We start from the raw sequence: 54,729 nt of genomic DNA on the forward strand, positions 1-54,729 counted from the left end.
TCATCAGGCGCTCTCCACCGTCTCGATGCCCAGCTCGCGCTCGCGCATCAGGGTGTAGATCCGGGCGATGTCCTTACGGACGGACTTGAGCCGGCCGTGGTTCTCGAGCTGCCCCGTCGCCGCCTGGAAGCGGAGGTTGAACAGCTCTTCCTTGGCCTCGCGGAGCTTGTTGAGGAGCTCCTCGTTGCCCAGCTCGCGCAGCTCGGACGCCTTGGTACCGGCCGACATCACGACTCACCTGCCTCGCGCCGAACGATCCGGCACTTCATCGGAAGCTTGTGAGCAGCGCGGGTAAGCGCCTCACGAGCAATCTTCTCGTTCGGGTAGGACAGCTCGAACATCACCCGACCCGGCTTGACGTTCGCGATCCACCACTCGGGAGAACCCTTACCGGAACCCATGCGGGTCTCGGCCGGCTTCTTCGTCAGGGGACGGTCCGGGTAGATGTTGATCCAGACCTTGCCGCCACGCTTGATGTGACGGGTCATCGCGATACGAGCTGCCTCGATCTGACGGTTCGTCACGTACGCCGGGGTCAGCGCCTGGATGCCGTACTCGCCGAACGCAACCTGCGTGCCACCCTTGGACATACCGCTGCGCTTCGGGTGGTGCTGCTTGCGGTGCTTGACCCTACGGGGGATCAGCATTTCGGTCAGGCCTCCGTTCCGGTGCTCTCGGCAGCCGGAGCGGCAGCGGCGGGAGCCTCGGCCTTGGGGGCCTCGGCAGCCGGAGCCGACTGCTGCTGCGGCTTGCGACCGCGACCGCCACGCTCGCCACCGCGGCCACCACGGCCGGCCGGGCGGTCAGCGCCGCCACGGGCCGGGCGGTTGCCGGCGCGGGCAGCGGCGTTCTCGGCGCGGACCTCGGCGATGTTCTTGACGTCGCCCTTGTAGATCCAGACCTTCACACCGATGCGGCCGAAGGTCGTCTTGGCCTCGAAGAAGCCGTAGTCGACGTTCGCACGGAGCGTGTGCAGGGGCACACGGCCCTCGCGGTAGAACTCCGAGCGGGACATCTCGGCGCCGCCGAGGCGACCGCCGCACTGGATCTTGATGCCCTTGGCGCCGGCCTTCATCGAGCTCTGCATGCTCTTGCGCATGGCACGACGGAAGGAGACGCGGGAGGAGAGCTGCTCGGCGACGGCCTGGGCCACCAGCTGAGCGTCCACCTCGGGGTTCTTGACCTCGAGGATGTTCAGCTGGACCTGCTTGCCGGTCAGCTTCTCCAGCTCGCCACGGATGCGGTCGGCCTCGGCGCCGCGGCGGCCGATGACGATGCCCGGGCGGGCGGTGTGGATGTCAACGCGGACGCGGTCGCGGGTGCGCTCGATCTCGACCTTCGAGATGCCGGCCCGCTCCATGCCCTTCGTCATCATGCGACGAATGGCGACGTCTTCCTTGACGTAGTCCTTGTACAGCTTGTCGGCGTACCAGCGGGACTTGAAGTCCGTGGTGATGCCGAGCCGGAACCCGTGCGGGTTTACCTTCTGGCCCATTACCGGGTTCCTTCCTTGCTGCTGACGACCACGGTGATGTGGCTGGTCCGCTTACGGATCCGGTAGGCACGGCCCTGGGCACGCGGACGGAACCGCTTCAGGGTCGGGCCCTCGTCCACGTACGCCTCGCTGATGACCAGCGAAGAGGCGTCGGTGTGGTCGTAGTTGTGTGCGGCGTTGGCAATGGCGCTGTCCAGCACCTTGCCAACCGGCACGCTCGCGGCCTGCGGGGCGAAACGCAGGACCGCCTGAGCCTCCGTGGCATCCATGCCACGGATGAGGTCCACCACGCGGCGGGCCTTCATGGGCGTGACGCGGATGTACCGCGCCTGGGCCCTGGCTTCCATGGTTGTCCCTTCGGTGTAAGTCATAGTCGTTTCCACCCCGCGGTTAGCGGCGCTTCGACTTCCGGTCGTCCTTGACGTGGCCGCGGAAGGTGCGAGTCGGCGAGAACTCGCCGAGCTTGTGGCCGACCATCGACTCGGTGACGAACACCGGGACGTGGATCTTGCCGTTGTGCACCGCGATGGTGTGACCCAGCATGGCCGGGACGATCATCGAGCGACGGGACCAGGTCTTGATGACGTTCTTGGTGCCTGCCTCGTTCTGTACGTCCACCTTCTTGATGAGGTGGCCGTCGACGAAGGGCCCCTTCTTGAGACTGCGCGGCATCTAAACCCGCTCCTAGCGCTTCTTGTTCGTCTTGCGGCGGCGGACGATGTACTTGTTCGATGCCTTCTTCGGCGAACGAGTACGACCCTCCTTCTGACCCCACGGCGAGACCGGGTGGCGACCACCGGAGGTCTTGCCCTCACCACCACCGTGCGGGTGGTCAACCGGGTTCATCGCGACACCGCGGACGGTCGGGCGAACGCCCTTCCAGCGCATGCGGCCGGCCTTGCCCCAGTTGATGTTCGACTGCTCGGCGTTGCCGACCTCACCGATGGTGGCGCGGCAGCGGGCGTCGACCAGGCGGATCTCACCCGACGGCATACGAAGGTGGGCCATGGTGCCCTCCTTCGCCAGCAGCTGCACGGAGGCACCCGCGGAACGGGCGAACTTCGCGCCGCCGCCGGGCCGCAGCTCGATGGCGTGGATGGTCGTACCGACCGGGATGTTGCGCAGCGCCAGGTTGTTGCCGGGCTTGATGTCGGCGGCCGGGCCGTTCTCGACACGGTCGCCCTGCGTCAGGCCACGCGGCGCGATGATGTAGCGCTTCTCGCCGTCCGCGTAGTGCAGGAGCGCGATGCGCGCGGTGCGGTTCGGGTCGTACTCGATGTGCGCGACCTTGGCCGGCACGCCGTCCTTGTCGTGACGACGGAAGTCGATCACTCGGTAGGCGCGCTTGTGGCCACCGCCCTGGTGGCGAACGGTCACACGACCGGCGTTGTTACGGCCGCCCTTGCTGTGCAGGGGGCGGACCAGCGACTTCTCCGGCGTGGACCGCGTGATCTCGACAAAGTCGGCGACGCTGGAGCCACGACGGCCCGGGGTCGTCGGCTTGTACTTGCGGATACCCATTTCTCAGTCCTCGTCCGATTCCGGACGATCCAGACCGCCCTCAGGCGGTCGGACCGCCGAAGATGTCGATACGGTCGCCCTCGGCGAGGGTCACGATTGCGCGCTTGGTGTCAGCACGCTTGCCGAAACCGGTCTTGGTGCGCTTGCGCTTACCCTGCCGGTTGATCGTGTTGACCCCGGTGACCTTGACCGAGAAGACCGCTTCCACGGCCTGCTTGATCTGGGTCTTGTTGGAGCCGGGCGCGACGATGAACGTGTACTTGTTCTCGTCGAGCAGCGCGTAGCTCTTCTCGGAAACAACCGGCTTGACGAGAACGTCGCGCGGGTCCGAGTAGGTCTTGCTGGTAACGGTCGCCTCGCTCATCAGGCGTCGCTCCCTTCGGTCTCAGCGGTCTGGGGGCCAGACACGAAGGACTCGAGGGCGGCCTGGGTGAAGACCACGTCGTCAGAGACGATCACGTCGTACGTGTTCAGCTGGCCCGGCTCCAGGATGTGCACCTGGGGCAGGTTGCGGGCGGACAGCCACGCGGCCTCGTCGGCGCGGTCGACGACCAGGAGCAGGTTCTTGCGCTCCGAGATCTTGCCGAACAGCGTCTTGGCGGCCTTCGTGGACACCGCACCGTCGACCACGCCGGTGACGACGTGGATACGGGAGTGACGGGCCCGGTCGGAGAGGGCACCGCGCAGGGCGGCGGCCTTCATCTTCTTCGGGGTCCGCTGCGAGTAGTCACGCGGCTGCGGGCCGTGGACGACGCCACCGCCGGCGAACTGCGGCGCACGGGTCGAACCCTGGCGCGCGCGGCCGGTGCCCTTCTGGCGGTACGGCTTGCGGCCACCGCCACGGACTTCGCCGCGGGTCTTGGTCTTGTGCGTGCCCTGACGGGCAGCTGCCAGCTGTGCGACGACGACCTGGTGGATCAGCGGAACGCTGGTCTTCGCGTCGAAGATCTCCGAGGGGAGCTCGACGGTACCGGCCTTGTCGCCTGCCGGCGAAAGGATGTCAATGGTGCTCATTACCTCAAGCCCCCTTGGCCGCGGTACGGACCAGGACGAGGCCGCCGTTCGGACCGGGGACCGCGCCCTTGATGAGGAGCAGACCCTTCTCCGCGTCAACCGCGTGGATGGTCAGGTTCTGGGTGGTGACACGCTCGTTGCCCATGCGACCCGCCATGCGCATGCCCTTGAAGACACGGCCGGGGGTGGCACAGCCACCGATGGAGCCGGGCATGCGGTGCACACGGTGGGCACCGTGGGACGCCTTGCCGCCCTTGAAGTTGTGACGCTTCATGACACCGGCGAAGCCCTTGCCCTTGCTCTTGCCCGTGACGTCGACCTTGACGCCGGACTCGAACACCTCGGCGGTGACCTCCTGGCCCAGCGTGTACTCGCCGGCGTCAGGGGTGCGGAGCTCCACCAGGTGGCGGCGCGGGGTCACGTCGGCCTTGGCGAAGTGGCCCTTGAGGGGCTTGTTCACCTTGCGCGGGTCGATCTCGCCGAAGGCGAGCTGAACCGACTCGTAGCCGTCGCGGTCGTTGGTGCGGACCTGGGTGACGACACAGGGCCCGGCCTTGACGACGGTCACCGGGACGACCCGGTTGTTCTCGTCCCAGACCTGGGTCATGCCGAGCTTCTCGCCCAGGACGCCCTTAATGTTCTTAGCCATCTCGCGCGTCACCTCAGAGCTTGATCTCGATGTCGACGCCCGCCGGCAGGTCGAGACGCATCAGCGAGTCAACCGTCTTCGGCGTGGGGTCGAGGATGTCGATGAGGCGCTTGTGCGTGCGCATCTCGAAGTGCTCGCGCGAGTCCTTGTACTTGTGCGGCGACTTGATGACGCAGTACACGTTCTTCTCAGTGGGCAGCGGCACCGGGCCCGCGACCGACGCACCAGTGCGGGTCACCGTCTCGACGATCTTCTTCGCCGAGGAGTCGATGACCTCGTGGTCGTAGGCCTTGAGCCGGATGCGGATCTTCTGTCCCGCCATGGCTACTAGTAGTCCTGTCTCTCGTAACGCTCTGGAACCCGAGGGCTCTCGTAACTCCGTCTCCGACCCACGCGGTCGGGCGTGTCGCATCCCCTCTACGCAGATCTCCCGAAGGATTTCCCAACCAAGGGGGTGCGGGCCCGAGGACCGCGAGACCGGGGGCGGAACACCCACCGGGTGCCTGGCCGGTGCCCCACTGACGCTTCCCGGAAGATTCCCGTACGTCCGACCCGCAAGGGGTCGACGAGTACTGTGGGACTCGCTTCCGGTCCTCCCGGCGGGAGGCGCGCAGCATTGACACTCAACCGAGCAACCTGGTCAGTGTGCCATACGCGGCGTGAGCCTGGCCAATCGGGCGGAGGATCTTACCCCGCGCGCTCCGATGGTCAAACGCGGGCGCGCGGCGGGAGCCGTGCCGGGCGTCCCTCCCGGCGATCCGGGCCCCTCCTAATTCGGTCGAGCGCCCCGCGCCCCCGCCCGTACAGTGACCGGCCGGCACACCGTCGTCACCAGGGACATCGACCATGCGTACGCACTACCCGCGCACCGCGCATCTGCCCTGGTCCCCGGGGGCCACCTCGGACGACGTACGGATCGCGGACCTCTCCGCGATGACCGGCCGCGAGGTCGTCGTCACCGAGAAGCTGGACGGCGAGAACACCACGCTCTACGCCGACGGCCTCCACGCCCGCTCGCTCGATTCCGCCCACCACCCCTCGCGGGGCTGGGTGAAGGCGCTCCAGGGCCGGATCGGGGCCCGTATCCCCGAGGGGTGGCGGGTGTGCGGGGAGAACATGTTCGCGCGCCATTCGATCGCGTACGACGGCCTGGAGAGCTACTTCTACGGCTTCTCCGTCTGGGACGGGGAGCACTGCCTGGACTGGGACCGGACCGTGGTCTTCCTCCGCGACCTGGGCATTCCGGTGCCGCCGGTGCTGTGGCGCGGGGTGTTCGACGCGCGGGCCGCGAAGGCGCTCCGGGCGCTGAGGCCGGACACCGGGCGGCAGGAGGGGTACGTCGTACGGCCCGCGGACGGCTTCGGCGCACGGGACTTCGGGCGGCTGGTGGCGAAATGGGTGCGGCCCGGCCACGTGCAGACCGATACGCACTGGATGCACGCCGCCGTGGTGGAGAACGGTCTCGGCCCGGCCGCCGCCCTGTGGGCCGTGCGGTCCGGGGCGCCGGTCGACGCCGCGGCGCTGGCCGACGCGACGGGGACGGCCGCGGGGGACGCCGGGGCCGCCGCCGCGATGGGCGATGTCCTCGACGCCTCGGGCCGGACGGGCGAGGACCGGCTGACCGGGGTGCTGGCCGCGCTGCTGCACCGGTCCCGCCGCGCCGGGACGGCGCCCGCACTGGCGGGGACGCTCGGGATGCCGCTCGCCCGCCGGGTCGCGGACCTCGTCGGACTGCACCCGGCACTGCACCGGCCGTACCCGGACGAGGAGCGCCGGACCGGTCTGGTCCGGATGTCGTTCGCCGCCGATCTGCCGCTGCTGCACGCGCTGGCCGCGGTGGTCGCGGAGACCGACGGGGCCCGCGAGCAGGTGGAGTGGTCCGCACTGCACGCGGAGGACATACGGGAGCCGGACGGGCTGCGCGAGGCGTTCGCGGATCTGGACCCGGAGGCCGCCGACCGCTGCCGGGCGCAGGCCCGTGAGGCGTACGCCCTGGGCCGGGTCACCACCGCCGAGGAGGCCGTGGCCGCGACCTGGCGGTGGCGCACCGGCGAGTTCCCGCGCCTGGTCCATCTGGTCGGCCCCTCCGGCAGCGGCAAGAGCACCTTCGCGCGCGGGCTCCGCGGCATCGACACGTATCTCTCGCTCGACGACCTGCGTCTCGCCCGGGGATCGCGCGCCGGCCAGAAGGCCAACGGGGAGGTGCTGCGCGAGGGGCTCGACCGGCTGGACGCCGCGCTCACCGCGGGCTCCACGGTCGTCTGGGACGCCACCTCGCTCAACGTGCACCAGCGCTCCCTGGTGCACGCGGTCGCCCGGCGCAGGGACGCGCTGCTCACCCACGCCGTGGCCCTGGTCGACGAGGCGGAACTGGTCCGCCGCAACGAGCGCCGCACCCACCCGGTCCCCCCGGAGGTGCTGAGCTCGCAACTGCACCGGTTCGTGCCCCCGTACCCCGGCCAGGCGCACCGCACCTGGTACATCGGCGCGAGCGGAACCGTGGAGGACAGGGCGTAGATGCGTACCAGCGAGGAGATCTACCACCGGGTCCGCTGGGACGCCCGGTTCGACCCGGCGCGCTTCGTGATGGGCGTGGCGCAGCGCGGGACCGCGCCCAAGCGGGTGCCGCTGCCCCGTTTCACGCCCGGCGGGGAGATTCCCTGGCACCGGGTGCTGTTCTTCGAGGCCGACGGCGAGACGGTGTGGGACCGGTCCTCGGGCGTGGACCGGATCGACGCGACGGACGCCGGACGGGTCCGCGCCCCGCGCCGGCTGCCGTCCCCGTACTTCGTCTCCCGCACGCCGCACGCGTACTCCGTATCGGAGGCCGCCTGGACGCCGGTGCCCGAGGACGTACCGCCGCCCGCACCGGCCCCCGGCCCGCTGACCCTGCTGACCTGGAACACCCTCTGGGACCGCTACGACAGCGACCGCATCGACACCGCCCGCCGCCGGCCGCTCCTCCTCGACGCCCTGCGCGCGGCCGACGCGGACGTCATCGCGCTCCAGGAGGCCGAACCCGCCCTGCTCGGCCTGCTGCTGTCCGCGCCCTGGATCCGCGAGAACCACACCTTCTGGGCCGATCCGGCCGGCCGGGACGTCGCCGACTGCGGTCTGCTGCTGCTCAGCAGGCTCCCGGTGCGGGAGGCGGGCCTGCACGCCCTCGGTCCGCACAAGGCGGTCGCCGCCGTGGTCGTGGAGCGCGCGGAGGGACCGGCCACGGTCGCCGTCACCCATCTCAGCAGCGACCACTCGGCGGACGGCGCCGCCCGGCGCGATGCCGAACTGACCGATCTGGCAACGGGGTTGGGTGGGATCGAGGGCGATGTGGCGCTGCTCGGCGACTTCAACGACGGCGGCGCCACCCCGCAGGACCGGCTGGGGATGCCGGACGTCTGGAGCCTGGTGCACGGCGCGGACGACCGGACGCCGACCTTCGACCCGTCCGTCAACCCGCTCGCCGCCGTCTCCTCCCTGACCGGGCGGATGTCCCGGCTGGACCGGGTGCTGCTCCGCTCGGAGCGGCTGCGGCCCGTGTCGGCGGTGCTGCTGGGCGACGTACCGGCGCCGGACGGGCTGTACGTCTCGGACCACTTCGGGGTACGGGTGGAGCTGGCCGCCGATACGACGGAGGCGGAGGAGGACGCGGCCGAGGAGGTGTTCGCGGCCGATGCCCTGCGCCGGGTGGCCGCGGCGCTGCCCGAAGGGCGTGTCCATCCGGCCGGATCGCGGCGGATGGGCTGTGCGCTGCCCGGCGCGGACGTGGACCTGGTCGCGGCGCTGCCCGGCGCCGTGGATCCGCCGGGGGTACGGGAGCGGCTGGCCACGGCCCTGCCGGGCGCCGTCGGCCTGCGCGAGGTGACCGGTGCCCGCGTACCGGGGCTGCGCTTCTCGCTCGGCGGGCTCGGGGTGGACCTGGTGACCGTGGCGACGGGCGCCCTCCCCCCGGCCGAGGCGGTGGCCCGGCGCGCCGAGCTGGGCGAGGCGGCGGCCACGGCGCTCAGCGCGGTGAGCGACGCGGACGCGGTGCTCACGGCGGCGGACCCGCACCGGGCCGCGTTCGTCCGGCTCGCCCGCGAGGTGAAGGGCTGGGCGCGGGCGCGGGGCCTGGACTCCGCTCCGTGCGGCGGGCTGCCCGGCCTGGCCTGGTCCGTGCTCGCGGCCCGTACCGCCCACGAGTCGGGCAATCTGCCACCGCTCCCCCTACTCAGGCAGTTCTTCGCGACCTGGGCCACGTGGGACTGGCGCCGCCCGGTCGGCTCCGGGGAGCCGTGCGGCCTCCCCCTCACCGTGCTGACCCCGACCGCCCCCGTCCGCTCCTGCACCACGCAGGTGTCCGAAGCGGGCCGCGACCTCGTCGCCGAGGAGCTCTTCCGCGCCTGGGAGATCCTGGAGTCCGCCGCCGACTCCGGCCCGGTACCGCACGCCCTGCTCTGCGCCCCGCCGCCGCTGCACGCGCAGCACACTGCCTGGGCCCTCGCCTCCGTACGACCCGGCCCGGACGAGGGCCGCCTCCGCGGCCGGCTCCTGGCCCTGCTCGCCGCCCTGGCGGAGGCCGGCTCCCCGGACGCCCGCATCTGGCCCCGCCCGCTCACTGCCGACGATCAGGCGGGATACGCGATCGGCCTGGGCTCTACGCCGCCCGACGGGCACCGGCTGGTGGAGATCGGGGCGGAGCTCCTGCGCGGCATCCCGGACGCCTCGCTGGCCCGGGTGGAACTGTCCGCTCTCCGGCCGACCGGAAACCCGGCGTTCGCCCTCTTCTGACAGCAACGCGCCCCGGTCCGGCATCGACCGGGCTCGGGGCGCGAGTGCGTGTGGGATCAGCGCCCGGCCGCGTACGAGACGAAGCCCGTCCAAACACCTGAGGCGAAAGCGAGCCGGGCCCCCTGCGCGTTCTTGGAGTCGCGCACGAGCACCGCGCCTGGAGTGGTCGCGACCTCGACGCATTCGTTGCTGTTGCTGCTGTCGCTGTAGCTGCTCTTGAACCACTCCAGCCGGGAGGCGTCTCCGGCAAAGGTCTCGCTGATCATGTCTCTCCCAGCACTTGCTCGATGAAGGCCAGCGACTCCCGAGGCGTGAGAGCCTGAGCCCGGATGATGCCACACCGCAGCTCAATGATCCGGAGATGCTTCGGGTCAGAGACCGGTCGACTACCGAAGTCGCCCTCGGAGCGCCCCACCGCCGAGCCGTCCCTGAACTTCAACACCTGCATCTCCCCGCCCATTCCGGCGTGATCGTCGCGGGCGGTCGGCATCACCTGGATCTCAACATTACGCAACTGACCGACCTCCAAGAGGCGTTCAAGCTGTCGGCGCAACACCATTCTGCCCCCGAGGTGGCGCTTCAGCGTCACCTCTTCCTGGACAAAGCTGAGCTCCGGGCCGGGCGAACGATCGAAGATGGATTGCCGGGCTGCGCGAGCGGCCACCAGCCTCTCCACTTCGTCCTGCGAGAACGCGGGCCGCCGCATCCCGAACAACGCCCGGGAATACTCCTCCGTCTGCAACAAACCGTGGAGGTTGTGGCTCCCGTACGCCGAGAGCTCGACCGCCTTGGCCTCCAGCTTCGCAAGCTCCCGGATCTTCCTCGGGTACCTGGCCTCCGCCACATCCCCCTTCATCATCGCGAGCTTCCCGCCCGCCCCGAGCACCTCGTCCGCTCTGTCCAGGAACTCCGGCCGAGGGATACGACGGCCGCCCTCCACCTTGTAGACCAGGTCCTCCCCGTACCCGATCGCGGACCCCAACTCGCCGGCCCGCAGCCCCGCCGCCTCCCGCCACGCCTTGATCTGACGGCCCACCGCCGCGACCACGGCCGCCCCCGACTCGTCATCGGGATCGATGTCCCAACCCGGCTCGTCCGCCCCGCCGTCGCCGCGCTCCGTACCGGTCTCATCCACGCTCATCCGTGCCCCACTTCCGACGCGCTTGCCGTTCTTGGCTCAACCCCTGGTGTCCCCAGCACGTCACCCCGGACAGCCGGGACAGCACTGGACAAGCACGGGACAATCACCGTACGTAGGGGGCTCGTTGCCGTTCACGGTACGCAGACACGGCCGCGCTGAGTGACGTGAACCAACACATCACCCGAACCGAACATTCCGCTCCCACCCGGCAGTTCACCGTGCCGCTCTCCCTCACCCGCCGAGATGCCAGGCTCGCCCGTCTCCTCACCACGGCCCATCTCAGTGAGCTGATCGTCGAGGCGCTTGCCGACCACTGGGGCATCGGTGTCGGACCCGTCCCGCGCAAGACCGTCCGGGCCGAACTCGACCTCGTGCCAGGACCGTTCTACCGGGTCGCGGATATCCACGACCCGGTGAGCCACGTCCCCGCGTTCCACGACGCATAAAGCTTTGAAGAACCTGGGGAAATTACCCTCCCCACCCAAACCCGACCCCGCCCCGCTCCCGTCACTCACTCGGGTGACATAGGGCAACTGGGCTGGATTTCACGCGGGTTGGCTGGCATATGCTCGCCGCGACAACTCCAGACATGCGACGGCCCCCGACCGAGATTCACAGTCTCAACCGGGGGCCTGACCACCGAGGAAGTAAGAGGCTTCCCGATGGATACCCCGCAGGTTACCGCGCCCTCGTGCGCCCCGTCCCCCGTACCCGGAGACGCCACACCGTCATCCGGTGTCATCCACATCAACGTCCGGCATGCCGCAGGCTTCACCGTCATCGGCAACCACCTCGCCCAGCACCGCGGACTCTCCCTCGCAGCGATCGGGCTCGCCGCCCACATCCAGTCGCTCCCCGCCGGAGCCAGGATCGGCATCAAACACCTCGCCGAACGCTTCCCCGAGAGCGAAACCCGCATCGCCGCCGCCCTGCGCGAGCTCGAAGCCCACGGCTACCTCCACCGCAGCCGCGTACGCCTCGCCGACGGCCGCATCGTCACCCGCACCGTCTCGTACAACCAGCCCGGCGCGGTCGCACACCCCGTCCTCGCCCCTCGGCCCCGTACCAGGCGCAGCAAACCGGCAGCCCCGCTGCCCGCATCACAGCCGCCGCCACGCGCGACCACCCCCGAACCGCGCCCCGCCCCAACACCCGCACCGGAACCCACCCCGGCCCCCGCACCACAGCTGACGCCCGCACCGCCGACACCCACCCCCGAACCGCACCCCGCCCCCGTCTTCGTACCGGCTCCCACCGCCCCCAGGACACTGCCCCCGCCGCTCCCCCAACCGCGAGCACTCACCCCTCAACTACACCAAGCAGCCGCCGCGCTCCTCGCCGACCTCCGCCGCCACACACCCGCGCTCACCCTCTCCGAAAGCGACATCGCCGCCCTCACCCCCGGCGTCGCCACCTGGCTCGAACGCGACGCCCACCCCGACACCATCCGTCACGCCCTCACCACCGACCTCCCGAGTCCCCTGAAGCACCCGGCAAAACTCCTCCGGCACCGGATCACGACTCTTCTGCCGCCTCCGCTGCCAGGCGCCGAGGAGCTCGCACCCCCACGCCGCAACACCGTCGTCATCCCGCTCCAGAACTGCGACCGCTGCGACCGCGCCTTCCGCTCCCGCCACCCCGGCAACTGCCGCGACTGCCGGTCAGCCCTCCACACAGCCGCCTGACGGAAACACCACTCAAATCGTCGAACTCACCACGCAAGGCCCGGGCAACCGCCCGGCCGCACAACAGCGGAGGAACCCGGTAGCCGTGGACCTCTCCTTCTACAAGTCCTTCATGTCGGAAGAAATCCGGGACGAAGGCCGAACGCAAGGCCGCGCGCAAGGCCGCGCCGAGGGCATCCTGCCCGTGCTGGAACAGCGCGGCATCACCGTTCCCGACAAGGTTCGCGAGCGGATCACCGATTGCGGCGACCCCGAGGTTCTGCGCCAGTGGCTCGTGCGAGCCGTCACCGCCACCTCTGCCGAGGAGATCTGCGCCGAGAAGTAGCGTCATCCCGGTGCCTGCGCCCCTCCGGCCCGCATCCCGTTCACCGGCTCCCCCACGTTGACCTGTATGGCCGGCTTCCCGATGCCGATCTCCTTGATCAGAGGAAGCTCGGCGTTCACGGCAAGGCTGAAGGTGAGACGGGCCGGGGCCGGGGCGATCAGCTCTCCCACAGGTACCAGCCCACCTTCATGGGCGCCGGACCCGCGGTGACGGCGGTCGGCGAGAATCCGTCCATGACGACAAGCACCACCGCGGCCTGGGCCCTGCGCCCCGCCCGGCCCGAGGACGTCGAGGCCCTGGCCGAACTGCGGGCCACCGTGATGCGCCCCGACCTGGAGCGGCTCGGGCGCTACGACGAGCACCGCGTACGACAGCGGCTGCGGGACAACTACGCGCCGGAACACACCTCGGTCGTCGTCGTGGACGGCGAGTTCGCGGGCTGCGTCACCCTGCGACCGGTCGAGGACGGGTGGTGGCTGGAGAACTTCTGTCTCTCCCCCGCCGTCCAGGGGCGCGGCATAGGCACCGCGGTGCTCCGTTCGCTGCTCGCGCGGGCCGACGAGGCGGGCGCGGCCGTACGGCTGGACGTGCTCCAGGGCAGCGCCGCCCGCGCGCTCTACGAACGGCACGGGTTCACCGAGGAGCGGCAGGACCCGATCGACGTGTTCATGGTGCGGACACCCGGGAGTTGAGCTGCCCGGGTCACACCCGTGGACACCCAGGCAACCCGCCCCCGGGAATCTCCGTCTATCCCCCCGCAGCAGCGGCGCGCCCCCCGCCGCGGCCGGCACGGGATCGGGACGCAGCGCAGGGCCGCACAGCCGCCCGCTGCGGGGGAAGTGGACGGAGCACGGTGTGACGGACGAACCTGCGCTGCGCGCATCTCGCACGGGAGTGCCACGGCGCACTCTGATGACGGCGGCGGCCGGTGCGACGGGCCTGGCGGCCCTCAGCGCCTGCACCGCGCCCGCCTCGCCCCGCCGCGGCAACCCCACCGCGGACCCGATGCCCGGTCTGCCGATCAGCACCACGCACCGGGCCCTGATGATGCAGATCCTCGCCCACCCGGACGACGACCTGTACTTCATGAACCCGGACACCCAGCAGGCCCTCGACGCCGGAACACCGCTGGTCTGCGTCTATCTGACCGCGGGCGAGGCCACCGGCATCAACCGCGCGCCCGGCCACCCGCTGCCCGCCCCCGACAAGGCGGCGTACTCCTCCTCCCGCCATCAGGGCCTCCGGCAGGCGTACGCGACCCTGCTGGGCCTCGGCAGATTCACCCCCTGGCAGAAGTCCGTCATCGGCCTGCACGGCAACCACCGCGCGGAGATCAACAGACTCGCCAACGGCGGCCGCAAGGTCGAGCTGATCTTCCTCAACACCGCGATGCACACCTCGTACGGGCGGCTCGGGCTGCCCAGCCTCTGGCAGGACCGGCGGCTCGTCCTGCCGACCCTCGTGGCCGACGACTCCCCGTTGAAGCGGGCGGGGTCGTACACGTACGACGGGCTGGTCGACGTCCTGGTCGGGCTGTTCGAGCAGTACCGGCCCACGGCCGTGCACACCATGGACCCGGACCCCGACATCCAGCACAGCAGCGAACTCGTCCGGCGCCGCGACAGCGAGCAGCAGGGCTACTCCGACCACCCCGACCACACCGCGACCGGGCTGTTCGCCTGGACGGCGCTCATCCGCTGGGTGGCACGGGCCACCGAGGGCGGCGGTGCGGTGCCGAGCTTCGCCACCACGGCGTTCCGGGCCTACTACAACCGGCACTGGCCGAAGAACCTGCCGCCCGCCGTGCTGGCCGAGAAGGCGTCCCATCTGGTGCCGTACGGCGGCTCGGCCGACTGGCGGTGCGGCAACCCCGCGGGCTGCGGGGACTACAACGTGGGCGGCAACCGGCCGCTGACCAACCGGAAGGGCTGGGTGCGGTCCACCCATTACCGCTACCCGGGCCCCCGACCCGCCGTCGCCACCGACCCGGACGGCCGGCTCGTCGCCTACGGGGTGCTGGGGCTGCGGGCGGTGCGCTGGCGCGAGAGTGCGCCGGGCAGCGGGACGTGGGACACCGCGGACGACCTCGGCGGCGGCCCGCTCGCACCGGTTCTGGGCGGCGCGACCCTGCCGGACGGGCGGCATCTGCTCTTCGGTCTGCGGTTCGCCGCTCTCAGCGGGCACGGGGCGGACAACGAACGCGAGATCGTCACACTGGAGCAGCGCTCCCCCGGCGGCGGCTTCCGGGCCTGGCAGGGGTTGGGGAACCCGGTGCGGGACCACGACGGCGGACGCCGGATCGGCGTCCCGGTCGCGGTCGCCGCCCCCGACGGGCGGGTCCATCTCTTCGTACGGAACGCGGAGAAGGGCCTCAGCACCCGGGTCCGCGACACGGCGGGCCGGTGGGGCCGGTGGCAGGACACGGGCGGCGGCGAGGTCCAGGACGGGCTGAGTGCGGTGGTGGACGACGCGGGGTGTGTCCATGTCTTCGCGGCGGGCCGGTTCGCGGTGCACCACTGGACGCAGGACGCGCCCGGCGACCCGGTCACCGCGCGCACCCAGATCGGCGGAGTACCGGTGCCCGGGGACGGCCCGGCCGCGCTGCCCGGGGCGGACGGGGCCATTGAGCTGTTCTACCGCGCGGCGGCGAAGGCCGCGCTGACGACCGTATGGACCGGGGAGACGGCCGACGAGACCGGCATCGACGGGTACGGGCGGCCGGTAGCCGACCGGGTGGGCTTCGACGGGTACGGACCGGTGTCCGCCGCGGCGTCGCCGCGCGGCCCGGTGCTGCTCGGCCGCACCGCGAAGGGCCTGATCCAGCTCCGTACGTCCGAGGGGATCTCCGTACGGAAACGGGGACCGGTGGCGCTGGACGGCCCGGCCCTGCATGTCGGGAAGGGCGGGCGGCCGACGGTGGTGGCCCTGGGGCCCGACGCCCTGCCCTGGCTCTGGCGCCCCTGAGAGGCGCCGGCCAGGTCCGAGCCGCAGGTGCCGGAAGGCCCCCGCCGCCCCTACCGAAGGCCCCCGCCGCCCCATGCCGAAGGGCCCCGGTCCACCGCTCGCGCGGCGGGCCGGGGCCCTTCTTGGTGCTCTGTGCGGAGCAACCAGGTCAGACAGTCAGGTAATTACTTGACGATCTTGGTGACCTGGCCGGCGCCCACGGTCCGGCCACCCTCACGGATGGCGAACTTCAGGCCCTCTTCCATGGCGACAGGCTGGATGAGGTTGACCGTCATGACGGTGTTGTCACCCGGCATGACCATCTCGGTGCCCTCGGGAAGGGTCACCACGCCCGTCACGTCCGTGGTACGGAAGTAGAACTGCGGGCGGTAGTTGTTGAAGAACGGGGTGTGACGGCCACCCTCGTCCTTCGACAGGATGTAGGCCTGGGCCTCGAACTCGGTGTGCGGCGTGACCGAACCGGGCTTGATGATGACCTGGCCGCGCTCGACGTCCTCGCGCTTGATGCCACGGAGGAGCAGACCGACGTTCTCACCGGCCTGGCCCTCGTCGAGCAGCTTGCGGAACATCTCGATGCCGGTGACCGTGGTGGTGGTCTTCTCCTGCTTGATACCGACGATGTCGACGGTCTCGTTGACCTTCAGGACACCACGCTCGATACGACCGGTGACGACGGTGCCACGACCGGTGATCGTGAAGACGTCCTCGATCGGCATCAGGAACGGCTTGTCGACGTCGCGCTCGGGCTGCGGGATGTTCTCGTCGACGGCCTTCATCAGGTCGAGGACGGTCTGGCCCCACTCCTTGTCGCCCTCAAGCGCCTTGAGCGCCGAGACCTTGACGACCGGCAGGTCGTCGCCCGGGAACTCGTACTCGGAGAGGAGCTCACGGACCTCGAGCTCGACGAGCTCCAGGATCTCCTCGTCGTCCACCATGTCGGCCTTGTTCAGGGCGACGACGATGTACGGAACGCCGACCTGGCGGGCCAGGAGCACGTGCTCCTTGGTCTGCGGCATCGGGCCGTCGGTGGCGGCGACCACGAGGATGGCGCCGTCCATCTGCGCCGCACCCGTGATCATGTTCTTGATGTAGTCCGCGTGACCCGGGCAGTCGACGTGCGCGTAGTGACGCGACTCCGTCTGGTACTCGACGTGCGCGATCGAGATCGTGATACCGCGCTGGCGCTCCTCGGGAGCCTTGTCGATCTGGTCGAAGGCCGAGGCCTCGTTCAGGTCCGGGTACGCGTCGTGCAGCACCTTGGTAATGGCGGCCGTGAGGGTCGTCTTACCGTGGTCGATGTGACCGATGGTGCCGATGTTGACGTGCGGCTTAGTCCGCTCGAACTTCGCCTTCGCCACTGGGTCCTCCTGTGGAGTGGTTCTGTACGCCTTGCTTCATCGGCGCCAGGTGATCTTTGCTGGGATGCCGGGGCCGGGGGCATTCACCGCATTGCTTGCGCTCTGCGACGAATGCCCCACCAGGCTCCGGTGACAAGCCTAAAGCGTGAGCTCGGGAGAGTTACTCGCCCTTGGCCTTCGCGATGATCTCCTCGGCGACGTTCCGCGGAACCTCGGCGTAGGAGTCGAACTGCATCGAGTAGCTTGCGCGACCCGAGGTCTTGCTGCGGAGGTCTCCGACGTAGCCGAACATCTCCGAGAGGGGCACGAGGCCCTTCACGACGCGAGCGCCGCTGCGCTCCTCCATGGCCTGGATCTGGCCACGGCGGGAGTTGAGGTCGCCGATGACATCGCCCATGTAGTCCTCGGGCGTGGTGACCTCGACGGCCATCATCGGCTCAAGGAGCACGGGGGACGCCTTGCGAGCACCCTCCTTGAACGCCTGCGAACCGGCGATCTTGAAGGCGAGCTCGGAGGAGTCGACCTCGTGGTAGCCACCGTCGAGAAGGGTGACGCGGACGCCCACCATCTCGTAACCGGCCAGGATGCCGAACTGCATGGCCTCCTGGGCACCCGCGTCCACCGAGGGGATGTACTCACGGGGGATGCGGCCACCGGTGACCTTGTTGACGAACTCGTAGGACGCGTCGCCACCCTCGATGGGCTCGATGGCGATCTGCACCTTCGCGAACTGGCCGGTACCACCAGTCTGCTTCTTGTGCGTGTAGTCGATGCGCTCGACGGCCTTGCGGATCGTCTCGCGGTACGCGACCTGCGGCTTGCCGACGTTCGCCTCGACGCGGAACTCGCGCTTCATGCGGTCGACGAGCACCTCGAGGTGAAGCTCGCCCATACCACCGATGATGGTCTGGCCGGTCTCCTCGTCGGAGTGCACCTGGAAGGACGGGTCCTCCTCGGAGAGGCGCTGGATGGCGACACCCAGCTTCTCCTGGTCACCCTTGGACTTGGGCTCGATGGCGACCTGAATGACCGGCGCCGGGAAGTCCATGGACTCCAGGATGACCGGGTTCTTGTCGTCACACAGCGTCTCACCGGTGGTGGTCTGCTTCAGGCCCATGACGGCGATGATGTCGCCGGCGCCCACCGACGCGATCTCCTCACGCTTGTTCGCGTGCATGCGGTAGATCTTGCCGATGCGCTCCTTCTTGCCCTTGACGGAGTTCAGCACCGCGGTGCCGGCCTCCAGGCGACCGGAGTAGATCCGGACGAAGGTGAGCTTGCCGAGGTGCGGGTCGCTCGCGATCTTGAACGCCAGGCCGGAGAACGGCTCGTCGTCCGAGGGCTTGCGCTTGATGACGACCTCGGGGTCCTTGACGTCGTGGCCCTCGATGGCCTCGACGTCCAGGGGGGAGGGCAGGTAGCGGACGACCGCGTCGAGCAGGGGCTGGACGCCCTTGTTCTTGAACGCCGTGCCACAGAACACCGGGGTGACGGTGACGGAGTCGGCGCCGCCCTTCGATGCGAGGGTGATCCGGCGGATCGCCTCGTGCAGCTGCTCCTGGGTGGGCTCGACGCCCTCCAGGTACAGCTCCATCATCTGGTCGTCGTTCTCGGAGACGGCCTCGAGCAGCTTGCCGCGCCACTCCTGAGCCGCCTCGATGTGGGTGTCCGGGATGTCGACCGTGTCGTACATCTCACCCTTGGCGGCCTCTTCCGGCCAGACGAAGGCCTTCATCGACACGAGGTCGACGACGCCCTTGAAGTCGGCCTCGGCGCCGATGGGGAGCTGCATGACCAGCGGAACCGCACCGAGGCGGTCGACGATCATGTCGACGCAGCGGTGGAACTCGGCACCGGTGCGGTCGAGCTTGTTGACGAAGCAGATACGCGGCACGCCGTAGCGGTCCGCCTGACGCCAGACGGTCTCGGACTGCGGCTCGACGCCCGCCACACCGTCGAACACGGTGACGGCGCCGTCGAGGACGCGGAGCGAACGCTCCACCTCGACGGTGAAGTCGACGTGACCCGGGGTGTCGATGATGTTGATGGTGTGGTCAACATCATTGAGCGGCCAGTGGCAGGTCGTCGCGGCGGACGTGATCGTGATGCCGCGCTCCTGCTCCTGCTCCATCCAGTCCATCGTGGCAGCGCCGTCGTGGACTTCACCGATCTTGTACGAAACGCCGGTGTAGAACAGGATCCGCTCGGTGGTGGTCGTCTTGCCCGCGTCGATGTGGGCCATGATCCCGATGTTGCGGACCTTGGCCAGGTCAAGCGAAGTGGTGGCCATAAGGCTCAATCTTCTCTCGGTCTCGATGTGGGTAGCGACTACCAGCGGTAGTGCGCGAAGGCCTTGTTGGACTCGGCCATCTTGTGGGTGTCCTCGCGCTTCTTGACGGCAGCGCCAAGACCGTTGGAGGCGTCGAGCAGCTCGTTCATGAGGCGCTCGGTCATGGTCTTCTCGCGGCGGGCGCGGGAGTAACCCACGAGCCAGCGCAGCGCGAGGGTGGAGGCGCGACCGGGCTTGACCTCGATCGGCACCTGGTAGGTGGCGCCACCGACACGGCGGGACTTGACCTCGAGCGAGGGCTTGACGTTCTCAAGCGCGCGCTTCAGCGTGATGACCGGGTCGTTGCCGGTCTTCTCGCGGAGGCCTTCCATGGCGCCGTACACGATCCGCTCGGCAGTGGAACGCTTGCCGTTGAGCAGGATCTTGTTGATCAGCGAGGTGACAAGAGGAGAACCGTAGACCGGGTCGATGATGACCGGGCGCTTCGGGGCGGGGCCCTTACGAGGCATTCTTACTTCTCCTTCTTGGCGCCGTAGCGGCTGCGGGCCTGCTTGCGGTTCTTGACACCCTGGGTGTCGAGCGAGCCGCGGATGATCTTGTAACGAACACCCGGCAGGTCCTTCACGCGGCCACCACGCACGAGCACGATGGAGTGCTCCTGCAGGTTGTGTCCCTCACCCGGGATGTAGGCCGTGACCTCGATACCGGAGGTCAGACGCACACGCGCGACCTTACGGAGTGCCGAGTTCGGCTTCTTCGGGGTGGTCGTGAACACACGCGTGCAGACGCCGCGGCGCTGGGGCGAACCCTCGAGTGCGGGCGTCTTGTTCTTCTCGACCTTGTCCTGCCGGCCCTTCCGGACCAGCTGCTGGATCGTAGGCACTACTTCTCCGGTTTCTGTGTGCCGTTCGTGAAACTAACCTGGAACGTCACCGACCCACGCGGTCGGGTGTGTCGAATGCTGCAAGCTCCTGCCGCAAGGCAGGGAAGGCTGCAGATCGCGGTGGCCAGTGACGGACTCGCCATGCGGTTGAGGACACGCACAGGAGCCCAGGCACACCCCAGGCACAAGGTCTGAGCGTACCTACCTCATCGACTCCGGTCAAAACAAATGCGGCGCGCCTCCACACGCCGTACGTCGGCGACCTCAGCGCGTGACGATCACGGCGGTGACGAACCCGGCCACGAGCAATATCCAGCCGACGATCGACGCCCATCCCAGCACGAGCCCGGCGACCGCCAGGCCGTCGCCCTGCTCGTCACTGCGCCGTATCTCCTTGCGCGCCATGTGCCCGAGAACGACCGCGGGCACTCCCGTCACCGCGGTCACCGGGGCCAGGACGCCGAAGACCAGCGCACCCTTGGCCTTGCCGTTCGTCCTGGGCTGCGGCGCGGGCAGGAAGGTCGCCGGCACAGCAGGGCCGTAAGGGCCGGCGGAGGCGGGCCCGGAGAAGACGGGCCCCTGGGGCAGGTCGTCGACGAGAAGGCTCAGTTCCCCCACGGTCCGGGCCTCGTGGGCCCGCGCGACCCGCTTCTCCAGCTCTTCGTCACCAAGACGCCCCTCCGCGAAACCGGCCCGCAGCACATCGACAGCGCGCTCGCGCTCCGCGTGCGAGGCCAGCATTGACGGGCTCTGCGCCGGCAGCCGGTCCGGCTGCCTCGGCGGATACGACACAACCAACTCCCCCGGACGATCTGTATCCCCTCATCATCCGTCACCGCGGAGGTGAGGGGAACGAGTTTGCGCCTTCGCGCGTAGGCCGGAGGGCGGCCACCCCGCACGCAACGGGGTGACCGCCCTCCGGTCGGTCAAGCGACTCGCTTACTGGTTGTACGGACCGTAGTCGTAGTCCTCCAGCGGAACGGCCTGGCCGGAGCCCGTGCCGAACGGCGAGTAGTCGATGTCGTCGTAGCCGACGGCCGAGTACATCGCGGCCTTGGCCTCCTCGGTCGGCTCGACCCGGATGTTGCGGTAGCGGGACAGGCCCGTACCGGCCGGGATGAGCTTACCGATGATGACGTTCTCCTTGAGGCCGATCAGGGAGTCCGACTTGGCGTTGATCGCCGCGTCGGTCAGGACCCTGGTCGTCTCCTGGAAGGACGCCGCCGACAGCCACGACTCGGTGGCGAGCGAGGCCTTGGTGATACCCATCAGCTGCGGACGGCCGGAGGCGGGGTGACCGCCCTCGGTGACCACACGACGGTTCTCGGTCTCGAACTTCGAGCGCTCGACGAGCTCGCCCGGCAGCAGCTCCGCGTCGCCGGACTCGATGATCGTCACACGGCGCAGCATCTGCCGGATGATGATCTCGATGTGCTTGTCGTGGATCGACACACCCTGCGAGTTGTAGACCTTCTGGACCTCGCCGACCAGGTGGACCTGGACCGCGCGCTGACCGAGGATCCGCAGCACGTCGTGCGGGTTGGTGGCACCCACGGTGAGCTTCTGGCCCACCTCGACGTGGTCGCCCTCGCCCACCAGCAGACGGGCGCGCTTCGAGATCGGGAACGCCGTCTCGTCGCTGCCGTCGTCCGGGGTGACGACGAGCTTCTTGGTCTTCTCGGTCTCCTCGATACGGACGCGGCCTGCCGCCTCCGAGATCGGGGCGACACCCTTGGGCGTACGGGCTTCGAAGAGCTCGACGACTCGGGGCAGACCCTGGGTGATGTCGTCACCGGCCACACCACCGGTGTGGAAAGTACGCATCGTCAGCTGGGTACCGGGCTCACCGATGGACTGGGCGGCGATGATGCCGACCGCCTCGCCGATGTCGACCAGCTTGCCGGTGGCCAGCGAGCGTCCGTAGCAGAAGGCACAGGTGCCGACCGCGGACTCGCAGGTCAGGACCGAACGGGTCTTGACCTCCTCGACGCCGGCGCCCACCAGGGCGTCGATCAGGACGTCACCGAGGTCGACGTTGGCAGGCGCGATGACCTTGCCGTCGACGACGACGTCCTCGGCGAGCATGCGGGCGTAGACCGAGGTCTCGACGTCCTCCGTCTTGCGGAGCACGCCGTCCGCACCCTTGACGGCGATCTTCAGCTTGAGGCCGCGGTCGGTGCCGCAGTCCTCCTCGCGAATGATCACGTCCTGCGAGACGTCCACCAGACGACGGGTCAGGTAACCCGAGTCGGCGGTACGCAGGGCGGTGTCCGCCAGACCCTTACGGGCACCGTGCGTGGAGATGAAGTACTCCAGAACGGTGAGGCCCTCACGGAAGGACGCCTTGATGGGACGCGGGATCGTCTCGTTCTTGGCGTTGGACACCAGACCACGCATACCGGCGATCTGACGCATCTGCATCATGTTTCCTCGGGCACCCGAGTCAACCATCATGAAGATGGGGTTCGTCTTGGGGAAGTTCGCGTTCATCGCCTCGGCAACCTCGTTGGTCGCCTTGGTCCAGATCGCGATGAGCTCCTGCGTGCGCTCGTCCTTGGTGATCAGACCGCGCTCGTACTGCTTCTGGACCTTCTCGTCCTGCGCCTCGTAGCCGGCGACGATCGCCTTCTTGGCCTCGGGGACCACGACGTCGGAGATGGCCACGGTGACACCGGAACGGGTCGCCCAGTAGAAGCCCGCCGCCTTCAGGTTGTCGAGCGTCGCCGCCACGATGACCTTGGGGTAGCGCTCGGCGAGGTCGTTGACGATCTCGGAGAGCTGCTTCTTGCCGACGGAGTAGTCGACGAACGGGTAGTCCTCGGGCAGCAGCTCGTTGAAGAGCGCGCGGCCCAGGGACGTACGCAGCCGGAACGTGTCGCCCTGCTGGTACTCCTGCTCGCCCTCCTCGGCGACCGGCGGCACCCAGCCGCGCGGCGGGATGGTGCCCACCGGGAAGCGGATGTCGACCTTCGCCTGGAGCGACAGCTCCCGGGCGTCGAAGGCCATGATCGCCTCGGCCGTGGAGCCGAAGGAACGGCCCTGTCCGACGACGTTGCGCTCCTCCTCGTCCGTGGTGAGGAAGAACAGGCCCAGCACCATGTCCTGGGTCGGCATGGTGACGGGACGGCCGTCGGCCGGCTTCAGGATGTTGTTCGAGGACAGCATCAGGATGCGGGCCTCGGCCTGCGCCTCCGCGGAGAGCGGCAGGTGCACGGCCATCTGGTCACCGTCGAAGTCCGCGTTGAACGCGGTGCAGACGAGCGGGTGGATCTGGATGGCCTTGCCCTCGACCAGCTGCGGCTCGAAGGCCTGGATGCCGAGGCGGTGCAGCGTCGGTGCACGGTTCAGCAGCACCGGGTGCTCGGCGATGACCTCTTCGAGGACGTCGTACACCACGGTGCGGCCGCGCTCGACCATGCGCTTGGCCGACTTGATGTTCTGCGCGTGGTTCAGGTCGACCAGGCGCTTCATCACGAACGGCTTGAAGAGCTCCAGCGCCATGGCCTTCGGCAGACCGCACTGGTGCAGCTTGAGCTGCGGGCCGACGACGATCACGGAACGCGCGGAGTAGTCCACACGCTTACCGAGAAGGTTCTGACGGAATCGGCCCTGCTTGCCCTTCAGCATGTCGCTGAGGGACTTGAGCGGGCGGTTGCCGGGACCGGTGACCGGGCGACCGCGGCGGCCGTTGTCGAACAGCGCGTCGACGGCCTCCTGCAGCATCCGCTTCTCGTTGTTCACGATGATCTCGGGGGCACCGAGGTCGAGAAGGCGCTTGAGGCGGTTGTTGCGGTTGATCACACGGCGGTACAGGTCGTTCAGGTCGGAGGTCGCGAAGCGGCCACCGTCCAGCTGCACCATCGGACGCAGGTCCGGCGGGATGACCGGCACGCAGTCGAGCACCATGCCCTTGGGCTTGTTGCTGGTCTGCAGGAACGCGGAGACGACCTTGAGGCGCTTGAGCGCACGGGTCTTCTTCTGGCCCTTGCCGGTACGGATGATCTCGCGGAGGCGCTCGGCCTCCTCGTCGAGGTCGAACGACTCCAGGCGCTTCTGCAGGGCGGCGGCGCCCATGCAGCCGTCGAAGTACGTGCCGAAGCGGTCACGCAGCTCGCGGTAGAGCAGCTCGTCGCCCTCCAGGTCCTGGACCTTGAGGTTCTTGAAGCGGCTCCACACCTCGTCGAGGCGGTCGATCTCGCGCTGCGCACGGTCGCGCAGCTGCTTCATCTCGCGCTCGGCACCTTCGCGCACCTTGCGGCGCACGTCGGCCTTGGCGCCCTCGGCCTCCAGCTCGGCCAGGTCGGTCTCGAGCTTCTTGGCGCGGGCCTCAAGGTCGGCGTCGCGGCGGTTCTCGATCTGCTGACGCTCGACGGAGACGTGCGCCTCCAGCGAAGGCAGGTCGCGCGTACGGCGCTCCTCGTCCACGAACGTGATCATGTACGCGGCGAAGTAGATGACCTTTTCGAGGTCCTTCGGCGCGAGGTCGAGGAGGTAGCCCAGGCGCGACGGGACGCCCTTGAAGTACCAGATGTGGGTGACGGGAGCGGCAAGCTCGATGTGGCCCATGCGCTCACGGCGCACCTTGGCGCGCGTGACCTCGACGCCACAGCGCTCACAGATGATGCCCTTGAAGCGGACACGCTTGTACTTGCCGCAGTAGCACTCCCAGTCCCGGGTCGGACCGAAGATCTTCTCGCAGAAGAGTCCGTCCTTTTCGGGCTTGAGCGTGCGGTAGTTGATGGTCTCCGGCTTCTTCACTTCGCCGTGGGACCAGGTCCGGATGTCGTCCGCGGTGGCAAGGCCGATCCGCAGCTCGTCGAAGAAGTTGACGTCGAGCACTTGTCGTCAATCCCTCTTTCGGGGGTTCGAGCCCCCTCGCGTCACGCGAGAAATCGGGGCACTTCAGCAATGGTCTGAACGGGTCCGGGGAGAGCCGGCCGGATCACGGGGATCCGGCCGGCCAACCCGTCAGACCTCTTCGACGCTGCTCGGCTCGCGCCGGGACAGGTCGATACCGAGCTCCTCCGCCGCGCGGAAGACGTCCTCGTCCGTGTCGCGCATCTCGATGGACATGCCGTCCGAGGACAGCACCTCCACGTTGAGGCAGAGCGACTGCATTTCCTTGATGAGCACCTTGAAGGACTCGGGAATGCCGGGCTCGGGGATGTTCTCGCCCTTGACGATCGCCTCGTAGACCTTCACGCGGCCGGTGACGTCGTCGGACTTGATCGTCAGCAGTTCCTGGAGGGCGTATGCGGCGCCGTATGCCTCAAGGGCCCACACCTCCATCTCACCGAAGCGCTGTCCACCGAACTGAGCCTTACCACCCAGCGGCTGCTGGGTGATCATGGAGTACGGACCCGTCGAACGCGCGTGCAGCTTGTCGTCGACGAGGTGGTGCAGCTTGAGGATGTACATGTACCCGATCGAGACCGGGTCCGGGAACGGCTCGCCGGAGCGGCCGTCGAACAGATTGGCCTTGCCGGAGGGCTGCACCAGGCGGTCGCCGTCGCGGTTCGGGATCGTGGCCTCGAAGAGGCCGGAGATCTCGTCCTCGCGCGCACCGTCGAAGACGGGGGTGGCGACGTTGGTGCCGGGGGCGACCTGGTCGGCGCCGATGGCCTGCAGGCGCTTGGCCCACTCGTCACCGAGGCCGGAGACGTCCCAGCCGCGGCTGGCGAGCCAGCCGAGGTGGATCTCCAGGACCTGTCCCGGGTTCATTCGGGACGGGACACCCAGCGGGTTGAGGATGATGTCGACCGGGGTGCCGTCCTCCAGGAACGGCATGTCCTCGATCGGGAGGATCTTCGAGATGACGCCCTTGTTGCCGTGACGGCCGGCGAGCTTGTCACCATCGGTGATCTTGCGCTTCTGCGCGACGTAGACGCGGACCAGCTGGTTCACGCCCGGCGGCAGCTCGTCGCCCTCTTCGCGGTCGAAGACGCGGACGCCGATGACCTTGCCGATCTCACCGTGCGGCACCTTCAGCGAGGTGTCGCGCACCTCGCGCGCCTTCTCACCGAAGATCGCGCGGAGCAGGCGCTCCTCGGGGGTCAGCTCGGTCTCGCCCTTGGGCGTGACCTTGCCGACGAGGATGTCGCCGGCGACGACCTCGGCACCGATACGGATGATGCCGCGCTCGTCGAGGTCGGCGAGGACCTCCTCGGAGACGTTCGGGATGTCCCGGGTGATCTCCTCCGGGCCGAGCTTGGTGTCACGGGCGTCGACCTCGTGCTCCTCGATGTGGATCGAGGAGAGGACGTCGTCCTGCACGAGGCGCTGCGACAGGATGATCGCGTCCTCGTAGTTGTGACCCTCCCACGGCATGAACGCCACGAGCAGGTTCTTGCCGAGGGCCATCTCACCGTTCTCGGTGGCCGGACCGTCGGCGAGGACCTGGTCGGCGACGACCCGGTCGCCCTCGGAGACGACAACCTTCTGGTTGACCGAGGTGCCCTGGTTGGAGCGCATGAACTTGGCGATGCGGTACGTGGTGTACGTGCCGTCGTCGTTGGTCACGGTGATGTAGTCCGCGGAGACCTCCTGGACCACACCGTCCTTCTCGGCCTTGAGCACGTCGCCGGCGTCGGTGGCGCAGCGGTACTCCATGCCGGTGCCGACGAGCGGCGCCTCGGACTTGATCAGCGGCACGGCCTGGCGCATCATGTTCGCGCCCATGAGCGCGCGGTTGGCGTCGTCGTGCTCCAGGAACGGGATCATCGCGGTCGCGACCGACACCATCTGGCGCGGCGAGACGTCCATGTAGTCGACGTCGGTGCCGGGCACGTAGTCGACCTCGCCGCCACGGCGGCGGACCAGCACGCGGGACTCGGCGAACCGGAGCTCGTCGGTCAGCGGCGCGTTGGCCTGCGCGATGACGAACCGGTCCTCTTCGTCGGCGGTCAGGTAGTCGACCTCGTCGGTGACCTGGCCGTCGACGACCTTGCGGTACGGCGTCTCGATGAAGCCGAACGCGTTGATCCGGCCGTAGGAGGCGAGCGAGCCGATCAGACCGATGTTCGGGCCTTCAGGGGTCTCGATCGGGCACATGCGGCCGTAGTGCGACGGGTGCACGTCACGGACTTCGAAGCCGGCCCGCTCACGGGAGAGACCACCCGGGCCGAGGGCGTTGAGACGACGCTTGTGCGTCAGGCCCGACAGCGGGTTGTTCTGGTCCATGAACTGGGACAGCTGGCTGGTGCCGAAGAACTCCTTGATGGAGGCGACGACCGGCCGGATGTTGATCAGGGTCTGCGGCGTGATCGCCTCGACGTCCTGAGTGGTCATGCGCTCGCGCACGACGCGCTCCATACGGGCGAGACCCGTACGGACCTGGTTCTGGATCAGCTCGCCGACGTTGCGGATACGACGGTTGCCGAAGTGGTCGATGTCGTCGGTCTCGACCATGATCGAGCGACCGGACTCGCCGACCGTCTCGGTCTCACCGGCGTGCAGCTTCACCAGGTACTTGATGGTGGCGATGATGTCGTCGGTGGTGAGCACACCGGCGTCCAGCGGCTCGTCCGCGCCGAGCTTCTTGTTCACCTTGTAGCGGCCGACCTTCGCCAGGTCGTAGCGCTTCGGGTTGAAGTAGAGGTTCTCCAGCAGCGTCTGCGCGGCCTCGCGCGTGGGCGGCTCGCCCGGACGCAGCTTGCGGTAGATGTCGAGCAGCGCGTCGTCCTGGCCCTGGGTGTGGTCCTTCTCCAGGGTGGCGCGCATGGACTCGTACGCGCCGAACTCCTCGAGGATCTGCTCGGTCGTCCAACCGAGAGCCTTCAGGAGAACGGTGACGGACTGCTTGCGCTTGCGGTCGATGCGCACACCGACCATGTCGCGCTTGTCGATCTCCATCTCCAGCCAGGCACCACGGGACGGGATGACCTTGGCCGAGAAGATGTCCTTGTCGGACGTCTTGTCGATGGAGGAGTCGAAGTAGACACCCGGCGAGCGGACCAGCTGCGACACGACGACACGCTCGGTGCCGTTGATGACGAAGGTGCCCTTGTTGGTCATGAGCGGGAAGTCGCCCATGAAGACCGTCTGGGACTTGATCTCGCCGGTCTCGTTGTTGGTGAACTCGGCCGTGACGAAGAGCGGGGCGGCGAACGTGAAGTCGCGCTCCTTGCACTCGTCGATCGAGTTCTTCGGGGGCTCGAAGCGGTGGTCGCGGAACGTAAGCGACATCGACCCGGAGAAGTCCTCGATCGGTGAAATCTCCTCGAAGATTTCCTCCAGGCCGGACTTGGTGGGGACGTCTTGTCCACTGTCCAGAGCAGCCTCGACGCGAGCCTTCCAGGCGGCATTGCCGAGGAGCCAGTCAAAGCTCTCGGTCTGCAGCGCGAGGAGGTTCGGAACCTCGAGGGGCTCCTTGATCTTTGCAAAGGAGATGCGCAGCGGGGCGGTGCTGGCACCGTTGTTCGTATTCGCGGTCGAGGCGTTGCGCGAGGCGGCCAAGAGGGGGTCCTTCCGAGGGCTCGGACTCACTACGCGCGTACCGGTCCCAAGTTGTACACGGAGACAGAAATCCCAGGTCAGAGACTTTCGGTCATCGGTGCTCAAGCGTGGGCATGCCCCTGGTGACGGGCAGGAGGCAGCTAACAGGCAGCGCAAAGGGTCAGTGTAGCCAAACGGCACACTGATGTCCAGTCGGGGTTCTCAGAGACCCACGTATCTCTCAACAGCTGTTCTCAACACCTATGACTAGCCGGTGCGCGCGGTGCGCTCTTCTTTACTGCCCTCTTCGTCCACGATCCATGCCTCGAATTCGGATCGATGTGTGACGACGCGTCCTGAGAATTGCGCGCCGCGTGCGGTTCGTCAAGGCCCCCCTGCCGGGACGACGCCCCGGGACCCCTCACCCGGCCGCCTCCCGGCACCGGTCGGCCGGCCCCGAGAGGCAACGGCGAAGATCACCATACTCGTCGCCGCCGGAAGAGCAAGGCAGCCTCCGCGGGTACGCCGAAGGGCGACCACCCGGATGGGTGATCGCCCTTCGTGAGATGACGTCCGTGCCGTGCGGCACAGGCCGTCAGAAGGAGTCAGCAGACTCCCTGAGTCACTTGACCTCGACGGAAGCGCCGGCGGCCTTGAGGGACTCGGCAGCCTTCTCGGCGGCCTCCTTGGCGACCTTCTCGAGGACCGGCTTCGGGGTGCCGTCGACGAGGTCCTTGGCCTCCTTCAGACCCAGCGAGGTCAGCTCACGCACGACCTTGATGACCTGGATCTTCTTCTCGCCGGCGCCGGTGAGGATGACGTCGAACTCGTCCTGCTCCTCGACGGCCTCAGCGGCAGCGCCCGGACCGGCGGGGCCGGCAACGGCGACCGCGGCGGCGGCGGTGACGTCGAACTTCTCCTCGAAGGCCTTCACGAAGCCGGAGAGCTCGATGAGGGTCATGTCTTCGAACTGCGCGAGCAGGTCGTCCTGGGACAGCTTCGCCATGATGGCGTCCTTCCACTAATCCGGCAGGTGCCGGAGGTACATGTAGGCGGGCGTACATTCGGCCCGCTGCGACCGTCGCCCTAGTGAGCGGCGATCATTGCGCGAGCCGAATTACTCGGCACCGCCCTGCTCGGCCTGCTTGGCACGAAGCGCCTCCGCGGTGCGGACGAACTTCGACGGGAGCGCCTGGAAGACCTGAGCAGCCTGAGTCTGCTTGCCCTTCATGGCGCCCGCCAGCTTGGCGAGCAGAACCTCGCGGGACTCGAGGTCCGCGAGCTTCTTGATCTCATCCGCGGTCAGCGCCTTACCGTCAAGGACACCGCCCTTGATGATGAGGTTGGGGTTGTCCTTGGCGAAGTCACGAAGACCCTTCGCCGACTCCACCGGGTCACCGGTGACGAAGGCAACCGCCGTCGGACCCGCGAACAGGTCGTCGAGCGAGTTGATCCCGGCCTCGTTGGCCGCAATCTTGGTCAGCGTGTTCTTCACCACGGCGTACTGGGCGTTCTCACCGAGCGAACGGCGCAGCTCCTTGAGCTGTGCCACGGTGAGACCCCGGTACTCGGTCAGCACGGCGGCGTTCGAGCTGCGGAACTGGTCCGTCAGCTCGGCTACCGCGGCAGCCTTGTCGGGCCTAGCCATGGGCGTCGGCCTCCTTCCGGGTGATGAGGACCGCTCAGAAGGGGCCGGGAAAGACGAACGCCCCGGCGCAGGCGCCAGGGCGTAGCTCGACCGAACGGAGTCGGGAGCTTTCCACAGTCACCTGCGCGGGTCGCCCGTACTCGACGGATCCTTCGGTCGCTGTCCCCTCTTGCGAGAGCACAGCAACGACCAGCGGTCTTTGGCTTCCTCAGGAGAGTACGCGACCGATGTCGCGCCGGGCAAATCCGTCCCTCTCCGGACGGTGCGGGAGGTCCGGGCCGTCCGGCGACCGGGGAGCTGCGCCGCCCGGTCGCCGGCCGCTCTCAGTTCGCGCCCGCGCCGGCTCCCTGCTGCTTCACGAGGTCGGTGAAGTCGACCGTGTCGCCGGCCGGGGGCTTCTCGGTCGAGACCTTCGTGCCGTAGTCGCTGTAGTACACCGTCGAATTGAGTTCGCCGGTCTTCATCTGGCCTCGCTCGGTCTTCTTGACCAGGAGATCGTTCTTGTCGACCCAGATGTCGACCTTCTCCGTGGTGATCCCGGCGTCGCTCAGCTGCTTCTTCAGCTGAGCGAGCTGGTCGGCGCCGAGCTCGGAGTTCTTCGCGGTCAGCGCGGCGACGTCGACGGTGCCGGTGTAGTGCGTGGCGGAGACTCCGCGTATGTCCTCCTGGCCGACCTTCTTCACGTCACCGGAGGCCAGCAGAGACTTCACACCCTGGTCGGGCGTGGTGTTCTGCATCTGCTGCTTCATCGCCTCGCCGGAGGCGCCGGCGAGCTTGGCGAGGTCGGCGTAGGCGTAGTTGATCCAGTGCTTGCCGCCGGCCTGCTTGGCGAAGGCCTCGCCCATGTTGACCGCGTAGCCGTCCTTGAAGTAGCGGGCCTGCATGGTGCCCGTGCCACCGTTCTGCTTCATGGCGTCCGCCATGGTGCCGCCGGTGTACGTGATCTCCATGGTGCCGGTGAGACCGTCGGTCCAGTCGATGGTGCCGGTCTGCTTCATGGACATGGTGGTGCCCATCTGGGTGGTGCCCTCGACCTTCGCCGAGCTCTCCCCACCGGTCTTCTTCTGCACATCGCGCAACGCGGCGATCGGGTCGGCCTTCACCACGGCGCCACCGCGGTCGTCGCTGCCCTTGTCGTCCGATCCGCCACAGGCCGCGACCGACGTCAACGCCGCCGCCACCGCCACCGACAGACCCACGCGTCGCACGGTACTGGTCCTCATGTCCGCTTCCACCCCTCGTTCGGCTCTCGGATCCTCACGCTAACGCACAGCTCCGACACAGCCACCGGATACATACGGATACGAGGACGGGCCCCGCACCTCGAAAGGTTGCGGGGCCCGTCCATGTCACACGTGACGCGGCCTACTGCCGAGCGCGGGGGCTCAGACGGCGGCCGGGTCCTCCTCGACGAGGAGGTTGCGGGTGCGGTTGGCGTCCAGCGGGATGCCGGGGCCCATCGTGGTGGCCAGGGTGGCCTTCTTGATGTAGCGGCCCTTGGCGGCGGACGGCTTCAGACGGAGGATCTCCTCCAGCGCCGCTGCGTAGTTCTCCACCAGCTTGGTGTCGTCGAACGAGACCTTGCCGATGATGAAGTGCAGGTTCGAGTGCTTGTCGACGCGGAACTCGATCTTGCCGCCCTTGATGTCGTTGACAGCCTTCACGACGTCGGGGGTGACGGTGCCGGTCTTCGGGTTCGGCATCAGACCACGCGGACCGAGCACCCGGCCGAGGCGGCCGACCTTGCCCATGAGGTCCGGGGTGGCGACGACGGCGTCGAAGTCCAGACGGCCCTTCGCCACCTCGTCGATGAGCTCGTCGGCGCCGACGATGTCGGCGCCCGCGGCTTCCGCGGCCGCAGCACGGTCACCGGTCGCGAAGACCAGGACCCGGGCGGTCTTGCCGGTGCCGTGCGGGAGGTTCACGGTGCCACGGACCATCTGGTCGGCCTTGCGCGGGTCGACACCCAGGCAGAACGCGACCTCGACGGTGCCGTCGAACTTGGTGGAGGCGGTCTCCTTGGCGAGACGGACGGCCTCGAGCGGGGCGTAGTTGCGCGCCCGGTCGACCTTGGCGTCCGCAGCGCGGAGGTTCTTGCTGCGCTTCACTTCTGCTCCTGTGGTTTCAGGGTGTGGAGTCGTGGTGCGGGCCAGCGCTTGGCCCTACCACTGAGGACGTGAGGGGCTGAATCAGCCTTCGACCGTGATGCCCATGGAACGGGCGGTGCCAGCGATGATCTTCGACGCGGCGTCGAGGTCGTTGGCGTTCAGGTCGGGGAGCTTCGTCGTGGCGATCTCGCGGACCTGGGCAGCCGTCAGCTTGGCGACCTTGGTCTTGTGCGGCTCGCCGGAGCCCTTCTCCACGCCCGCGGCCTTGAGGATCAGCTTCGCGGCCGGCGGAGTCTTGGTGACGAAGGTGAAGGAGCGGTCCTCGTAGACCGTGATCTCCACCGGCACGACCATGCCACGCTGCGACTCGGTCGCGGCGTTGTAGGCCTTGCAGAACTCCATGATGTTGACGCCGTGCTGGCCGAGCGCGGGGCCGACCGGCGGGGCCGGGTTGGCCGCACCGGCGTTGATCTGGAGCTTGATAAGCCCCGTGACCTTCTTCTTCTTGGGAGGCATTGCTCTCTCCGGGTCCTAGTGAGAGTGTTTCGCCGCCGTCCGGTCATCCGGATGGAGGCATACCGCACAACGATAACGGGTATAGCTGCGCGACCAAAAACCGAGCAGGTCAGACGGGCTTCGCAGCCGGTCTGACCTGCTCGGTAGGCATGTGTCCAGAAACTGGCGGGAACCCGCTAGTTCTTCTGGATCTGGTCGAAGCTGAGCTCCACCGGGGTCTCGCGGCCGAAGATCTCGACGAGGCCCTTGACCTTCTTCGAGTCGGCGTTGATCTCGTTGATCGTCGCCTGCAGGGTCGCGAACGGCCCGTCGGTGACGGTGACAGAGTCGCCCACCTCGAAGTCGAGCACCTGCACCTCGACCTTGCGGGACGGAGCCGGCTTGCCCTCGGCCTCGGCGGCCTCGCGGGCGGCCTTCTCCTCTGCCTCCGGGGCGAGCATCTTGACGATCTCGTCCAGGGTCAGCGGGTAAGGGTCGTAGGCGTTGCCCACGAAGCCGGTGACACCGGGGGTGTTGCGGACGACGCCCCAGGACTCGTTCGTCAGGTCCATGCGCACCAGGACGTAGCCCGGCAGCTTGTTCTGGCGGACGTTCTTGCGCTCGCCGTTCTTGATCTGGACGATCTCTTCCTCGGGCACTTCGGCCTGGTAGATGAAGTCCTCGACGTTGAGCGAGACGGCGCGCTGCTCCAGGTTGGCCTTCACGCGCTTCTCGTAACCGGCGTACGTGTGGATGACGTACCACTCGCCGGGGAGACCGCGCAGCTCCTCGCGCAGGGCCGTGACGGCGTCGACGGGGGCGGCCGGCTCGGCCTCCTCGTCGGCCCCGGCGGGCTCGTCGTCGTTCGCGTCGCCCTCGGAACCGGCCTCGGCCTCGTCGGCCTCGTCGTCGTCCTCGGTGTGCAGGGCCGCCTCCTCGGCGGGCTCGCCTGCGGCGGCGTCGGCAGCTTCGGCCTGGTCCGGCTCCTCGGCGTCCGCCGCCTCGACGATGTCGAGCTCGTCCTCGGCGGACTCGAAGGCGCCCGCCGTCGGCTCGACGGCGTCGTTCAGGTTCGGGTCAGACACGGTGGCTGCTTCTTCCTGGATACAAATGGGTGGAACATGCGAAAGGGGCGCCCATGAGGCGCCCTCCGCGGGATCAGCCGAAGACGTACTTCACGACCCGCTGGAACCCGAAGTCAATCACGGTCACCAGACCGATCATGACGACGACGAAGACAATCACCACGGTGGTGTATGTCGTCAGCTGATTACGAGTCGGCCAGACAACCTTGCGCAACTCGGCGACGATCTGGCGGTAGAACAGCGCGAGGCGGCCCAGAGGACCCTTCTTTCCGCGCTTGCCGCCCTTCCGAGCCTTCTTCTTCGACTCGGGTACTTCATCCTCGGCATCAGGCATGTCGATGGAGCCCACGGCGTCCGTCACGCTTCTCACCTGATTCCGGGTCATGGCCGTGCCGCGCCCGGTGGAGCCGCACGGCGGTGCATTGAAGTACGTACATGCGCACACTTCCTGGCGAAGGAGTGTGTAGCAGGGCCGGAGGGACTTGAACCCCCAACCGCTGGTTTTGGAGACCAGTGCTCTACCAATTGAGCTACGACCCTTTGTGGTTTCCACCAACCTACCGCATCTTCCCGGAAGCTCCGGGTGTGGGAACGGTTCGGCTGGTGAAGGCCAACGACAGGTGAGTGTACGTGTTCAGCGGCCCGGCGTCGAACAGATCGCTCCCGACAGCTTCGGGCCGCATGTTGTCCGCATGCTGTCCGGGTCCTGTCCGGTCCCTGAAACCGCTGCGCCGACAGGGATCGCGGTCTGGGACCATGGGGGCCATGAGCGCTGCAACTCCTCCGTCCGAGCGCCGGGTCTCCGCCCGCATCGGTGCCATCTCCGAGTCCGCCACCCTCGCCGTCGACGCCAAGGCCAAGGCCCTCAAGGCCGCCGGCCGTCCGGTGATCGGCTTCGGCGCCGGTGAGCCCGACTTCCCGACCCCCGGCTACATCGTCGAAGCCGCGGTCGAGGCCTGCCGCAACCCGAAGTACCACCGCTACACCCCGGCGGGAGGGCTTCCGGAGCTCAAGGCCGCCATCGCGGAGAAGACGCTGCGCGACTCCGGTTACGAGGTCGACGCCTCCCAGATCCTGGTGACCAACGGCGGCAAGCAGGCCATCTACGAGGCGTTCGCCGCGATCCTCGACCCGGGCGACGAGGTCATCGTCCCGGCCCCGTACTGGACCACCTACCCCGAGTCGATCAGGCTGGCCGGCGGCGTCCCGGTGGAGGTCGTGGCCGACGAGACCACCGGCTACCGGGTCTCCGTCGAGCAGCTGGAGGCGGCGCGCACCGAGCGTACGAAGGTCGTCCTGTTCGTCTCCCCGTCGAACCCGACCGGCGCCGTGTACAGCGAGGCCGATGCCGAGGCGATCGGCCGCTGGGCCGTCGAGCACGGCCTGTGGGTGCTGACCGACGAGATCTACGAGCACCTGGTCTACGGCGACGCGACGTTCACCTCGCTGCCGGCGATCGTGCCCGAGCTGCGCGACAAGTGCATCGTGGTCAACGGCGTCGCCAAGACGTACGCGATGACCGGCTGGCGGGTGGGCTGGATCGTCGGCCCGAGGGACGTCGTCAAGGCCGCGACCAACCTCCAGTCGCACGCCACGTCCAACGTCTCCAACGTCGCACAGGTCGCCGCGCTGGCCGCCGTCTCCGGGAGCCTGGACGCGGTCGCCGAGATGCGGACCGCCTTCGACCGGCGCCGCCAGACCATCGTCCGGATGCTCAACGAGATCGACGGTGTGCTGTGCCCCGAGCCCGAGGGCGCGTTCTACGCGTACCCCTCGGTGAAGGAGCTGCTCGGCAAGGAGATCCGCGGCAGGCGCCCGGCCACCTCGGTCGAACTGGCGGCCCTCATCCTGGACGAGGCCGAGGTCGCGGTCGTGCCGGGAGAGGCCTTCGGTACGCCGGGCTACCTGCGGCTCTCGTACGCCCTGGGCGACGACGATCTCGTCGAGGGCGTCGCGCGGCTCCAGAAGCTGCTGGCCGAGGCCAGGGCGTAGTACGTACCGCGTTCTCTGGGCGACCCCCGGCCCCGGCCGGGGGTCGCTCGTATGTTCGAGAGTCAACTCGATGGGGAAAGCGGCTACCGCTGGACCGCACGTGTGCGGCAGGATCTTGGAATGGAGCGTGATGTACGGCTGTTGCCCAAGGCCCACCTGCACTTGCATTTCACCGGGTCGATGCGGCCCACGACCCTGCTCGAACTCGCCGACAAGTACGGCGTGCACCTGCCGGAGGCCCTGACCGGCGGCGAGCCGCCCCGGCTACGGGCGACGGACGAGCGCGGATGGTTCCGCTTCCAGCGGCTCTACGACATCGCCCGGTCCTGCCTGAGGACCCCCGAGGACATCCAGCGGCTGGTGCGCGAGACGGCCCAGGAGGATGTCGCCGACGGCTCCGGGTGGCTGGAGATCCAGGTCGACCCGACCTCGTACGCCCCGCTGCTGGGCGGGCTGATCCCGGCGATCGAGATCATCCTGGACGCGGTGGACGGCGCGTCGCGCGAGACCGGTCTGCCGATCCGGGTGGTGATCGCGGCGAACCGCATGAAGCACCCGCTGGACGCCCGCACGCTGGCCCGGCTCGCGGTGCGCTACACGGACCGGGGCGTGGTCGGATTCGGGCTCTCCAACGACGAGCGCCGCGGTATGGCCCGGGACTTCGACCGGGCCTTCGCCATCGCCCGGGACGGCGGTCTGCTGGCGGCCCCGCACGGCGGCGAGCTGGCCGGCCCGTCGAGCGTGCGGGACTGCCTGGACGACCTCGACGCGGCCCGGATCGGGCACGGTGTGCGGGCCGCCGAGGACCCCCGGCTGCTGCGCAGGCTGGCGGAGCGCGGGGTGACCTGCGAGGTGTGCCCGGCGTCGAACGTGGCGCTGGGGGTCTACGAGAAGCCCGCCGACGTACCCCTGCGCACGCTGTTCGAGGCCGGGGTGCCGATGGCGCTGGGTGCGGACGATCCGCTGCTCTTCGGCTCCCGGCTGGCCGCGCAGTACGACCTCGTGCGGCGCCACCACGCGTTCACGGACGAGGAGCTCGCGGAGCTGGCCCGGCAGTCGGTACGGGGCTCCGCGGCACCCGCCGCGATTCGGGCGGAACTCCTGGCGGGCATCGACGACTGGCTGTCGAAGCCCGCGGGCTGAGCCCCTCGTCCGGGCCGGGTTCCCCCGGGGCGGGCGCGCTCTACGGCGCGAGGCTGCGCATCAGCGTCCCGGCCACGGACGCGGCGAACTCGTCGAGGGACTGCGGCGGCCCCCCGCTCTCCGTGGCGTCGTAGGCGAACGCCCGCTGCACGCACGCCCCCAGGAGCAGCGACGCGGCCGCGTAGGTGTCCGCGTCGGCCCGCACCCGGCCGGCCGCCTGCTCGGAGCGCAGATACGCGTCCAGGCCGCGGATGGGCACGTGCGGGCCGGTGCCCAGCTCCCTCATCGCGTCGTTGTGGCGCTGCCTGAGCCTGGGCTCGGCGTAGAGCGAGGCGGCTATCGGGAAACTCTGCTCGTAGAAGAGGGCGGCCTGCCGGGCGATCTCGGTGAGGTTCTGCTCGACGGTCCGCTCCCCCGCCCCCGGCGACACGATGAGCCGCTTCAGCAGCGGGGTGAGCTTGGGCAGCCGCTCCTTGAGCACGGCCACGAACAGCTCCTCCTTGCTCGGGAAGTGCTTGTAGAGCGCGGCCTCCGAGCAGCCGGCGGCCCGTGCGATCTCCTTGGTGGTGGCGCGGGCCAGGCCGATGGTGAGCATCAGCTGGTGGGCGGCCTCGACGATGCGGACGCGGGCCGGCTTCTGCTCCATGTGTACTCCGACGAAACTTGACGGGGTGGTGAGTATCCACTCACTCTAGGGGTGAGTGAATGCTTACTCACCACGGGAGGGCACGCAATGAGGATCACGGTGTTCGGCGCGACGGGCGGCGTCGGCCAGGAGATCGTCCGCCAGGCGGTGGCGGCGGGCCACGAGGTGACGGCGGTGGTCCGCGATCCGGCGCGGCTGCCCGTACTGCTCTCCGACGTACAGGTCCACGCGGCGGCGGGCCTGGACGACCCGGAGGCGCTGCGGGAAGCGGTCGCGGGCCGGGACGCGGTGCTCTCCGCACTCGGCTCGCGGGGCCGGAAGGCGGACGGGGTCGCCGAGCGGCTCACCCGGTCGGTGCTGGCGGCGATGGAGGCCGAGGGCGTGCGGCGGCTGCTGGTGGTCAGCGCGGCCCCGATCGGCCCCCGGCCCGCCGACGACCCGCTCGTGGACCGGATGGTCCGCAAGGTGGTCGGGGCGGTCCTCAAGGAGGTCTACGCGGACCTGACCCGGATGGAGGCCGCGCTGGCCGGGAGTGCGACGGACTGGACGTCCGTACGGCCGCCGAAGCTCACCAACGGGCCGCTGACGGTGAAGTACCGGACGGTGATCGGCGGCAGTCCGCGCGGCGGCCGGACCATCTCGCGGGCCGATGTGGCGCACGCGATGCTGGCGCTGACGGACGATCCGGCCGCGGTGAAGCAGGGCGTGGGCGTGGCGTACTGAGCCGCGCGCCTCCTACAGGCTCACGCCGACCGTCACGGGTTCGTTGACGAGCGTGACGCCGAACGCCTCGTGCACCCCGGCGACGACCTCGCGGGCGAGCGCGAGGAGGTCCTCGGTGGTCGCGCCGCCGCGGTTGGTGAGCGCGAGGGTGTGCTTGGTGGAGATACGGGCCGGTCCTGTGCCGTAGCCCTTGGTGAAACCGGCCTTGTCGATGAGCCAGGCCGCGGAGGTCTTGGTGCGTCCCCCGTCCGCGGGGAAGGCGGGGGGCGTCACCTCGGGCCCGAGCCGGTCCTTGGCGCGGGCGCGGAACGCCTCGTACTCCGCCGCCTCCAGGATCGGGTTGGTGAAGAAGGAGCCGGCCGACCAGGAGTCGTGGTCCTGCGGGTCCAGCACCATGCCCTTGCCGGCGCGGAGCCTGAGCACCGTTGCGCGCGCGGCCGCGGCGGGCACGCGCTCGCCCTGCTCGACACCCATGGCACGGGCCGTTTCGGGGTACTTCAGGGGCGCGGACAGGCCGCCCGCGTCCTCCAGCTCGAAGCGGACACGCAGCACCACGAAGCGGTCGGGCTCGGCCTTGAAACGACTGTGCCGGTACGAGAACGCGCACTCGACGTTCGGAATGGTGACCGTTTCACGCACATAGCGGTCATAGGCGACGACCTCGGTGATGGTGGAGGACACTTCCTGCCCGTAGGCGCCGACGTTCTGGATCGGCGTCGCACCGGCGGATCCCGGAATTCCGGCCAGGCACTCGATGCCCGCGAGACCGGCTTCGACGGTGCGGGCGACGGCGTCCGTCCAGACCTCCCCGGCGGCCAGCTCCAGCGTCGTACCGTCCAGGGCGAAGCCCCGGGTCGCGATGCGCAGGGCGGTGCCGTCGAAGCCCTTGTCGCCGATGACCAGGTTGCTGCCGCCGCCGATGACCAGGAGTGGGGTGCCGCTCCCGTCGGCCTCGCGCACGGCTTCGATCACCTCGGCGTCGGTCGTCGCGGTGAGGAGGCGGGTGGCGGGGCCGCCGAGCCGGAAGGTGGTCAGGGGGGCGAGAGGCGCGTCGTGGAGTTCCTGCACGGGGACAAGGGTACGGTCCGCGCCCCCGCCGCTCGGGCGGGGCCACGGACCGTACGTACACGGCCGAGGCTCAGGCGGCGACGGGAACGCGCTCCTCCGCCGTCTCCGGCGCCTGGGCCGCGGCGTGGCGGCGGCCCGGGATGAGCAGGGCGGTGAGGGCGGCCAGCGCCACCGCACCGGCGCCTATCCACACCGCAGGGACGGTCCCGTCCGTGAAGGACCGCGCGGATTCGTAACCGCCCTGCGAGGAGAAGACCGTGGCGAGCACGGCCACCCCGAGGGCTCCGCCGACCTCGCGCAGCGCGTTGCTGGCTCCGGAGGCGATGCCCTGTTCGGCGGGGCGGACGCTGGACATCACCAGGCTGGCGGCGGGGGCGAAGTACATGGCCATGCCGACGCCGCCGACGATCAGACCGGGCAGCTGCGAGGCGTACGAGGCATCGGGCCCGATGACCGTCGCGAACAGGGCGAGGCCGATCGCCTGGAGGACGAGCCCGGCCACGACCACCGGGCGGCCGCCGAACCGGTCGGAGAGCGCCCCCGCGACGGGTGCGACCAGCATCGGCATCCCGGTCCAGGGCAGCATCCGCAGGCCGGCCTCGGTGGGCGAATAGCCCAGCACGCCCTGGAAGTACTGGCTGAGCAGGAAGATCGACCCGAACATCCCGAGGAACATCAGCAGGCCGGCCATGTTGATCCCGAAGAACGCGCGGTTGCGGAAGAGCCGCATGGGCAGCATCGGGTTCTTCGCGTGGAAGCCGTGGTGGATGAACCCGCCGACGAGCGCGGCACCGGTGATCAGGGCCGTGAGGACGGAGGGGCTGGTCCAGCCGTCGGCGTTGGCGTTGACCAGGCCGTAGACGATGCCGAAGAGCCCGCCGCTGACCAGGAGTGTGCCGAGAATGTCGAGCCGCGGGTCCGGGGCGTGCGACTCCGCCAGCCGCAGTCGCGCCAGCGGCAGCAGGACCAGGCCGATCGGGACGTTCAGCCAGAAGATCCACTGCCAGGAAAGGTGCTCGGTGAGACTGCCGCCGATCAGGGGGCCGCTGGCCACGGCCAGTCCGGTGACGGCGCTGAAGATGCCGAGCGCGGCACCGCGCCGGGCGGGCGGCACGGCGGCCGTGAGCAGCGTGAGCGTCAGCGGCATCATGATCGCCGCACCCACGCCCTGAACGGCCCGGAAGGCGATCAGCTCGTTGATCCCGGGCGAGAGGGCGGCCGCGGCGGAGGCGCCGGTGAAGACGGTGAGCCCGGCCAGGAAGAGCCGGCGGCGGCCGAACCGGTCGCCGAGGGCCGCCCCGAGCATCAGCAGGACGGCGAAGGTGAGCGTGTAGGCGTTCACCGTCCATTCGAGCTCGGCCAGTTCGCCGCCGAGGCTCTCGCGGATGGAGGGCAGGGCGGTGGTGACGACGAGGTTGTCGAGGGCCGCCATGAATCCGGCGACGCTGGTGATGACGAGGGCCCAGACCGCTCCTGAGCGGCCCGCTGTGCGCTGGGTCACTTCTCCCCCTGGGAGTTAGTTAGCAATTACTAATTTATCTGGGCAGAAAACCGGGCGGAACCCGGGCCGCGCTGTTCAGGCGATCGGCCTGGCCGCGTCGTAGAACCCCGACCAGACCCGGTGCTCGGCCGGGAAGCCGAGCGAGGCCAGTGTGTTGACGAGCATTCCGTACGCGAAGAACGTCGTCGTCTCCTGGACGTCAGCACCGAGAGCGAGGTGGACGTCGCCCCACATCTCGACCCAGGCGGCGCGCACCGTCTCCCCGAACTCGTGATCCCCCGCGGCCCTGGCACTCGCCACGGCCGCGTACGTCTGCATCTGCATCTGGAGCTTTTCGGGGTCGTCGACGATGAGCCGCTGGTACGCGGCAGCCATCGCCGTCACCGCCGCGTCACCCGTGAGCCCCTCCGCAGCCTCGGCGAAGACCTTGCGGGTGTCCGCGAAGCACCGCTCGACGGCCGCGAGGAACATGGCCTGCTTGTTGGGGAAGAGACGGAAGAGGTACGGCTGCGAGACACCGACGCGCTTGGCGATCGCCTCGGTGGAGGTGGCGCTGTACCCACCACGGGCGAACTCGATGATCGCCGCGCGGATGACGCTCTCACGCCGCTCTTCTGCACTCATCCTTGCCATGCAACGAAGTTAGTACTCAATCACTAACTTGGTCAAGCGGCGGGCAACGAAGGGTGCGTGCACGCCATGCGCGAGGGGCACCGCCCCAGGACGGTGCCCCTCACCCGTACTCGGCGGTCTCAGCCGAGCCGCACCACGGCACGGGACATGCCCAGCACCTTCTTGCCCTCGCTCATGGCCGTCAGATCCACCCGCACCCGGTTGTCGTCCAGCAGCGCGGCCACCTTGGCGCTGACCTCGATCAGGGCGCCCCCGTCGTCGTTCGGCACGACGACCGGCTTGGTGAACCGCACCCCGTACTCGACGATCGCACCCGGGTCGCCGACCCAGTCCGTGACCACCCGGATCGCCTCGGCCATGGTGAACATGCCGTGCGCGATCACATCGGGCAGCCCGACCTCGCGGGCGAACTTCTCGTTCCAGTGGATCGGGTTGAAGTCACCGGACGCGCCCGCGTACTGCACCAGCGTCGCCCGGGTCACCGGGAAGGACTGCGCCGGCAGCTCCATACCGACCTCGACCGATTCGTATGCCACCTTCGCCGTCATCACGCCTCCTCGGCGGCGCGCGCCACCAGCTTCGTCCACGCGGTCACGACGTGCTCACCGGACTCGTCGTGGACCTCGCCGCGGATGTCCAGGACGTCATTGCCCGCCAGGGACTTGATGCCCTCGATCGTCGAGGTGACCGTCAGCCGGTCCCCCGCCCGCACGGGGCGCACATAGCTGAACTTCTGGTCACCATGCACCACGCGGCTGTAGTCCAGACCCAGCTGCGGGTCCTGCACCACCTGCCCGGCAGCCTTGAAGGTGATCGAGAACACGAACGTCGGCGGCGCGATCACGTCGCTGTGACCGAGCGCCTTGGCCGCCTCGGGGTCGACGTACACCGGATTGGTGTCGCCCACCGCCTCGGCGAACTCGCGGATCTTCTCCCGGCCGACCTCGTACGGCGGGGTGGGCGGATAGGTCCGCCCCACGAAGGACTGGTCGAGCGCCATGAGCTCGCTACCTCCTGATGAAAGATGAAAAGGCCGAACAACAGCCCCCATACAACGACACGAGGCCGCCCCCAGTGGGGACGGCCTCGTGTACGAGCCTGTTTCAGCGCGTTTCGCGGTGCGCAGTGTGCGAGTTGCAGCGCGGGCAGTGCTTCTTCATCTCAAGACGGTCCGGGTTGTTACGCCGGTTCTTCTTGGTGATGTAGTTCCGCTCCTTGCACTCCACGCAGGCCAGCGTGATCTTCGGGCGGACGTCGGTGGCAGCCACGTGAGTGCTCCTTGGACGGACGGATGGACGGATGAACGCAAAAAAGAGTAGCCGATCGAAGGACCGACCCCACAATCGGCTACCGTAAGTAGCGGTGACCGGACTTGAACCGGTGACACAGCGATTATGAGCCGCTTGCTCTACCGACTGAGCTACACCGCTTTGATGACGAGTCCCCCCGCCGAAGCGGGGTTTCCCGATCACCAGAGCCCCAATGCGGAATCGAACCGCAGACCTTCTCCTTACCATGGAGACGCTCTACCGACTGAGCTATTGGGGCGAGCGATGAAGACATTACACGGTTGGTCGCCGATCGCCCAAATCCGTTTCGAGGCCCCGTCCGGCGCCCGTGATCGACGCCCCGCCAACCCCTTGATCAGCCGCCTTCCACCCGCCCGCCGGCCGCCCTCCACCCCGCCCATCAGCGGCCTTGCGGTCCGCCTCCAGCCGCTCGAAGAGAGCCACGGCCGCACCAGACGCTGCGACCCCGGCCGTACACCCGTGCCCCGGTTACCCCCCAGGGCCACGCCGGTACGACTATTTCGCTCCTCCTCGAACCGGACCGAACACGCCCCTAGGCTCGTCTCACTCTGCGTGATCTTGTATCCCTTCCCAGGAGCGCGATGCCCGACAGCCAGCCGCGGCAGCCGGACGACCACGCCGCCGACGCGGCCGACGCGACCAGCAGCCACGACACCGCCGCCACCGCCGAGACCGGCACCCTGGTGCTCTGCGGCGCGCGTCTCACCGACGGCCGCATCGTGGACGTACGGCTCGGCGGCGGCCGCATCGAGGCCGTCGGCACCGCGGGAAGCCTGACCGCACCCGGCCCGCGGGTGGACCTGCGCGGCTATCTGCTGCTCCCCGCCCCGGCCGAACCCCACGCCCACAGCGACACCGCGCTCACCGCCGGCGGCGCGGGCCCCGACAGCGCCCCGGGACCCGTCTCGCACCGCCCCGAGGACATCCAGCGCCGCGCCACCGAGGCCGCCCTGCTGCAGCTCGGCCACGGCGCCACCGCACTGCGCGCACACGTGCGGATCGGTTCCGTCCAGGGCCTCGCCTCCCTCGAAGCCGTGCTGCAGGCGCGAAGTTCGCTGCGCGGACTCGTCGAACTGACCCCGGTCGCCGTGCCCCGCCTGCTCACCGGCGTCGCGGGCGCCGACAACCTGGCCATGCTGCGTGAGGCGGTGAAGACGGGGGCCTGCGCGGTCGGCGGCTGCCCCGACCTCGATCCGGACCCGGCGGGGTACGCGGAAGCCGTCCTGGAGATCGCCGCCGAACAGGGCTGCCCCGTCGACCTGCACACGGACGGTGCCGATCCGGCCCGGCTCGGGCGGCTGGCCGCCATGGCCGGCGGGCTGCGGACCGGCGTCTGCGTCGGCCCGTGCGCCGGCCTCTCCCGGCTGCCCTCCCAGGCCGCGGCCCGGACCGCCGACCAGCTCGCCGCGGCCGGGGTGACGGTCGTCTGCCTCCCCCAGGGCGGCTGCTGCGGGGTGGAGGGCCGGGGCACCGCCCCCGTACGGCTGCTGCGTGCGGCCGGTGTGCCGATCGCGGCGGGCAGCGGGGCGCTGCGGGACATCGCGAACCCGGTGGGGCGCGGGGATCCGCTGGAGGCCGCCTACCTGCTGGCCTCGCAGAGCGGGATGCCCGCCGACGAGGCGTACGAGGCGGTGTCGTCGGTCGCGCGGAAGGCGATGGGGCTGCCGGGGATCCGGGTCGAGGCGGGCTTCCCGGCCGAGTTGCTCGCCGTACGCGGGGAGCAGCTCTCGGGCGTGCTGTCGCTCGCCTACAGCCGGATCGTGGTGCATCGCGGCCGGGTGGTGGCGCGGACGAGCGCGGTGCGCGAGTACTGCGACTCGGAGACCGTCGTCGCCCTCGGCCTGCCCCGCCAGGGACGGCCGGACTCCGGCCGCTGCGGCGGTCCCTGAGCGCGGCGGCCCGCCGCGGCGTACGGTCGGGACCATGCGCATTGTCATCGCAGGTGGACATGGTCAGATCGCGCTGCGGCTGGAGCGGCTGCTCGCCGCGCGCGGGGATGAGGCCGTGGGCGTCATCCGCAATCCGGAACAGAGCGGGGACCTCCGGGCGGCGGGGGCCGAACCGGTCGTCCTGGATCTCGAATCGGCCTCCGTGGAGGAGGTGGCCCAGGTGCTGCGCGGCGCCGACGCGGCGGTCTTCGCGGCCGGCGCGGGCCCGAACAGCGGCCCGGCGCGCAAGGAGACGGTGGATCGCGGCGCGGCGGTGCTGTTCGCGGACGCGGCCGAACGGGCGGGGGTGCGGCGTTGTGTCGTGGTCTCGTCGATGGGCGCCGACGCCGACCGCCCGGGCGACGAGGTCTTCGACGCGTACCTGCGGGCGAAGGGCTCCGCGGACGCGTACGTGCGCTCCAGGAGCGCACTCGACTGGACGATCCTGCGCCCCGGGATGCTGACGGACGACGCGGGCACGGGGATGGTCCTCCTGACCGCCTCGACCGGCCGCGGCCCGGTGCCGCGCGACGATGTGGCGGCCGCACTGCTGGAGCTGCTGGACACCCCGGCGACGGCCGGGCTGACGCTGGAGCTCATCTCGGGGAACGTGCCGGTGTCGGTCGCGGTGAAGGACGTGGCGGGGAACTGAGCCGTTCCCCGGGCGGTCCGGCCGGTGGTCACGGCAAGCGGACCGCCGCCCCTGCCCGGTCAGCCGCGCGGTGCCGGGCGGACCGGGATGCCGTGGCGTTCCAGCAGGGCGGCGGTGACGCCGTCGCCCTCGCGGAGCTCGCCCGTGAACGTCCCGTCATAGACCGTGCCGCGCCCGCAGGAGGGGCTGCGCGGCATCAGCAGCGCCTCGGTGCACCCGGACCGCCGTGCGGCGTCCAGCGCCCGCCGGGCGCCGTCCACGAACTCCCGCGTCACATCGCGTCCGGTGTCGTCGACGACGCGGGCGCGGCCGTCCAGCACGTCGTGGCCGTCGCCGCCGACGATCTCGGCGGGGCGGCGCGGGGTGGGCAGTCCGGCGGCGACCTCGGGGCAGAAGGCGACGGGGCGGCGGTCCGCGACGGCCTCGGCCACGGCGGCGGATTCCTTCCCCCGGCCGTCGAAGCGGCAGGGCACACCACTCAGACAGGCGCTGACCAGCACGGATTCCATGTTCACGCCCCTCGCGGCAGAGACCCGCAGCAGAAACAAAGAAGGCCCCTGTCCTAGGACAGGGGCCTTGCCATGTGGCGGCGCCAGGGTTCGAACCTGGGTAGGCTGAGCCGGCAGATTTACAGTCTGCTCCCTTTGGCCACTCGGGCACACCGCCAGGGATTGCTGCCGTGAGAACCGCTTTTCGGCGGCGCTCCGTGGCAACGACGTAAACGATACCTGATGCCCAGGGGTGCTACGCCACTGGATTGATCAGCGGCCCGATCGGGCGCGGGTGGCTAGGCTTTGACCGGCGGCGCGGGGCCGGCAGGCCCGCAACCGCCCGTATGCACCCCGATTCCCAGCACCCCCGATACAAGGAGCCACACGTCATGGCCGACTCCAGTTTCGACATCGTCTCGAAGGTCGAGCGGCAGGAGGTCGACAACGCCCTCAACCAGGCCGCCAAGGAAATCTCGCAGCGTTACGACTTCAAGGGCACCGGCGCCTCGATCTCCTGGTCCGGCGAGAAGATCCTGATGGAGGCGAACGGCGAGGAGCGGGTCAAGGCGATCCTCGACATCTTCCAGTCCAAGCTGATCAAGCGCGGCATCTCGCTGAAGTCGCTGGACGCGGGCGAGCCGCAGCTGTCCGGCAAGGAGTACAAGATCTTCGCCACGATCGAGGAAGGCATCTCCCAGGAGAACGCCAAGAAGGTGGCGAAGATCATTCGCGACGAGGGCCCGAAGGGCGTCAAGGCGCAGGTCCAGGGCGACGAGCTGCGGGTCAGCTCGAAGAGCCGGGACGACCTGCAGGCCGTACAGGCGCTGCTGAAGGGCAAGGACTTCGACTTCGCCGTGCAGTTCGCGAACTACCGGTAGCTCCCGGGCGGTTCCCCGGCCGGTCCCGCGCCTCGCGGGTGCGGGGTGGTGCGGAGCGGGAGGCGCCGCTCCGCCCCGCACGCCGGATGCGACGTCCGAATACCGCCGGTCGCGGCGGTGCCGGGGACGCAGACTTGACCGTGCCGGACGACGATCCCGCCGATTTCCGGCAGAACGGGCAAGGAGAGGGACGAGTCATGACCATGTACGCAACGGTCGACAGCCCGCTGGGTGAACTGCTGCTGGTCGGCGAGGAAGACACCGGCGCCGCCGGAGGGGTCGCGCTCGCCTCGCTCTCGCTGCCCGGCCAGAAGGGTGCCGCGGTCGTCCAGGACGGATGGACCCGCGCGCCGGAGGCCTTCGCGGGAATCGCCGCACAGCTGCGGGAGTACTTCGAGGGGCGGCTGACCCGGTTCGACCTCGTGTACGCGGACGGCCGGGGCACCGACTTCCAGCGCCGGGTCTGGGCGGCGCTGGACTCCGTCCCGTACGGGGAGACCGTGTCCTACGGCCGGATCGCCGAACGGATCGGCATGCCCGGGGCGGGCGTGCGGGCCGTGGGGACGGCGATCGGGCGCAATCCGCTGCTGATCGTGCGGCCGTGCCACCGGGTGATCGGCGCGGACGGGGCCCTGCGGGGTTACGCGGGCGGTCTGGAGTGCAAGGAACGGCTTCTGGGGCTGGAAGGCGCCCTGGCGGTGCGCTGACATGTCCGGGCTCTTTCCGCGGCCGCGGGCCGTCATCGCGCCGGGGGCCGTGCACGTGCCCGAGTGGCTGCCGCCCGAGCGCCAACGGGAGTTGGTGGCCGCCTGCCGGGAATGGGCGCGGGGGCCCGTACCGCTGCGGCACACGGTGCTGCCGGGCGGCGGAGTGATGTCCGTCCGGACGGTCTGCCTGGGATGGCACTGGCAGCCGTACCGGTACTCGCGCACGGCCGACGATGTGAACGGCGCCCGGGTCGCGGAATTCCCCGGCTGGCTGGCGGAGTTGGGACGTCAGGCGCTGGCCGAGGCGTACCGGGAAGAGGGGCCGGTCCCGGCGTATGCGCCGGACACCGCCCTCATCAACTTCTACGACGACGCGGCGCGGATGGGCATGCACCAGGACAAGGAGGAGCGGTCCGGTGCTCCGGTCGTGTCGCTCAGCATCGGTGACAGCTGCGTCTTCCGCTTCGGGAACACGGAGAACCGCGGAAAGCCGTACACGGACGTGGAGTTGGCCTCCGGCGACCTGTTCGTCTTCGGCGGGCCCTCGCGTTTCGCCTTCCACGGCGTGGTCGGGATCCGCCCGGGGACGGCGGATCCTGCGACGGGGATGCGCCGCGGCCGGCTCAACCTGACGCTGCGCGAGACCGGGCTGGACGCCCCGGGCCCCGGGCGCTGACGGACGTCAGCGACGTTCGCGCGAGTTCCCGAAAAGCAGTCGGTAGGCGATCAGCAGGACCAGCGAACCACCGATGGCCGCGAGCCAAGTGGCCGTGTCGTAGAAGTCGTTGGAGATGGGGCGGTCGAGGAAACGCGACGATATCCAGCCACCGAGAAAGGCGCCGACGATCCCGATGAGGGTGGTGCCGATCAGGCCGCCCGGGTCGCGGCCCGGGAGCAGGACCTTGGCGATGGCGCCGGCAAGCAGTCCGAGAATGATCCAACCAATAATGCTCATGCGTGCGAACCTACCCGTCAATCGTTCCTGGAATCCAAGACGTCCCTGCCGGTCGGACGGTTGCGTGCGTGGCCCGCGGTCCGGAGCCCGCGGTGCGCGGGCAAGCCGTGCCCCGCTCGCCCATGGGTCATGCGCGGGCGCTGAAATCCGGCCAGGGCGCCATCTCGGCCCCTTCGTCCTCGGAGTCCTCGCAGTACCACGCGGTGCCGTCCAGCCAGCCGCGGAGCCACTGGGCGAGGTCGGGCTGGTCCACATACCAGGCGCGCTCCGGCTCGTCGGCGTTCGGCTCGAAGAGCAGCACCGTGGTGTGCTCGCTGCGGCAGTCCACGCAGGAGTACATCCCGCACCCCAGGCTGCATATCGGCAGTACGCCCTCCGGCCACGGCCACTCGCCGTCCTCGGTCGCGGCCCGGCGGTGGGCGAGATACCGCCCGACGACGGACTCCTCCCCGTCCGGGGCCCGGTCGTCGATCAACGGCAGCAGGCCGTACTCCGGTCCGAAGCCGCCGTTGGCGACCCGGGTGTACAGGGCGGTGAGCAGTGGGGGCAGGGGGAAACCGAGGGCGGCTTCGGCCCGTTCGACGGCCTCGGCGGGCAGCGGGGCGGGGAGGGGGGCCCCTCCCGGCGCGGGGCGGTGTGCGCGGTCTTCTCCGCGGCTGCCAGCAACTGCTCGGTGTCGTTCATGGGTTCATGGTGGACGGCGGCACTGACAATCCCCGTCGGCGCGGGTGCCGGGACCGTCGGCGCGGGTACCGGGACCGTCGGCGCGGGTACCGGGACCGTCGGCGCGGGTACCGGGACCGTGGGCGGCCTCTCCCGCCCCCTCGGGTTCCGGCTCTCGGCGTCCGGGCCTGATACTGGCATGGAGCAGGGCCGGCGGACGAGCGAGACGGAGCGCAGTGATCATGAAGCCTCTACAGTTGATCCTCAACATCCTGTGGGTGGTGTTCTGCGGCTTCTGGATGGCTCTCGGCTACGCGGTCGCGGCACTCATCTGCTTCATCCTCATCGTGACCATTCCCTTCGGCATCGCCTCGATGAGGATCGCGGGGTACGTCCTGTGGCCGTTCGGCCGGACGACCGTGGAGCGGCCCGACGCGGGGGCGCCCTCGTGCGTGGGCAACGTGATCTGGCTCGTCTTCGCCGGATGGTGGCTGGCGCTGGGGCACCTGCTCACGAGCATCCCGCTGTTCCTGTCGATCATCGGCATCCCCTTCGGCTGGGCGAACCTGAAGATGATCCCCATCTCCCTCATGCCGCTGGGGCGAGATGTCGTCACGACCGACGAGGCGTTCGGAGCCCGGTGACGCCGCAGGTCTCGCGCCGGCGGTGACGCCGCAGGTCTCGTGCCTGCCGGGCCGCCGGGCCGGCGGCCGGGGATCCCCGCGGCCGGGGATCCCGGTTCGCCCCTCCCCCGGCCGTCTTCACGGCCGATGACCTGCCATCTGCTCCAGTCGGGCGATGCGCTCCGCCATCGGCGGGTGAGTCGAGAACATCTTGGACATCCCCTGGCCGGGGCGGAAGGGGTTCGCGATCATCATGTGACTCGCGGTCTCGATCCTCGGCTCGGGAGGCAGCGGGAGCTGTTTCGTTCCTGCGTCGAGTTTTCGCAGGGCACTGGCGAGGGCCAGCGGGTCGCCGGTCAGCTGGGCGCCCGAGGCGTCGGCCTGGTACTCGCGGGAGCGGCTCACGGCCAGTTGGATGATGGAGGCCGCCAGCGGGCCGAGGATCATGATCATCAGCATGCCCAGGAGGCCGGGGCCCTCGTCGTCGTTGGACCGGCCGACCGGAATCAGCCAGGCGAAGTTGACCAGGAACATGACGACGGAGGCGAGCGCTCCGGCGACGGACGAGATCAGGATGTCGCGGTTGTAGACATGGCTCAGCTCGTGGCCGAGGACGCCGCGCAGCTCTCGCTCGTCCAGGATCTGGAGGATGCCCTCGGTGCAGCAGACCGCCGCGTTGCGCGGGTTGCGGCCGGTGGCGAAGGCGTTGGGGGCCTGGGTCGGGGAGATGTAGAGCCGGGGCATCGGCTGGCGGGCGGCCGTCGAGAGCTCGCGGACCATGCGGTAGAGCTGTGGCGCCTCGAATTCGCTGACGGGGCGGGCACGCATGGCCCTGAGCGCCAGCTTGTCGCTGTTCCAGTACGCGTAGGCGTTGGTGCCGACGGCTACGAGGAGCGCGACGATCAGGCCCGTACGTCCGAAGAAGCTTCCGATGACGATGATGAGTGCGGACAAGCCCCCGAGGAGTACGGCGGTTTTCAGCCCGTTGTGCCGGCGGTGCACGGTACGCCCTCCAAGTGGTGCGGCAGGGGAACCCTTTGCTTGGTGGTCTCCACTCCCCCAGTGGAGCCTCCCGTACAGGTCAACGCCAGGCGAGGAGAGCTAGTTCCCTTGTGTGCGCGGCCGCGGGGCAGGGCCTGCCCGGCGCCGACGGCCCAATCGGGCTCTGGGCCGAACGGGTCAGGGCCTGTCCGGCCGTGATTCGCCGGGCAGGCCCCGAGGGGCTGCGCGCTGAGCCGTCCGGGCCGGACCGCTCAGCGCTGGGCGGGAAGTCCGGCGACGGCGAGGGCCTCGGGGTCCGGCTTGATCTCGCTGGTGCAGTGGGCGCAGCGGGAGGCGATGGCCGGGATCTCGGTGTAGCAGCGGGGGCAGTCGCGCAGGGCGGCCTTGATGTCGACCTTCTCCTCCGCCTTGGAGAAACGGTTCTGGACCTTCGCCATGGGGACGACGACGCCGAAGTAGAGCACCGCGGCCGTGATCAGGAAGGCGATGGCGGCGGCCAGGAACTTCCCGTACGGGAAGATGGCGCCCTCGACCGAGAACTGCGCCGAGCTGAAGTCGCCGACGGAGCCGGTGGCGAGGCCGATCAGCGGGGTGATGAAGGCGGTGCTGAATCCGGTGACGACTGCGGTGAACGCGGCTCCGACGGCCAGCCCGATGGCCATGGAGATGACGTTTCCGCGCAGGATGAAGTCCTTGAACCCGTTCAGCACTGCTCTGGCTCCTCTGGGATGTGGGTGCGTGTGTGGGGATGTGCGGGCATGACCTTGCCCTGTGCGGACCGTCCCGGGCAAACCGATCTTGAGTACGTCAGAAGAGATTCACGGCGGCGAACCGGAGGATCGTCTGCGGAGCGCCGGAGAGTACGACGCCGACGACCGCGGTGAGCGCGATCGCGAGGGTGACGGGCGTCGCGGCGTGGTGCCTGGTGGGGGCGGGTGCGGCGGCGTCCGCGGGCGCGGCCTCGTCCGCCGGGGCACGCGCCGGGGCCTCTTCGGGGGCGCGGAAGAGCGTCGCGGTCCACCCCAGGTAGTAGTAGAGCGCGATCACCACGTTGACGGCCATGACGACCGCGAGCCAGCCGAGTCCCGCGTCGACGGCCGCGGAGAAGACCGTGACCTTGGCGAAGAGGCCGACGATGCCGGGCGGCAGACCGGCCAGGCAGAGCAGGAAGAACGCCATCGCGAGGGCGGTGAGGGGGCGGGTGGCGTACAGGCCGCGGTAGTCGGAGATCCGGTTCCCGGGATTCGTACGGGCGACGAGGGCGGCCACCGCGAAGGCGCCGAGGTTCACGACGGCGTACATGAGGGCGTACGCGACCGTCGAGCCGATGTGTTCGTCGCTGGAGTACGCGGCGGCGGCGATCGGCACCAGGAGGTAGCCGGCCTGGGCGACGGACGACCAGGCGAGCAGGCGTACGGCGCTGCGGACGCGGGTGGCGCTCTGGCGCAGGGCGGCGACGTTGCCGATCGTCATGGTGAGTGCGGCGAGGACGGCGAGGGCCGGTCCCCAGACGTCCGCGTACGCCGGGAACGCGATCACGGTGACGAGGATGAGGCCGGAGAAGCCGACGGCCTTCCCGACGACCGAGAGGTAGGCGGCGACCGGCAGGGGGGCGCCGACGTAGGTGTCGGGCACCCAGAAGTGGAAGGGCGCGGCGGCCGTCTTGAAGGCGAAGCCGACCAGGGTGAGGACGACGCCCGTCCGGGCGAGGGTGTCGAGCTGTCCCGGTACGTCGTCGAGCCGGGCGGCGATCTCCGTGAGGTGCAGGGTGCCGGTGGTCGCGTACACGAAGCTGACGCCGAGCAGCATGACGGCGGTGGCGACGACGGAGGAGAGGAAGAATTTCAGCGCGGCCTCGGAGGACCGCCGGTCGCCGCGCTTGATGCCGACGAGGGCGAAGGCGGGCAGCGAGGCGACTTCGAGGGCGACGACGAGGGTGGCGAGGTCGCGGGCGGCCGGCAGGAGCGCGGCGCCCGAAGCGGAGGAGAGCAGCAGGAACCAGAACTCGCCGGCGGGGAGTCTGCGGGTGTCCCCGAGGGAGAGCAGGGCGGTCAGCAGGGCGCCGCCGAGTACGAGGGCCTGGATGACGAGGGCGAAGTGGTCGGCGGTGTAGCTGCAGGCCCCGGTGGTACCGGTGCCGGTGGTGGCCGCGGTCAGGCAGAAGGTGGAGTGGTCGCCCGCGCGCAGCGGGACGAGGAGGGCGAGTCCGGCGACAAGTCCGGCCATGGTGAGCCAGCCGAGGAGCGGCTTGCGTTCCGCGGGGAGGAAGAGGTCGGCGACCAGGACGATCAGGGCGACGGCCGCCACCACGACCGGGGGCGCGATCGCGAGCCAGTCGATGGTCTGGACGAGGCTGGTGGTGCTGTCGGCCGCTGTGGTGACGACGGCTGAGGTCACGACTTGCCTCCTGCGAGGAGCTTCTGCACGGCCGGGTCGGTGAGGCCGAGGAGGACGGCGGGCCACAGGCCGGCGAGGACGGTGAGGGCGACGAGCGGGGTCCAGGCGGCGAATTCGTACGTCTGGACGTCGGCGAACCGCTGCGGCTCCTCGCGCTTCTCGCCCATGCAGACGCGGCGTACGACGATCAGCATGTACGCGGCGGTGAGCAGGGTGCCGAACGCGGCGATCGACATGAAGGTGAGGAAGGCGGGGCGGCTGAGTCCGTCGGCGGGGTCGAAGGAGCCGAACAGGGCGAGCATCTCTCCCCAGAACCCGGCGAGCCCGGGCAGGCCCAGGGAGGCGACGGCCGCGAACGCGAGGAGGCCGCCGAGGCGGGGGGCCCGGCCGTAGAGCGCGGCTCCGGTGGCGCCGGAGAGGGTGTCGAGGTCCGCGGTGCCGTACCGGTCCTTGACCGCGCCGACCAGGAAGAACAGCAGGCCGGTGATGAGGCCGTGGGCGATGTTGGCGAAGAGCGCGCCGTTGACTCCGGTGGGGGTCATGCTCGCGATGCCGAGGAGCACGAAGCCCATGTGGCCGACGGAGGAGTACGCGATCAGGCGCTTGAGGTCGCCCTTGGAGCCGGGGCGTGCCAGCGCCAGGCAGGCGAGCGATCCGTAGACGATGCCGACCACCGCGAAGGCGGCGAGGTAGGGCGCGAAGGTGTGCATGCCGTCGGGGGTGATGGGGAGCAGGATGCGGACGAATCCGTACGTACCCATCTTCAGCAGGACGCCCGCGAGCAGGACCGAGCCGACGGTCGGGGCGGCGGTGTGGGCGTCCGGGAGCCAGCTGTGCAGCGGCCACATCGGGGTCTTCACGGCGAGCCCGACGCCGATCGCCAGAACGGCGATGACCTGCACGGACGAGGTGAGCCCACGGCCGTTGTCAGTGGCGAGTGCCACCATGTCGAAGGTGCCGCTCTTCAGTCCGATGAGGAGCAGGCCCAGCAGCATGACGACCGAGCCGAGCAGTGTGTAGAGGATGAACTTCCAGGCGGCGGCCTGCTTCTGCGCACCGCCCCAGCGGGCGATGAGGAAGTACATCGGGATGAGCACCATCTCGAACGCCAGGAAGAACAGCAGCAGATCGAGGACGGCGAAGGTCGCGAGAGTGCCGGACTCCAGGACGAGGACGAGTGCGACGAAGGCCTTCGGGGAGGGGCCCGCGGGCAGCTTGAAGTAGCTGTAGAGCGCGCAGAGGAAGGTCAGCAGCGCGGTCAGTACGAGAAGGGGGAGCGAGATGCCGTCGATGCCGAGGTGGATGCGGACGTCGAGCGCCGGGATCCAGCTGATGTCGGTGGTGGCCTGCATCTTCGACGGGTGGTCGTGGTCGAAGCCCGCGGCGAGGACGATCGTGGCGACGAGGATCGCACCGGTGACGGTCACACCGTGGCGGAGCACGGCCTGCTCGGGGCTGCTGCCCTTCAGCCCGGGCGGGGCCGGCAGCAGAGCTGCCACGGCCCCGAGGAGCGGGGCGACGACGATGAACGCGAGAAGGAACTGCATCACGGATTC

The 54,729-nt window shown here is 69.4% G+C and carries 58 protein-coding genes and 4 tRNA genes (1 of these 62 only partly in view); 16 read left to right on the forward strand and 46 right to left on the reverse strand.

The features are described 5' to 3' along the window. The 11 genes in view from rpsQ to rpsJ are tightly spaced (at most 43 nt apart) and all read right to left on the reverse strand, a layout consistent with a single transcriptional unit that may run on beyond the window. Window positions 1–4, reverse strand: the 5' portion of a protein-coding gene (rpsQ, locus tag ACIOMQ_RS02895) for a 30S ribosomal protein S17 (protein ID WP_030977953.1). Its footprint begins 281 nt before the window's first position; the window shows 4 of its 285 coding nt (coding positions 1–4); the start codon lies at window positions 2–4; the stop codon falls past the left edge of the window. After that, the gene (rpmC, locus tag ACIOMQ_RS02900) at window positions 4–228 is read right to left on the reverse strand and encodes a 50S ribosomal protein L29 (RefSeq protein ID WP_015035581.1); all 225 of its coding nucleotides are present in this window, start codon (window positions 226–228) and stop codon (window positions 4–6) included. Before rpmC ends, rpsQ begins: the two co-directional genes overlap by 1 nt. Further along, on the reverse strand, window positions 228–647 hold the full coding sequence (gene rplP / locus ACIOMQ_RS02905) for a 50S ribosomal protein L16 (protein ID WP_014047785.1): 420 nt from the start codon (window positions 645–647) through the stop codon (window positions 228–230). Before rplP ends, rpmC begins: the two co-directional genes overlap by 1 nt. Window positions 648–652: 5 nt before the next feature. Continuing rightward, complete coding sequence (rpsC, locus tag ACIOMQ_RS02910) at window positions 653–1,495, reverse strand: 30S ribosomal protein S3 (RefSeq protein ID WP_093540760.1); 843 nt, start codon at window positions 1,493–1,495, stop codon at window positions 653–655. Then, window positions 1,495–1,842 carry a 50S ribosomal protein L22 gene (gene rplV, locus ACIOMQ_RS02915; RefSeq protein ID WP_004571827.1) on the reverse strand — a complete coding sequence of 116 codons (348 nt, stop codon included), beginning with the start codon at window positions 1,840–1,842 and terminating at the stop codon, window positions 1,495–1,497. The genes rpsC and rplV overlap by 1 nt, the downstream gene beginning before the upstream one ends. Window positions 1,843–1,885: 43 nt before the next feature. Further along, the gene (gene rpsS, locus ACIOMQ_RS02920; RefSeq protein ID WP_003966956.1) at window positions 1,886–2,167 is read right to left on the reverse strand and encodes a 30S ribosomal protein S19; all 282 of its coding nucleotides are present in this window, start codon (window positions 2,165–2,167) and stop codon (window positions 1,886–1,888) included. A 12-nt stretch (window positions 2,168–2,179) separates the two neighbouring features. Continuing rightward, entirely contained in the window at window positions 2,180–3,016 is an 837-nt protein-coding gene (rplB, locus tag ACIOMQ_RS02925; protein ID WP_124716938.1) for a 50S ribosomal protein L2, read from the reverse strand. Between the two features lie 40 nt (window positions 3,017–3,056). Further along, window positions 3,057–3,380: a 50S ribosomal protein L23 gene (rplW, locus tag ACIOMQ_RS02930; protein ID WP_093897250.1), complete on the reverse strand. Its 324-nt coding sequence runs from the start codon at window positions 3,378–3,380 to the stop codon at window positions 3,057–3,059. Beyond that, entirely contained in the window at window positions 3,380–4,030 is a 651-nt protein-coding gene (gene rplD, locus ACIOMQ_RS02935; RefSeq protein WP_362195953.1) for a 50S ribosomal protein L4, read from the reverse strand. The genes rplW and rplD overlap by 1 nt, the downstream gene beginning before the upstream one ends. Window positions 4,031–4,034: 4 nt before the next feature. Next, window positions 4,035–4,679 carry a 50S ribosomal protein L3 gene (gene rplC, locus ACIOMQ_RS02940; RefSeq protein WP_266747960.1) on the reverse strand — a complete coding sequence of 215 codons (645 nt, stop codon included), beginning with the start codon at window positions 4,677–4,679 and terminating at the stop codon, window positions 4,035–4,037. A gap of 13 nt (window positions 4,680–4,692) precedes the next feature. Further along, entirely contained in the window at window positions 4,693–5,001 is a 309-nt protein-coding gene (rpsJ, locus tag ACIOMQ_RS02945) for a 30S ribosomal protein S10 (protein ID WP_003948644.1), read from the reverse strand. A gap of 524 nt (window positions 5,002–5,525) precedes the next feature. Here rpsJ and ACIOMQ_RS02950 point away from each other — a divergent pair. Beyond that, window positions 5,526–7,196 (forward strand): RNA ligase family protein, encoded by a 1,671-nt coding sequence (locus ACIOMQ_RS02950; protein ID WP_402187683.1) that lies wholly within the window; start codon window positions 5,526–5,528, stop codon window positions 7,194–7,196. Next, the gene (locus ACIOMQ_RS02955; RefSeq protein WP_402187686.1) at window positions 7,197–9,446 is read left to right on the forward strand and encodes a poly(A) polymerase; all 2,250 of its coding nucleotides are present in this window, start codon (window positions 7,197–7,199) and stop codon (window positions 9,444–9,446) included. It begins immediately after the preceding gene. A 56-nt stretch (window positions 9,447–9,502) separates the two neighbouring features. Here ACIOMQ_RS02955 and ACIOMQ_RS02960 read toward each other — a convergent pair whose 3' ends face one another. Further along, window positions 9,503–9,712, reverse strand: a complete 210-nt coding sequence (locus ACIOMQ_RS02960) for a DUF397 domain-containing protein (protein ID WP_401263220.1) — start codon at window positions 9,710–9,712, stop codon at window positions 9,503–9,505. Next, window positions 9,709–10,587: a helix-turn-helix domain-containing protein gene (locus ACIOMQ_RS02965; RefSeq protein ID WP_401263219.1), complete on the reverse strand. Its 879-nt coding sequence runs from the start codon at window positions 10,585–10,587 to the stop codon at window positions 9,709–9,711. Before ACIOMQ_RS02965 ends, ACIOMQ_RS02960 begins: the two co-directional genes overlap by 4 nt. A 164-nt stretch (window positions 10,588–10,751) precedes the next feature. Here ACIOMQ_RS02965 and ACIOMQ_RS02970 point away from each other — a divergent pair, with 164 nt between their 5' ends. The 3 genes from ACIOMQ_RS02970 (at window position 10,752) to ACIOMQ_RS02980 (ending at window position 12,597) form a co-directional block, all read left to right on the forward strand. Further along, the gene (locus ACIOMQ_RS02970; protein WP_402187688.1) at window positions 10,752–11,033 is read left to right on the forward strand and encodes a hypothetical protein; all 282 of its coding nucleotides are present in this window, start codon (window positions 10,752–10,754) and stop codon (window positions 11,031–11,033) included. 216 nt (window positions 11,034–11,249) lie between these two features. Continuing rightward, complete coding sequence (locus ACIOMQ_RS02975; protein ID WP_402187690.1) at window positions 11,250–12,272, forward strand: helix-turn-helix domain-containing protein; 1,023 nt, start codon at window positions 11,250–11,252, stop codon at window positions 12,270–12,272. Between the two features lie 85 nt (window positions 12,273–12,357). Next, the gene (locus ACIOMQ_RS02980; protein ID WP_401263215.1) at window positions 12,358–12,597 is read left to right on the forward strand and encodes a hypothetical protein; all 240 of its coding nucleotides are present in this window, start codon (window positions 12,358–12,360) and stop codon (window positions 12,595–12,597) included. Between the two features lie 2 nt (window positions 12,598–12,599). On the opposite strand, the gene ACIOMQ_RS02985 is transcribed toward ACIOMQ_RS02980, so the two are convergent. Continuing rightward, the gene (locus ACIOMQ_RS02985) at window positions 12,600–12,767 is read right to left on the reverse strand and encodes a hypothetical protein (protein WP_401753588.1); all 168 of its coding nucleotides are present in this window, start codon (window positions 12,765–12,767) and stop codon (window positions 12,600–12,602) included. A gap of 63 nt (window positions 12,768–12,830) precedes the next feature. Between ACIOMQ_RS02985 and ACIOMQ_RS02990 the strand changes: the two genes are divergently transcribed. Together ACIOMQ_RS02990 and ACIOMQ_RS02995 are read left to right on the forward strand one after the other, a co-directional pair. Next, complete coding sequence (locus ACIOMQ_RS02990) at window positions 12,831–13,289, forward strand: GNAT family N-acetyltransferase (protein WP_402187693.1); 459 nt, start codon at window positions 12,831–12,833, stop codon at window positions 13,287–13,289. 220 nt (window positions 13,290–13,509) lie between these two features. Further along, a complete protein-coding gene (locus ACIOMQ_RS02995) occupies window positions 13,510–15,561 on the forward strand; it encodes a PIG-L family deacetylase (RefSeq protein ID WP_401753755.1) in 2,052 nt (683 codons plus the stop codon). Window positions 15,562–15,725: 164 nt separating this feature from the next. On the opposite strand, the gene tuf is transcribed toward ACIOMQ_RS02995, so the two are convergent. The 15 genes from tuf to ACIOMQ_RS03070 all read right to left on the reverse strand — a co-directional run bounded on the left by tuf (window position 15,726) and on the right by ACIOMQ_RS03070 (window position 34,401). After that, the gene (gene tuf, locus ACIOMQ_RS03000; protein WP_362195928.1) at window positions 15,726–16,919 is read right to left on the reverse strand and encodes an elongation factor Tu; all 1,194 of its coding nucleotides are present in this window, start codon (window positions 16,917–16,919) and stop codon (window positions 15,726–15,728) included. A gap of 160 nt (window positions 16,920–17,079) precedes the next feature. Then, complete coding sequence (gene fusA / locus ACIOMQ_RS03005) at window positions 17,080–19,209, reverse strand: elongation factor G (RefSeq protein WP_362195925.1); 2,130 nt, start codon at window positions 19,207–19,209, stop codon at window positions 17,080–17,082. Between the two features lie 38 nt (window positions 19,210–19,247). Continuing rightward, a complete protein-coding gene (gene rpsG, locus ACIOMQ_RS03010; protein ID WP_093897234.1) occupies window positions 19,248–19,718 on the reverse strand; it encodes a 30S ribosomal protein S7 in 471 nt (156 codons plus the stop codon). 2 nt (window positions 19,719–19,720) lie between these two features. After that, complete coding sequence (gene rpsL / locus ACIOMQ_RS03015; RefSeq protein ID WP_003948652.1) at window positions 19,721–20,092, reverse strand: 30S ribosomal protein S12; 372 nt, start codon at window positions 20,090–20,092, stop codon at window positions 19,721–19,723. Window positions 20,093–20,356: 264 nt separating this feature from the next. Continuing rightward, window positions 20,357–20,884 (reverse strand): DUF1707 and DUF4190 domain-containing protein, encoded by a 528-nt coding sequence (locus ACIOMQ_RS03020; RefSeq protein WP_402187695.1) that lies wholly within the window; start codon window positions 20,882–20,884, stop codon window positions 20,357–20,359. Between the two features lie 147 nt (window positions 20,885–21,031). After that, the gene (locus ACIOMQ_RS03025) at window positions 21,032–24,931 is read right to left on the reverse strand and encodes a DNA-directed RNA polymerase subunit beta' (RefSeq protein ID WP_362195917.1); all 3,900 of its coding nucleotides are present in this window, start codon (window positions 24,929–24,931) and stop codon (window positions 21,032–21,034) included. A gap of 129 nt (window positions 24,932–25,060) precedes the next feature. Then, window positions 25,061–28,546 (reverse strand): DNA-directed RNA polymerase subunit beta, encoded by a 3,486-nt coding sequence (gene rpoB / locus ACIOMQ_RS03030; protein ID WP_362195914.1) that lies wholly within the window; start codon window positions 28,544–28,546, stop codon window positions 25,061–25,063. 601 nt (window positions 28,547–29,147) lie between these two features. After that, window positions 29,148–29,531, reverse strand: a complete 384-nt coding sequence (gene rplL, locus ACIOMQ_RS03035; protein ID WP_362195911.1) for a 50S ribosomal protein L7/L12 — start codon at window positions 29,529–29,531, stop codon at window positions 29,148–29,150. Window positions 29,532–29,642: 111 nt separating this feature from the next. Further along, entirely contained in the window at window positions 29,643–30,173 is a 531-nt protein-coding gene (gene rplJ, locus ACIOMQ_RS03040; RefSeq protein WP_362195908.1) for a 50S ribosomal protein L10, read from the reverse strand. 323 nt (window positions 30,174–30,496) lie between these two features. Further along, on the reverse strand, window positions 30,497–31,396 hold the full coding sequence (locus ACIOMQ_RS03045; RefSeq protein WP_362195905.1) for a hypothetical protein: 900 nt from the start codon (window positions 31,394–31,396) through the stop codon (window positions 30,497–30,499). A 162-nt stretch (window positions 31,397–31,558) separates the two neighbouring features. Continuing rightward, complete coding sequence (gene rplA / locus ACIOMQ_RS03050; protein WP_362195902.1) at window positions 31,559–32,281, reverse strand: 50S ribosomal protein L1; 723 nt, start codon at window positions 32,279–32,281, stop codon at window positions 31,559–31,561. 81 nt (window positions 32,282–32,362) lie between these two features. Then, complete coding sequence (gene rplK / locus ACIOMQ_RS03055) at window positions 32,363–32,797, reverse strand: 50S ribosomal protein L11 (RefSeq protein WP_006126872.1); 435 nt, start codon at window positions 32,795–32,797, stop codon at window positions 32,363–32,365. 176 nt (window positions 32,798–32,973) lie between these two features. Then, window positions 32,974–33,861, reverse strand: a complete 888-nt coding sequence (nusG, locus tag ACIOMQ_RS03060) for a transcription termination/antitermination protein NusG (RefSeq protein ID WP_401753594.1) — start codon at window positions 33,859–33,861, stop codon at window positions 32,974–32,976. Between the two features lie 73 nt (window positions 33,862–33,934). After that, window positions 33,935–34,222 carry a preprotein translocase subunit SecE gene (gene secE, locus ACIOMQ_RS03065; RefSeq protein WP_362195896.1) on the reverse strand — a complete coding sequence of 96 codons (288 nt, stop codon included), beginning with the start codon at window positions 34,220–34,222 and terminating at the stop codon, window positions 33,935–33,937. 106 nt (window positions 34,223–34,328) lie between these two features. Then, window positions 34,329–34,401: transfer RNA gene (locus ACIOMQ_RS03070), tRNA-Trp, on the reverse strand. Window positions 34,402–34,626: 225 nt separating this feature from the next. Here ACIOMQ_RS03070 and ACIOMQ_RS03075 point away from each other — a divergent pair. Then, complete coding sequence (locus ACIOMQ_RS03075; protein ID WP_362195893.1) at window positions 34,627–35,853, forward strand: pyridoxal phosphate-dependent aminotransferase; 1,227 nt, start codon at window positions 34,627–34,629, stop codon at window positions 35,851–35,853. A 120-nt stretch (window positions 35,854–35,973) separates the two neighbouring features. Then, a complete protein-coding gene (locus tag ACIOMQ_RS03080) occupies window positions 35,974–36,996 on the forward strand; it encodes an adenosine deaminase (RefSeq protein ID WP_362195890.1) in 1,023 nt (340 codons plus the stop codon). Window positions 36,997–37,036: 40 nt separating this feature from the next. Here the strand turns inward: ACIOMQ_RS03080 and ACIOMQ_RS03085 are convergent, their stop codons facing one another. Continuing rightward, window positions 37,037–37,642 carry a TetR/AcrR family transcriptional regulator gene (locus ACIOMQ_RS03085; protein ID WP_401753596.1) on the reverse strand — a complete coding sequence of 202 codons (606 nt, stop codon included), beginning with the start codon at window positions 37,640–37,642 and terminating at the stop codon, window positions 37,037–37,039. Between the two features lie 87 nt (window positions 37,643–37,729). On the opposite strand from ACIOMQ_RS03085, the gene ACIOMQ_RS03090 reads away from it, so the two are divergent. Continuing rightward, window positions 37,730–38,365, forward strand: a complete 636-nt coding sequence (locus ACIOMQ_RS03090; protein ID WP_401753598.1) for an NAD(P)-dependent oxidoreductase — start codon at window positions 37,730–37,732, stop codon at window positions 38,363–38,365. Window positions 38,366–38,377: 12 nt separating this feature from the next. Here the strand turns inward: ACIOMQ_RS03090 and ACIOMQ_RS03095 are convergent, their stop codons facing one another. The 8 genes from ACIOMQ_RS03095 to ACIOMQ_RS03130 all read right to left on the reverse strand — a co-directional run bounded on the left by ACIOMQ_RS03095 (window position 38,378) and on the right by ACIOMQ_RS03130 (window position 43,115). Beyond that, window positions 38,378–39,433 carry a UDP-N-acetylmuramate dehydrogenase gene (locus ACIOMQ_RS03095; protein WP_362195881.1) on the reverse strand — a complete coding sequence of 352 codons (1,056 nt, stop codon included), beginning with the start codon at window positions 39,431–39,433 and terminating at the stop codon, window positions 38,378–38,380. Window positions 39,434–39,503: 70 nt separating this feature from the next. Beyond that, entirely contained in the window at window positions 39,504–40,934 is a 1,431-nt protein-coding gene (locus ACIOMQ_RS03100; protein WP_402187698.1) for a DHA2 family efflux MFS transporter permease subunit, read from the reverse strand. A 75-nt stretch (window positions 40,935–41,009) separates the two neighbouring features. After that, complete coding sequence (locus ACIOMQ_RS03105) at window positions 41,010–41,558, reverse strand: helix-turn-helix domain-containing protein (protein WP_362195875.1); 549 nt, start codon at window positions 41,556–41,558, stop codon at window positions 41,010–41,012. 128 nt (window positions 41,559–41,686) lie between these two features. Then, window positions 41,687–42,115, reverse strand: coding sequence for a MaoC family dehydratase (locus ACIOMQ_RS03110; protein ID WP_402187700.1), 429 nt, complete (start codon window positions 42,113–42,115; stop codon window positions 41,687–41,689). Beyond that, a complete protein-coding gene (locus tag ACIOMQ_RS03115) occupies window positions 42,115–42,567 on the reverse strand; it encodes a MaoC family dehydratase N-terminal domain-containing protein (RefSeq protein ID WP_362195869.1) in 453 nt (150 codons plus the stop codon). Before ACIOMQ_RS03115 ends, ACIOMQ_RS03110 begins: the two co-directional genes overlap by 1 nt. 103 nt (window positions 42,568–42,670) lie before the next feature. Then, a complete protein-coding gene (gene rpmG, locus ACIOMQ_RS03120) occupies window positions 42,671–42,835 on the reverse strand; it encodes a 50S ribosomal protein L33 (protein WP_003956487.1) in 165 nt (54 codons plus the stop codon). Window positions 42,836–42,924: 89 nt separating this feature from the next. Further along, a tRNA-Met gene (locus tag ACIOMQ_RS03125) sits at window positions 42,925–42,997 on the reverse strand. A gap of 45 nt (window positions 42,998–43,042) precedes the next feature. Further along, window positions 43,043–43,115: transfer RNA gene (locus tag ACIOMQ_RS03130), tRNA-Thr, on the reverse strand. 343 nt (window positions 43,116–43,458) lie between these two features. Here ACIOMQ_RS03130 and ACIOMQ_RS03135 point away from each other — a divergent pair. Both ACIOMQ_RS03135 and ACIOMQ_RS03140 read left to right on the forward strand, forming a co-directional pair. After that, window positions 43,459–44,766, forward strand: coding sequence for an amidohydrolase family protein (locus tag ACIOMQ_RS03135; RefSeq protein ID WP_401753602.1), 1,308 nt, complete (start codon window positions 43,459–43,461; stop codon window positions 44,764–44,766). A 34-nt stretch (window positions 44,767–44,800) separates the two neighbouring features. Continuing rightward, entirely contained in the window at window positions 44,801–45,457 is a 657-nt protein-coding gene (locus ACIOMQ_RS03140) for an SDR family oxidoreductase (RefSeq protein WP_362195863.1), read from the forward strand. A gap of 59 nt (window positions 45,458–45,516) precedes the next feature. On the opposite strand, the gene ACIOMQ_RS03145 is transcribed toward ACIOMQ_RS03140, so the two are convergent. Next, on the reverse strand, window positions 45,517–45,966 hold the full coding sequence (locus ACIOMQ_RS03145; protein WP_362195860.1) for a DUF523 domain-containing protein: 450 nt from the start codon (window positions 45,964–45,966) through the stop codon (window positions 45,517–45,519). A 75-nt stretch (window positions 45,967–46,041) separates the two neighbouring features. Further along, window positions 46,042–46,123, reverse strand: a tRNA-Tyr gene (locus ACIOMQ_RS03150). Window positions 46,124–46,337: 214 nt separating this feature from the next. Between ACIOMQ_RS03150 and ACIOMQ_RS03155 the strand changes: the two genes are divergently transcribed. The 3 genes from ACIOMQ_RS03155 (at window position 46,338) to ACIOMQ_RS03165 (ending at window position 48,209) form a co-directional block, all read left to right on the forward strand. Continuing rightward, window positions 46,338–46,826, forward strand: coding sequence for a YajQ family cyclic di-GMP-binding protein (locus ACIOMQ_RS03155; protein WP_362195857.1), 489 nt, complete (start codon window positions 46,338–46,340; stop codon window positions 46,824–46,826). A 197-nt stretch (window positions 46,827–47,023) separates the two neighbouring features. Then, window positions 47,024–47,533, forward strand: coding sequence for a methylated-DNA--[protein]-cysteine S-methyltransferase (locus ACIOMQ_RS03160; protein ID WP_401937147.1), 510 nt, complete (start codon window positions 47,024–47,026; stop codon window positions 47,531–47,533). Window position 47,534: 1 nt separating this feature from the next. Further along, window positions 47,535–48,209, forward strand: a complete 675-nt coding sequence (locus ACIOMQ_RS03165; RefSeq protein ID WP_401263197.1) for an alpha-ketoglutarate-dependent dioxygenase AlkB family protein — start codon at window positions 47,535–47,537, stop codon at window positions 48,207–48,209. A 6-nt stretch (window positions 48,210–48,215) separates the two neighbouring features. Here the strand turns inward: ACIOMQ_RS03165 and ACIOMQ_RS03170 are convergent, their stop codons facing one another. Continuing rightward, entirely contained in the window at window positions 48,216–48,488 is a 273-nt protein-coding gene (locus ACIOMQ_RS03170) for a GlsB/YeaQ/YmgE family stress response membrane protein (RefSeq protein WP_362195848.1), read from the reverse strand. Between the two features lie 127 nt (window positions 48,489–48,615). Further along, window positions 48,616–49,086, reverse strand: a complete 471-nt coding sequence (locus ACIOMQ_RS03175; RefSeq protein ID WP_402187929.1) for an SMI1/KNR4 family protein — start codon at window positions 49,084–49,086, stop codon at window positions 48,616–48,618. Window positions 49,087–49,393: 307 nt separating this feature from the next. Here ACIOMQ_RS03175 and ACIOMQ_RS03180 point away from each other — a divergent pair, with 307 nt between their 5' ends. Next, a complete protein-coding gene (locus ACIOMQ_RS03180; RefSeq protein ID WP_401753610.1) occupies window positions 49,394–49,795 on the forward strand; it encodes a YccF domain-containing protein in 402 nt (133 codons plus the stop codon). Between the two features lie 117 nt (window positions 49,796–49,912). Here the strand turns inward: ACIOMQ_RS03180 and htpX are convergent, their stop codons facing one another. The 4 genes from htpX to ACIOMQ_RS03200 form a co-directional block, all read right to left on the reverse strand. Continuing rightward, window positions 49,913–50,776 (reverse strand): zinc metalloprotease HtpX, encoded by an 864-nt coding sequence (gene htpX / locus ACIOMQ_RS03185; RefSeq protein ID WP_362195839.1) that lies wholly within the window; start codon window positions 50,774–50,776, stop codon window positions 49,913–49,915. A 251-nt stretch (window positions 50,777–51,027) separates the two neighbouring features. Then, window positions 51,028–51,486, reverse strand: coding sequence for a large conductance mechanosensitive channel protein MscL (mscL, locus tag ACIOMQ_RS03190; protein ID WP_362195836.1), 459 nt, complete (start codon window positions 51,484–51,486; stop codon window positions 51,028–51,030). A gap of 97 nt (window positions 51,487–51,583) precedes the next feature. Next, on the reverse strand, window positions 51,584–53,173 hold the full coding sequence (locus tag ACIOMQ_RS03195; RefSeq protein WP_402187704.1) for an NADH-quinone oxidoreductase subunit N: 1,590 nt from the start codon (window positions 53,171–53,173) through the stop codon (window positions 51,584–51,586). After that, window positions 53,170–54,720 carry a NuoM family protein gene (locus ACIOMQ_RS03200; RefSeq protein ID WP_401753614.1) on the reverse strand — a complete coding sequence of 517 codons (1,551 nt, stop codon included), beginning with the start codon at window positions 54,718–54,720 and terminating at the stop codon, window positions 53,170–53,172. Before ACIOMQ_RS03200 ends, ACIOMQ_RS03195 begins: the two co-directional genes overlap by 4 nt. Between the last annotated feature and the right edge of the window lie 9 nt (window positions 54,721–54,729).

The organism is Streptomyces sp. NPDC087845, assembly GCF_044742755.1.
In the GTDB taxonomy this organism is placed as follows: domain Bacteria; phylum Actinomycetota; class Actinomycetes; order Streptomycetales; family Streptomycetaceae; genus Streptomyces.

Bases quoted from the DNA above. Each gene is read 5' to 3' on its own strand.
- ACIOMQ_RS03135 (WP_401753602.1), top strand. From the start codon at position 43,459: ATGCCCGACAGCCAGCCGCGGCAGCCGGACGACCACGCCGCCGACGCG.
- ACIOMQ_RS02960 (WP_401263220.1), bottom strand. From the start codon at position 9,712: ATGATCAGCGAGACCTTTGCCGGAGACGCCTCCCGGCTGGAGTGGTTC.
- ACIOMQ_RS03085 (WP_401753596.1), bottom strand. From the start codon at position 37,642: ATGGAGCAGAAGCCGGCCCGCGTCCGCATCGTCGAGGCCGCCCACCAG.
- ACIOMQ_RS02990 (WP_402187693.1), top strand. From the start codon at position 12,831: ATGACGACAAGCACCACCGCGGCCTGGGCCCTGCGCCCCGCCCGGCCC.
- ACIOMQ_RS03140 (WP_362195863.1), top strand. From the start codon at position 44,801: ATGCGCATTGTCATCGCAGGTGGACATGGTCAGATCGCGCTGCGGCTG.
- rplK (WP_006126872.1), bottom strand. From the start codon at position 32,797: ATGCCTCCCAAGAAGAAGAAGGTCACGGGGCTTATCAAGCTCCAGATC.
- ACIOMQ_RS03090 (WP_401753598.1), top strand. From the start codon at position 37,730: ATGAGGATCACGGTGTTCGGCGCGACGGGCGGCGTCGGCCAGGAGATC.
- ACIOMQ_RS02995 (WP_401753755.1), top strand. From the start codon at position 13,510: ATGACGGCGGCGGCCGGTGCGACGGGCCTGGCGGCCCTCAGCGCCTGC.
- ACIOMQ_RS03155 (WP_362195857.1), top strand. From the start codon at position 46,338: ATGGCCGACTCCAGTTTCGACATCGTCTCGAAGGTCGAGCGGCAGGAG.
- ACIOMQ_RS03115 (WP_362195869.1), bottom strand. From the start codon at position 42,567: ATGGCGCTCGACCAGTCCTTCGTGGGGCGGACCTATCCGCCCACCCCG.
- rplP (WP_014047785.1), bottom strand. From the start codon at position 647: ATGCTGATCCCCCGTAGGGTCAAGCACCGCAAGCAGCACCACCCGAAG.
- ACIOMQ_RS02955 (WP_402187686.1), top strand. From the start codon at position 7,197: ATGCGTACCAGCGAGGAGATCTACCACCGGGTCCGCTGGGACGCCCGG.
- ACIOMQ_RS03160 (WP_401937147.1), top strand. From the start codon at position 47,024: ATGACCATGTACGCAACGGTCGACAGCCCGCTGGGTGAACTGCTGCTG.
- rplL (WP_362195911.1), bottom strand. From the start codon at position 29,531: ATGGCGAAGCTGTCCCAGGACGACCTGCTCGCGCAGTTCGAAGACATG.
- ACIOMQ_RS03080 (WP_362195890.1), top strand. From the start codon at position 35,974: ATGGAGCGTGATGTACGGCTGTTGCCCAAGGCCCACCTGCACTTGCAT.
- ACIOMQ_RS02965 (WP_401263219.1), bottom strand. From the start codon at position 10,587: ATGAGCGTGGATGAGACCGGTACGGAGCGCGGCGACGGCGGGGCGGAC.
- ACIOMQ_RS03180 (WP_401753610.1), top strand. From the start codon at position 49,394: ATGAAGCCTCTACAGTTGATCCTCAACATCCTGTGGGTGGTGTTCTGC.
- rpsC (WP_093540760.1), bottom strand. From the start codon at position 1,495: ATGGGCCAGAAGGTAAACCCGCACGGGTTCCGGCTCGGCATCACCACG.
- ACIOMQ_RS03165 (WP_401263197.1), top strand. From the start codon at position 47,535: ATGTCCGGGCTCTTTCCGCGGCCGCGGGCCGTCATCGCGCCGGGGGCC.
- rplV (WP_004571827.1), bottom strand. From the start codon at position 1,842: ATGGAAGCCAGGGCCCAGGCGCGGTACATCCGCGTCACGCCCATGAAG.
- rplC (WP_266747960.1), bottom strand. From the start codon at position 4,679: ATGGCTAAGAACATTAAGGGCGTCCTGGGCGAGAAGCTCGGCATGACC.
- ACIOMQ_RS03075 (WP_362195893.1), top strand. From the start codon at position 34,627: ATGAGCGCTGCAACTCCTCCGTCCGAGCGCCGGGTCTCCGCCCGCATC.
- rpsJ (WP_003948644.1), bottom strand. From the start codon at position 5,001: ATGGCGGGACAGAAGATCCGCATCCGGCTCAAGGCCTACGACCACGAG.
- ACIOMQ_RS03110 (WP_402187700.1), bottom strand. From the start codon at position 42,115: ATGACGGCGAAGGTGGCATACGAATCGGTCGAGGTCGGTATGGAGCTG.
- rplD (WP_362195953.1), bottom strand. From the start codon at position 4,030: ATGAGCACCATTGACATCCTTTCGCCGGCAGGCGACAAGGCCGGTACC.
- rpsG (WP_093897234.1), bottom strand. From the start codon at position 19,718: ATGCCTCGTAAGGGCCCCGCCCCGAAGCGCCCGGTCATCATCGACCCG.
- ACIOMQ_RS03170 (WP_362195848.1), bottom strand. From the start codon at position 48,488: ATGAGCATTATTGGTTGGATCATTCTCGGACTGCTTGCCGGCGCCATC.
- ACIOMQ_RS02975 (WP_402187690.1), top strand. From the start codon at position 11,250: ATGGATACCCCGCAGGTTACCGCGCCCTCGTGCGCCCCGTCCCCCGTA.
- rplJ (WP_362195908.1), bottom strand. From the start codon at position 30,173: ATGGCTAGGCCCGACAAGGCTGCCGCGGTAGCCGAGCTGACGGACCAG.
- rplW (WP_093897250.1), bottom strand. From the start codon at position 3,380: ATGAGCGAGGCGACCGTTACCAGCAAGACCTACTCGGACCCGCGCGAC.
- ACIOMQ_RS03145 (WP_362195860.1), bottom strand. From the start codon at position 45,966: ATGGAATCCGTGCTGGTCAGCGCCTGTCTGAGTGGTGTGCCCTGCCGC.
- ACIOMQ_RS03200 (WP_401753614.1), bottom strand. From the start codon at position 54,720: ATGCAGTTCCTTCTCGCGTTCATCGTCGTCGCCCCGCTCCTCGGGGCC.
- rpmC (WP_015035581.1), bottom strand. From the start codon at position 228: ATGTCGGCCGGTACCAAGGCGTCCGAGCTGCGCGAGCTGGGCAACGAG.
- fusA (WP_362195925.1), bottom strand. From the start codon at position 19,209: ATGGCCACCACTTCGCTTGACCTGGCCAAGGTCCGCAACATCGGGATC.
- ACIOMQ_RS03105 (WP_362195875.1), bottom strand. From the start codon at position 41,558: ATGAGTGCAGAAGAGCGGCGTGAGAGCGTCATCCGCGCGGCGATCATC.
- rpsS (WP_003966956.1), bottom strand. From the start codon at position 2,167: ATGCCGCGCAGTCTCAAGAAGGGGCCCTTCGTCGACGGCCACCTCATC.
- ACIOMQ_RS03045 (WP_362195905.1), bottom strand. From the start codon at position 31,396: ATGAGGACCAGTACCGTGCGACGCGTGGGTCTGTCGGTGGCGGTGGCG.
- ACIOMQ_RS02950 (WP_402187683.1), top strand. From the start codon at position 5,526: ATGCGTACGCACTACCCGCGCACCGCGCATCTGCCCTGGTCCCCGGGG.
- rplB (WP_124716938.1), bottom strand. From the start codon at position 3,016: ATGGGTATCCGCAAGTACAAGCCGACGACCCCGGGCCGTCGTGGCTCC.